This is a genomic window from Pseudomonas sp. DCB_BI (assembly GCF_026240995.1).
Taxonomy (GTDB): domain Bacteria; phylum Pseudomonadota; class Gammaproteobacteria; order Pseudomonadales; family Pseudomonadaceae; genus Aquipseudomonas.
Genome location: NZ_JAPFCG010000004.1, coordinates 1 through 57671, shown reverse-complemented (window position 1 = coordinate 57671; position 57671 = coordinate 1). Strand labels below are relative to the sequence as shown.

Here is a 57671-nt window from a genome sequence, read left to right as displayed (position 1 = left end):
GGCTTGCTGCCCTTGTTGGGTGCGCTGGATGAGATTCGCTGCTGGCTGCCCTGGGTACAATTGCAACTGTCACATGACGGCATTGCGGCCGAATTGCTGCCAGACGATTGTCGAACCTGGCTGTCGGCGCTGTCGCCATTGCCGCATGACTACAGCAGTGGCTGGTGGCAAACCAGACACTTGCTGACAACTTGCCGCCCGGACACGGTGTACTGTTGCGCACCGCCACAGGTGGCGCGCCAGATAGCCCAACTGTGCTGGCAAACAGGCGTAGCACCGCAGCGCATCTGGATACGCACGGATCATGTGCCACGCCCGATCGGGGTGGGGCACGCCCCCGAGAGCGGGCCTGTACAACGCTATGACCGGGTGCTTGCCGCGCTCAAGTGGGCGCCTCCAGGCGGGTCAGGTTGACCAGGCCTTGCATGTCGATGAGCCTCACCTCACGCCCGGCGCACAGCATGAAACCTGCATGGACGAAGCGGCTGAACAGTCGGCTGACCGTTTCCTGCGTGAGGTCCAGATAGTTGGCGATATCACCACGGGACATGGGCAGGCTGAACACATCAGCCTGCAACCCTCGCGCCTGATAACGCGCGGACATGCCCAGCAGGAAGATCGCCAACCGCTGCTCGGCACGCCCATGGCAGCAGCGCAGGTGCTCGTCCTTCCCCTGGATCCCCAGGCTGAGCATGTGCAGCAGCTGATAGCGCAGCCCCGAAATCTGGCCGGACAGGTCCACCAGCTGGTCCAGCCTGATGGCGCAGACCAGTGAAATTTCCAGGGCAACGGCAAAGCTTCGGTAATGACTGGCACCAATAGCGTCCAGCCCAAGCATTTCCCCCGGTAGGAGAAAGCCGGTCACTCGCTCGGTGCCCTCGGCATTCAGCAGAAAATTCTTGATCGCCCCGGAGCGCAAGGCAAACACGTACTCCATGGGGTCATTGGCCTTGAAGAGGTACTCGCCCCGCTTCAACGGTCGGTTACGGCGGACAATTCGCTCCAGCCTGGCCACTTCGTCGGCACTGAGGCTGGCTGCCAGGCAAAGCCGGCTCAACGAGCACGCAAGGCACTTCACATGGGGCCTTGCCCCCAATTCCGCAGGGCCTGACATGACGATGCCTCTGCTTTTTTGCAAGGCGGGTATCTATTAACGTTAGCGGGTCCACTAAACGTTAGCGGTCTGTCCGACCAAGGGTCGGACGCTACCCCCCGGCTATACCCGTTTTTTTCTATCGGTTTGACAGGTCATGTGGGAAGCAATTGACAACTGTCAAGTCAGCGCTTGATCCGCTGCCGAAACTGAATTTCCTTGTTCATTCGACCCAGAGGACATTGCCATGGCGCCCGCCGAGACTTCCCGTGTGCACACAACGCCTTCGTTCCCCAAACCTTCGGGTGAATACTGGATCGAAGCCCTTGAAAACGGCGTTCACGTGTTGATCAGGCCCTTGCAAGCCAAGGACCGAGAACGCGAAAAAGCCTTCATCGAACGGCTGTCGCCCGAATCGCGGCATTTCCGCTTCCTGTGCCAGCTCAGGGAGCCCGGTGAAGCCATGCTCGACCAGCTGATGAAGGTCGATCAGGATCGGCAGGCGGCCTACGTCGCCTTGGCCCACGTGGATGGCGAATTGCAGGAAGTGGGCATTTCCCGCTACGCCACCGCCAGCGACAAGGACGAGTGCGAATGCGCCGTTACCGTCATGGATAGCTGGCAGCACCATGGCTTGGGTCGCCTGTTGCTCAAGCACCTGATCGACCATGCCCGGGCCAAGGGCTTGCGGCAGATGTATTCGGTCGACGCAGCAGCCAACCATGCGATGCGCGATCTGGCCAAGGCGGCGGGGTTCACCACCGCTGCTGACCCAGATGACCCCAGCCAGGTCATCCACCGACTCTCCCTGATCTGACCCTGGGCCGCCGCACCCTGACGGGTCAAGGCGCGGCGGCTGACTACGGGAGTCTCCCCATGAACAGCCCTTCGAAGAAATTGATGGAAAAACTCTACGGCAAGCAGTTTCAGGTCGACACTGCCGATATTGCCCCTGTTCTCCATCAGTACGCCGAACCTTTGCCGGACCTGGATACGCCGGCATTCGCAGCGCTGTTCGACCGCTACGCTGACGCGCGCGTCATCCTGCTGGGCGAGGCAAGCCACGGCAGCAGCGAGTTCTATCGCGCCCGAGCGGCGATCACCCGGCGCCTGATCGAACAGCACGGCTTCAACATCGTCGCCGTCGAGGCCGACTGGCCGGATGCCGGGCATGTCGATCAGTACGTTCGCGGCTTGACGCATTCGGCGTGGAAACGCCATATTTTCAGCCGTTTTCCGACCTGGATGTGGCGCAATAGCGAAGTCAAAGCCTTCGCCCATTGGCTGCACGGCCACAACCGCCTGCTGCCCACCGACCATCGCGTGGAATTCCGCGGCCTGGATGTCTACAGCCTGCGCAATTCCATCCATGAAGTCCTGGCCTACCTGGACCGGGTCGATCCGCATCTGGCCCATGAAGCCCGCCGCCGTTACGGCTGCCTGACGCCTTGGCAGGACGACCCCGCGCTGTATGGGCACTTCGTCGAGCGTGGTGGCGTCATGCCTTGCGAGCAACCCGTGGTCCAGCAGTTGAATGTCATGCTCGCCGAGCAACTGTCAGGGCTTGTCCGCAATGATGAAGCCTTCTTCAACGCAACGCAGAACGCCCGCGTAATCATCGCTGCGGAACAGTACTACCGGGCCATTTACCGAGGTTCAACGGCTTCCTGGAACCTGCGCGACCGGCACATGTTCGACACCTTGCGCGCGCTGCTGGAACACCGAGGTCCCCACGCCAAGGCAGTGGTTTGGGCACACAACTCGCATATCGGCAATGCCGGCGCCACGGAAATGGGCTGGAAAGGCCAGTTCAACATCGGCCAGCTTTGCCGCAGCGCTTTCGGGCATGACGCGGTGCTGATCGGCATGGCCACCGACCGCGGCCAGGTGGCCGCCGCCGATGACTGGGACGGCGACATGCAGATCAAGGAAATCCGTCCTTCGCGCAGCGACAGCTGGGAGCACCAGTTCCGCCTCGCAGGCGTGCCAGCCAGCCTCAGCGACTGGCGCGACCCACAGCGCAAGGCGTTGCGCCATGTGTTGTCCACGGTGCTACTCGAACGCGCCATCGGCGTTATCTATCGCCCCGAGAGCGAACGGCTGAGCCACTACTTCGAGGCGGTGCTGGCCGAGCAGTTCGATGCGCTGCTCTGGTTCGAGCAGACCCAGCCGGTGACTGCCCTGCCCTTGCCGAAACAACAGCATCTTGAGCCTGAGGACGAAACCTATCCATTTGGTGTATGAGCCTCGGAGAAGCCCCATCAGGCCGGTGCGCAACTTGCGCAGCTTCATCGTCTGCGTGCGCACTTCACCCCTGTACTCAGTCATGGGGTGCACTCCGGGAAAGCGCTTGGTGATCGGCTTGCCCCATGAGCGTCATGACTTCTTCGTCTGATGTTTGCGGAAAATCCTGATACCAATAGCCTACCGACACCAACCGCTCAGGCACCAGCGGGCACACCAGTTCATCGACTTCACCGCACAGGGCTTCGAGCGTTTCTGGCGGTGCGACCGGGACGGCGACCACGATCCGCGCCGGTGACTGGGCACGCGCAGCCTGGATCGCCGCCCTCATCGTGGCGCCGGTCGCCAGCCCATCATCGATGAGAATCACCACCTGATCCTTGAGCTGCAGGGCGGGCCGCCCTCCCCGGTAGGCCTGCTCGCGCCGCGCCAGCTCCTCGGTTTCCCTGTCAACCACGGCGTCGAACACCGCGGGGTCTACCGGATAGATCCGCAGCATGTCGTCATTGAGGAAAGTGATTCCGCCGCTGGCTATCGCACCCATGGCGAACTCGGGGTGAAATGGCATGCCGAGCTTGCGCACTACCAGCAGGTCCAGCCGGACGTTGAGGGCGGCTGCGACTTCGTAGGCCACCGGAACGCCACCCCGCGGCAGTGCAAGCACGATCACGTCGGACCTGCCAGCGTAGCGAGCCAGTGGCTCGACCAGGCATCGTCCAGCCTGGGTACGGTCGGCAAACAAGGTTGGCAAGGCAAGATCATTGGACATGAACACCTCCCGCGCCGCAATGGCGCTTGTCATTTCAGCATTGGAGGGTGATGCAGGCGATGTTCCGCGCATAGCCTCGCGGGTGCTTGATGCAGATCAGAAAACCGTCATCGACCCTGAACTTGACCATTGTCAGAACCGAACCGGATGGCCGCGTTATAACGGCTGCACGAGGCACACTTCAGACCAGCGGGGGCCGCATGAACGAGCAGCAGATCGAACAGCCGCAAGCCTGTGAACATTGGGTCGAAAAGCTTGACGACGGTTCAGCCGTGTTGATCCGCCCGCTGCGCGAGGACGACCACGAACGGGACAGGCGCTTTCTGAGCACGATCGCCTACGAGGCCAGGCGCTTTCGTTTCATCGCCGGGCTCAGTGGCGCAATGCCCAGCCTCGACCCGCGGTGGATGCCGGTCGATCAGCATCAGCGCATGGCCTATGTCGCACTTGCCCATGTGGACGGCAAGTTGCAACAGGTCGGCGTCAGCCGCTATGCCGGCATAGCGGGCAGCTTGAACTGCGAATGCGCGGTGGCGGTCAGCGAGGACTGGCAGCGCAAAGGCTTGGGCAACCGCCTGTTGCAGCACCTGATCGAGGCCGCACGGCGCAATGGCTACCAGTGCATGGTCTCCCGGGACCTGGCGAACAACTATGCCATGCACCGGCTGACCAAGGCGCTGGGTTTCACCTCACGCTACCTGGGCGGCGACGTCAGCGAAATTGTCCATGAGCTGGACCTCAGCGCCTGAGTATCGCGCAAGCGGCGCGAAGGAGGCCTGACGATGTCTGGGCAACTGAAGGTCACGCTGTTCGATCAACCCGCTGCGTTGCACGCGGGCAATCCGATTCACCTGAAACTGCAGGCGACCCCGTGCAAGGATTCCCGCGTCAGCGGCCTGCGCCAGCCCACCGGCAGGCTGATACTCGACACGCCTGCGCTAATGGCGCTGGAACAGGGCGGCGATAATGGCGCACACAAGGACGACCCGGGGGCACCATGCTCGACACCGTGAATGTAGGCCATGGTGCGGTGGCCCTGGGCATCGGCATGCTGGTCGGGCTTGAGCGTGAACGCAAGAAAGGCGAAAACGAAGACCACGCAGCCGCTGGGCTCAGAACCTTCGCCATCACCGCCCTGCTCGGCTATGTCAGCATGCTGCTCGCGGGCGCGATGCTGGTCGGGGTGGCGAGCCTAGGCCTGGTGCTGATGCTTTGCATGCACTACCGTAAACATGCCGACAAGGACCCGGAAGTCACCAGCGAGGTCGCCCTGCTGCTGGTGCTGATCCTGGGCGCGCTGAGCTTCAACCAACCCGAACTCGCCACGGCAGCAGGCGTTGTACTGACCTTGCTGTTGGCCCTGCGCCGTCAGCTGCATCACTTCGTACTGCAGCAACTGAGCGAGCAGGAACTGCGCGATGGCCTGATGTTGCTGACGGTGGCACTGGTGGTGCTGCCGTTGACACCGGATCGTTTCCTCGGGCCCTATCAGATACTCAACCCACGCACGATCTGCACCCTGGTGGTCTTGCTGATGACCGTCGGGGCCTTGGGCCATATCGCCGTACGGTTGATGGGCCCCCGTTATGGCCTGCCCTTGAGCGCCATCGCATCGGGCTTTGCCTCCGGCTCGGCGACCATTGCGCTGCTGGCTCATCAGGCCCGGCAGCAAGGGACAACGTCCCGGCCTTATGCGGCGGCGGCCGTATTGTGCAACCTCGCCAGCATCAGCCAGTTCGCCCTGGTACTGGCAGTCGTAGACAAGCGCTTGCTGACGCCTTTCATTGCATCGATCGGGCTTGGGGGCCTAGTTACCGTGACCTATGGACTATTGCTGCTCGCCCCTTGGCGCACAACCTCAGGCACCACGGCAGCGCATCAAAGCGAGGGCGCCTTCAGCCTTTGGACGGCCCTGATCATCACACTTGCCCTGACCGGTATCGCACTATTTTCGGCCTTCCTGCTTCAGCATCTAGGCCACAATGGTGTGAGCATCGCAGCATTCGTCAGCGGGCTGGGCGATGCCCACGCGGCGATGGCTTCGGTGGCCGCACTGGTCGTCGCTGGCCGGCTTGAAGTGGCCGATCTGGTCACCCCGGGCATGATGGCGTTGACGGCAAACACGCTGACCAAATGCGTGCTGGCGTTCAGCAATGGCGGCTACGATTTCGCGCGATACCTCATTCCGGCGCAGCTCGTGATTCTCAGTGCGATGTGGTTAGGATTGCTCGCATAAGTCCGCAGGATTGCTGAGGGCGACGTGTGCCCCGCGTCGGTATGAAGTCCAAGTCAAGAAAACCAGCGAACCTGCGCTAAACAGACGAACCATTTACATGGCCGACACGTCCACCGCAAAAGAACAACGAGTTGAGTTCACAATGGCAAGTGATCCGGTCCTGGCCGTGCTTGGCAACCTTAAAGACCACCATCTGCTACTTACCAGAAGTGCCCATGTCCCTTACCCAAGGTCATCCCAGTAAGGCGGCGACCCGATCGCATCCAACAAGAACGCTGATACCGCGCTTACCTTCTTGGAACGAAGGCGGTTTTCAGGCGAAATCAGGTGAATCTGGCTTGTCACCGGTTCTATGGATCCCGTCCATTCCGGCAGCAACTGGATAAACTGACCGTTGACGAAATGCTCCTTGCCTAGCAACCAGGAGGGGAATAGAACGATCCCCATGCCCCCCAGCGCTGCCTCGACAAGCGCCTCGGCATTGTTGCTGCGAAATGGGCCCTGGACATTGATCACTTCCAGCTCGTCCTTCGGGTGTAGCCGGAAGTGCCAGCGCTGCATGCCGCCTTGCCCTTTGTAAACCAGGCAATTGTGGGCTTTCAGATCTTCCGGGCACTGCGGGGCCCCGTGGAGGGCTACATACTCAGCGCTCGCGCATAGCACGTAACGCTGGTCGCAGATCTTGCGGCCAATGAGTGCCGAGCTCTCCAGGTGCCCTACCCTGATTGTAATGTCTGCGCCCTCCTGGACAGGGTCGATGTACAGGTCCGAAAGCGTCAGTTCGACAACAAGTTCCGGGTACTCTGCATAGAGCCTTTCGACCAGGCGGACGATGTGCAGTCGGCCCAACGCGACAGGCGCATTGATTTTCACCAATCCGCGTATCTCACTGCCCTTTCCTCCTAGATCCTCGTTGGCTGCGTCCAATAGCTCCAATACTTCGCGGATTTGCTGGAAATAGCGCTCGCCAGCGTCGGTGAGCCTCACTGCGCGAGTGTTGCGGTACAGCAACTGCTGCCCGAGTTCTTTTTCGAGGGCTGCGATGAAACGGGAAACAGAGGATGCCGGCACCTGAAAGTGTCGGGCCGTTGCTGCAAAGCTACCCGTGACAGCAACCATCACGAAGTAACGATGCGCCTTGAGGTGCATCACTTCACTCATCGCCAATCGCTCCTTGTTCAGGGCCAGGGATCACGTCCCTGGCCGCTCCAGGTATTGCTAAAATCGCAATTAAGTCTTGCCAATCTGATGGATTGTGGCAATTGGAGCACGAAAATATCATTCCCGCTTCTTTGAGACGAGGCGTTTCCTACGATGCGGTTGTGGATCATTCCCTTGGTTGTCCTGGCGGGCATGGGGCTTTCGGTAGAAGCTGGCCTGCTCGGCCCCTTGGGTGCGCAAGTGGGCCATATCTGGGCCACGCTGGGCATTTTTGCCATCGGCACCCTACTGCTGACCTTCGGGTTGATCTTCGGTCGTCCACGCTTGGGCAAGCTGTTCTCACAGCCACGCTGGATGCTCAGCGGTGGTGTCCTGGGGCCGGTGTACGTAGGCGCATTGACGATAGCGACCCCTCACATTGGGGTAGGCCTGACCATGGTTGGGATCCTCTTTGGCCAACTCGGCACAAGCCTGGTCATCGATCATTGGGGCTTGCTTGGTAGCGCCAAGCGCCAGGTCGACCGATATCGAGTCGGTGCTTTGGTCGCCATCGTCGCTGCGCTTTGGCTCATCCACTAAGGAGTACCGCGATGGTTGTTCTGATGCTGTTGGTTGTGATGCTCGGTGGCGCGGTACTCTGCGCCCAATCCGCCATCAATGGTCGCCTCGGCGCCGACGTGGGCGTATTGGAGAGTGCATGGTTGACCTTCGCCATGGGCACCATGGTCAGCTTCCTGCTCGCCTTCTTCCTGGAACCACCCCATGCAATGAACCTGTTCACCGTTCCACGCTGGCAGGTGACCGGTGCGTTTTTGGGCGTTATCTACATGCTGGCCATTGTCTTTGCCATTCCGCGTATCGGGACTGCAGCCGCAACCGTATCTGTGATCAGTGGCCAGCTTTTGATGAGCTTGCTGATCGATCATTTCGGTTGGTTTGGCAATCCGGTGATTCCGCTCGAACTGCATCGACTTGCTGCGCTTGTATTGCTAACCATTGCTCTGGTTCTTATCTACCGCAGCAATGCCGCGCGCGCGACTGATCCCGAAGGTGCAGCGTCTGTCGCACAGTAAGCACCGACACGCCTGGTGATATTTCCCAATTCGTTGCCTGGTTTTCCTGCGGAGTACATCCGTACTCCGTTGATTTTCAGTCGCTGCCTGCCCGTCCTCATAGGGCTGCGACAAGCAGGAGGTTGGCTCGACCCTGCCTGGCAGAAGCGATGAGCACTTCGGCAAGCCGGCTGAACGTTTATTCAGCCGGCCCGGTCGCACAACAGAGACGCAGCCAACTGCGCGAACCCTGACCGTGAGGACCTTTCATGAGCGCGATCTCTCCCCATGGGGCTGAAGAGCACCCTATCTCTCTGACCCTCAATGGTCAGCCCCGAACGTTGCGGGTGCATCCCTGGATTACCTTGCTCGACCTGCTGCGTGAGCAATTAGACCTGGTCGGCACCAAGAAGGGTTGCGACCATGGCCAGTGCGGCGCCTGCACGGTGCTGCGCGACGGCAAACGCGTCAATGCCTGTTTAACCTTGGCCATAATGTGCGACGGTGCCGAGTTGGTGACCATCGAAGGGCTGGCCAGCGGCGACGTCCTGCACCCTATGCAGCGGGCCTTCATCACCCACGATGCGTTCCAGTGCGGATACTGCACGCCGGGGCAGATCTGTTCTGCAGTCGGGCTTGCTCACGAAGGGCGTGCCGACACCCGCGAGGCCATTCGCGAGCAGATGAGCGGCAACCTTTGTCGCTGCGGTGCCTACGGGAACATCGTCGCCGCGGTGGAAGACGCCTTATCGTCGATGACGGACGGGGCCCCGCAAGAACGAGGGCCGAAGCCATGACGCCCTTCAGCTACCACAAGCCTGCATCAGTCAGCGAAGCCGTGAACCTGGCTGACACCTGCTCGCACTTCATCGCCGGGGGCACCAACCTCGTCGACCTGATGAAAGAGAACGTGGTCCGTCCCCAGCGCCTGATCGACATCTCCGGCCTTGGGTTGAACGACATTCATGCCACCGCGAGTGGTGGCGTACTCATCGGAGCACTGGTGAGCAATGCCGAGCTCGCCTGGCACCCGATGATCGAGCAGCACTACCCACTGCTGTCAGACGCTATCCTGGCCGGAGCATCACCGCAGTTAAGAAACATGGCCAGTACCGGTGGCAACTTGCTGCAACGTACCCGGTGCTACTACTTCTACGACACCGGCACCCCCTGCAACAAACGTGAACCCGGCAGCGGATGCCCCGCGCGTAATGGCCTGAACCGCATCCATGCCATTCTCGGCGCCAGTGATGCCTGCGTCGCGACGCATCCGTCGGACATGTGCGTGGCGTTGGCAGCGCTCGAAGCGGTGGTGCATGTAGAAGGGCCGAACGGTGCACGCCAGATACCCTTTGCGGATTTCCATCGCCTGCCCCACGACACGCCCGAGCGCGACAACCAACTGGCAGTCGCTGAACTGGTAACAAGCATCGAGCTGCCGCCCCCGATGTTCGAACGTCATTACCAATATCTGAAAATACGCGACCGCGCCTCCTACGCGTTCGCGCTGGTGTCGGTCGCTGCGGCGATGAACTTCGATGGTGAGGTGATCCAGCAGGCTCGCCTGGCGTTGGGCGGTGTTGCCCACAAGCCGTGGCGGGACCCGGCTGTGGAGCGCCTGCTGGTCGGCCAGGTGCCTTGCGAAGCACTCTTCACCCGCGCCGCGCAAACGCTGCTGCGAGGTGCACAACCCTTGAGCCACAACGGTTTCAAGGTGACGCTCGCCCAGCGTGCAATCGTGCGGGCATTGAATGGAGCGGCGCGCGGCGTCGCCCACAGGGGGGCACGACCATGACCAACAGCACACCGGTAGTCGGCACGCCCCTGGACCGCGTGGACGGGGTGGCGAAAGTCACCGGGCAGGCGCGCTATGCGGGCGAATACCCCGAGGCTGGGCTGCTCCACGGCAGCGTCGTGTCCAGCACAATCGCCCGCGGTCGGGTACTTGCCATTGATAGCACCCAGGCGATGCGCGTGCCCGGCGTAATCGCCGTGCTCGACCATGGCCATCGTTCGCATATCTCCAGCTATGACGACGACTACAGCGATGCCGACTCCGCGGAAGGGTCGCCGTTTCGGCCATTGTTCAATGATCGGGTGTTCTACAGTGGGCAACCGTTGGCGCTGGTGGTCGCCCAAACCCTGGAACTGGCCCGGTATGCAGGCTCGCTGATCAGGATCGATTATGCCGAGGAGGCTCACCAGACAGACCTGAGCGCATGTGAACAGTCGCATGCGGCTCCCGCAGAAATACCGGCGCCACGTGGCGACTTCGCCGGGCAGTTTGCCGGGGCGCCGGTGCAAGTGGATGCCACCTACCGGACGGCCAACGAGCACCACAACCCGATGGAGCCCCATGCGTCCACCGTGCACTACAAGGCCGACGGCACCTTGGAAATCCACGACAAGACCCAAGGCACGCAGAACTGCCAGGACTACCTGCACAAAGTGTTCGGCCTGCCCAAGGCCAACATCCGCGTGCACGCGGCGTTCGTTGGTGGCGCCTTCGGCTCGGGCTTGCGCCCACAGTACCAGTTGCCGCTGGCAGTGATGGCGGCGTTGCACCTGCGGCGCTCGGTGCGCGTGACGCTGACGCGCCAGCAAATGTTCACCTTTGGTTACCGCCCCCGCACCGAGCAGCGCTTGCGCCTGGGTGCAGACGCAAACGGGCGCTTGCTGGCGATCGCTCACGATGCGCTTGGTCAGACATCCCGCTTCGAGGACTTCACCGAGCACCTGGTGGAGTGGAGCGGCATGCTTTACCACTGCGACAACGTCGTGCTGAGCTATCGCTTGGCCCCGCTCGATGTGTACACCCCGCTGGACATGCGGGCACCTGGCGCCGCATCCGGGATGATTGCGCTGGAATGCGCCATGGATGAGCTCGCCTGTGCCGCCCACATTGACCCGGTAGACCTGCGCCGGCGCAATTTCGCCGCTCATAATGCCAATGAGGGCAAGCCCTACTCCAGCAAGGAGCTGCTTGCGTGCTACCAGCAAGGTGCCGAACGTTTTGGTTGGCATACCCGCAATCCTCAACCGCGTAGTATGCGCAATGGCAACCAACTGGTCGGCTGGGGAATGGCGGGCGGCGTCTGGGAAGCCATGCAGATGAAGGCCAGTGCCAAGGCGCGCATCGATGCCCAGGGCCACCTGACCGTCAGTAGTGCCACCACCGATATCGGGACCGGCACCTATACCGTCATGACTCAGATCGCAGCTGACGCGGCCGGTACCAGGGTGCAGGATGTCACGTTCTTACTAGGCGACTCCTCACTCCCCACCGCACCGCTTCAGGGCGGATCGTTCACGGTGTCGTCGGTAGGCTCGGCCGTGCGCCAGGCTTGCCAGGTACTGCGCACCAAGGTGCTGGAACATGCGCGCAAAATGTACCCCCAGGTGGCCAGCACAGCCCGGCAGCAGATCGTTTTCGCCGATGGTTACTTGCACGCGGGCAGCCATCGCCTGGCCTTGGCGGACATCGTCGCCAGCGCCCCCAACGGTGAGTTCGAGGTGCAGATCGATGCCGAGCCCGGTGCCAGGCGCCAACCGTTCTCCACTGCGACGCATTCGGCGGTGTTCGTGGAAGTCCACGTCGACGAAGACCTCGGCGTGGTCAAAGTCACCCGAGTGGTCAGCGCCGTGGCGGCTGGCCGGGTGGTCAACCCGAAAACCGCGCGCAGCCAGATCTTGGGCGGCGTGGTATGGGGGGTAGGCATGGCGCTGCACGAAGCCGCGTTGACCGACCATCGGTTGGGCCGAATCGTCAATCACAACCTCGCGGAATACCACATCCCGGTGAATGCAGACAGCGGGGATATTGACGTGATTTTCGTTGAAGAGCACGACGACATCGTCAACGACCTGGGGTCCAAAGGTGTTGGCGAAATCGGCGTCGTGGGGGTAGCTGCCGCGGTGGCCAACGCCGTCTACCATGCCACGGGCAAGCGTGTGAGGGAGTTTCCGATCACGCTCGACAAACTGCTGTGATCGGTCGGGGGCCACGCCCCCGCACGGGCTGGTCTGCTGCCTTGACCGTCAGGCATCGTCACCGGCCTGTTCCTATGGTGAGTTGGCTGGGGTTATTACGACGCAACAAATTGACCTGAAGAATCTTTCGCGCCCCTTGTCAGCTAATCCAAAAGTATTGGGAGCAAGTCCAGGCAGTGCTGCATCCGAATTAAACACAGTCTGTTCTGTGTCGATGAATGAGGTGCTAGATCATGGCTAACGATCAAGGGCAAAGCGGGCAACAAGGCGGCACCGCTCAAGACAACCCTGGCGATTTTGCGAACGAACCCGACAAGGCTTCGGAAGCTGGCCAGAAAGGCGGTCAAATGTCGGAGGGCGGATCCGGGGATCAGCGAACTGGGCACGGGAGTGGTGATAACCTTCCGGAGAACGATCAGCGTGCCGGGGGTACAACCCAACGAGGTGGTCAGGGCGGACACTCCACTGGCATCAAATCTGACCGGGAGGCAGGTACAGAAGAAGCGACGCAAGCAATCCAGGATGAAGACAGCGGAATGACGGAAGACAATCGCTGAGCGATAGCCAGGGACACGGATAGCCCTGGCTTCCTTGACCAGGAAGACAGACACGGCGTTTTCTCTACACTTTGCAGGCGCGCTCTTTCCAGGCCTCATAACGTGCGAGCAATGGTTGAACAGTCAGCCCATGCAGAAGAATGCTCAACGCCACTACCGAGAGCACCAGGTTGGTAGTCTGCGCTGCGTTCGCCGGAAGCAACCCATGGTTAAGGGCGTAAAACAAGTAGTAAAAGCTGCCGATTCCCCGGATGCCGAACCAGCCCAGCAAACCCCGCTGCCTTACATCCAGCGCCCCACGAAATGGCATGAGCATGATGCTCAGTGGCCGAATGACAAAGAACAGCGCCCCAGCAATGATCAGCGCCTGCCAGTCCCAATGCGCGAGCAGAACAACGCCGAGCAATGTCACCAGAAACACTTCCAGTGCCCGTTCGACCAGGCTGCCAAACGCGAGCATATCCCCCAGCATGATCCCAGCCGCAACCTGGGAATCATCAAGTCCCTGGACATCGCCTTTCATGGCCAATTCTGGTGCCACGTGTTGGTGCCCCACCACCGGCTGCACCAAGTGTTCCGCTGCCGGATCATTCGGGCTGGTCGAAGTCTGCACTTCGGCCTGGCGCAGGCCCAGCCCTGCGGCGAACACCGCCAGGAACCCATAAGCCTGGATCGCTTCGGCTGACACATACGCCAATGCAATCAACGCAAGGGCCAGATAATCGTTGGGCGACACGGTGCTGTCGTCATTGCGTATGCGCAAAAAGAGCGTGAACTTGCCTAAACCACGCCCCATCCAGTAGCCACCTGCCAGTCCAGCAGTCACTGCCCATAGCATATCCTTCAACAGCCACTCGCTCAGCCAGGCCTGTCCAGTGTTCTGCTGCAGGAAAAGCCCCAGCACAACGAAAGGAAAAGCCACCCCATCATTCAAGCCCGCCTCGCCGGACAAGCCGAAACGAACAGGATCATCGTCCTGGGCATCGACCACTTGCACGAGTGTTGCGAGGACGGGATCGGTAGGCGCGATGATCGCCCCGATCATTACCGATACGCCCCACCCCAGGTTCAACCCATAGTGCAACACCAAGGCTGTTCCAATGATGCACATCACCATGACCGGCCCAGCCAGGCAAAAGGCGCTCCACCACCTAGGGTTACGCATGGGCAGACGCAGCTTCAATCCGCTGAAAAACAGCGAAAACAATACTGCGACTTCAGTGAGGTGCTCCATCCACCCGCTCGACTGGGCCACATCAAGCTGCAAGAAACCCAGGCCAGAAGTCCCCAAGACTACGCCAAGACCAAGGCATACCACTGAGGACGTAACGGGTATCCACCGCAAATACGAGGAAGACAGTGCGAGCAACAACAACACTGCGCCCAACATGGCGAACCAGACGATAAAGGTCATAAATGCGCCGCCTGAAAAGTGGGCTGGGCTGAGTTTCGACGCTCCGTCGTTTCACATCATTTCGCCAGGGCGAAGTGCCAGCGTTGTGACCTACTGGACCGATTCGCCATCTTCCCCAATGTCTTCCTCAGACTCCTCGGCATCCGTGGCGTCAGCGTCGTTCAATGGCGGCGATGCGGGTTTTTCCGGGTCGTTGATGAAAGGCACGCCGCTGGGGCCATGTTCTTCGAGACCTTCCGTTTTCGGCTGCATGATTAACCTCCAGGTGATGATCAGTTGGAGGCCAGGCTCATCGCGATGTTCATTTTTGTACACGGGGCGCCAAGGTCACCACTGAATCGGTTGGCCTGAACTTTGGCACAGCCTGTGGCTTCCTCTGCATATCCCCATGGTTCATTGCGGCAGCAGGACAACTGCCGGAAGGTGGTTCCGGGGGCCGCATCAGGGGCGCTGGGCCCTGATCACGTAGAACACTCACGGGAGCTTGCACCATGATTGATCAAGCGACAGGTATGAAGCCGGGTGAACGGTATTGCGTCGAAAACCTTGAACGCGCCCATCAATTCCCGGGCTTTTTTCAGGACGGCAAATATTACCTTGGCCCAGAGCTTTTGACGGCTGTGGGATGGCTGGAAGGTGACCGGTTCATCTACGACAGTCTCGATGCTGAAGGAGCACCCGTGTTCCCTGATCGGGTGGCCGGCACCATCAACGACTTGACCTTGAATCTTGTCGACGGCACCGCCCTCCAGCTTTCACCGATGGCAGTCAGTGAGACCTTCACGGCGCCGATAGACGACCCCATTTCACCCATCAATGACCCAACTCCGCTGACTCACTCGCCCATCCGCGGGCCGCTGCGCGGCAGTGTCGAAGGCGCGTGGCGAACCGCTAAAGGTAAAACGCCTCTTCTGCTGAGCGCAGCAGTTATCGGGTTCGTTGCTGGGTTTGTCATTACCCATTCACAACGCCGGCGCCGATAACCGAACGCCTGAATAGCAGCGCTGCGTGCAAGGGCTAGTTCGGTGACGGCTCATAAAGGTTCACCGAGCTGGCATCCACCGCCTTCGGCAGCAGCCCCTCGCGGTAGAAGGCATCGGCGATGCGCTGTTGCTCAGCCAGGTTCTCCAGCTTCACCGGCTGCACGTCATAACTGCGCCGGGCGTTGGCCTGTTGCACCGTGGCGCTGTCCAGGTTGCCCCACAACGGGCCAAGAATACGCGCCGCCTGCGCCGGGTTGGCCTTGGTCCAGGCTCCCGCCTCGCGCAGGGCCAGGTACACCTGCTGCAGCACTTCGGGGTGGGCCTTGGCATAGTCGCTGCCGGCCAGGTAGTAACGCTGGTAGCTGGCCAGTTCGCTGCCATCGGCCAGAACACGCGCGTTCTGCTGGCGCTGAGCACTGGCCACGTAGGGGTCCCAGGTCACCCACGCATCGACCTTGTGGTTTTCGAACGCCGCTCGGCCGTCGGCGGGGATGAGGTAGGCCGGGCTGATGTCCTTGAAGGTCAGCCCGGCCTTGGCCAGTGCCTGGATCAACAGGTAGTGGCTGCCGGCGGCTTTGGTCACCGCCACGCGCTTGCCCTTGAGGTCGGCCAGGGTCTTGAGGGGCGAGTCCGACGGTACCAGGATCGCCTGCGCCGTGGGCGACGGGGTTTCCCGGGCAAAGTAGGTGAGTTTGGCGCCAGCGGCCTGGGTAAATACCGGCACGGTATCGGCGACGTCCGCCGACAGGTCGACATTACCCAGATTCAGGGCCTCCAGCAGCGGCAGGCCACTGGGAAACTCGTGCCAGCTGACGCGGATCCCCTCGGCCTGCAGGCGCTGTTCAAGGCTGCCACGGGCCTTGAGCAGGGTCAGTAGGGTCGAGGACTTCTGGTAGCCGATGCGCAGGGTCTGCTCGGCATTCGCCAGGTTTGGCAGCAGGGCACTGGCCAGCAGCGCCAGGCCAAGCCGACGCAGGGGTTTAATGGGCATGTGGACATCTCCTCAGTCAGGGTTGCAAGGCCAGTTGGGCGGCACCGGGAAGGGTGAAACCGCTGGCGAAGGTCGGTGCCACGTCGAGGCGGTGGGCTATCAGGCCATGGGCATGGTAGAAATCGGCGGTGTCCTGCTGTTCGGCCACCGTCTGGGGGTCGATCAGTTGCCAGCGCAGTTGGCGACGCTTGAACTGCAGGCGGGCGGCGTCTTCGGGGAAGCCGATGATCGCCGCCAAGGTTTTCGAGTAGCTGTCCACATGCTGGTTGGCCCATACCTGCGCGCCGGCCAGGCGGTTGAGGTAGTCCTGCAGGGCTGCGCGCGTGGCGGGTTGGTCCAGGGCCTTGTCGGTAGCCGCCAGGAAGCTGTTGCCGCTGGACAGGCCGCGACCGTTTACCAGCACCCGACCCTGCCCGCTCAGCTCGGCCAAGGCGGTGTAGGGCTCCCAGGTGGACCAGGCGTCGACTGCGCCATTGGCCAGGGCGATCTTAGCGTCCACAGGCCCGAGAAACCGAAATTCCACATCCTTCTCGCTCAGCCCGACCTGTTCCAGCGCCTTGAGCGCCAGATGATGGCCGATCGACCCGCGCCCGGTGGCGATGCGCTTGCCCTTGAGGTCCGCCGCGCTGTGCAGCGGTGCATCGGGGCGCACCAGCAGCGCCGTGCCATAGGGATCGGACTTGTCCACTGCGATTGCCTTGACCGGAGCCCCCGATGCCAGCACGAACAACAGCGGCGCATCGCCGATGATGCCCGCATCGATCGCTCCGGCATTGAGCGCCTCGGCGAGCGGTGCGGCGGCGGGAAACTCGGCCCAATGGATGTCGTAGGGCAAGTCGCGCAAGGCATCTGCGGCCTCCAGCTGAGCGCGCATATTGCCCTTCTGATCGCCGATGCGCAGGGTCAGGCGCTCAGTGGCGCTGGCCTGGCCAAGCAGCAACAGTGCGGCGACCAGGGTGAACAGCTTCGTGCGGACGGACATGGCGTTCCTCGATGTCTGGGCGGGCCGCGTCATGCGGCCGGGTCTGCGACTGTAGCGAGAACCGTCAAATAAACTAAATTGATTTTAGGAATAACCTAATATGCGTTTTAATATCGTCAATGCATGCAGATGGCATTACTCGCCATTGGGATTATGCTAATGCCTTATTTTCCACGTTCGACCCTGTGAGCGCCGATTATGAAAATCGATGATATGGACGCCTTCGTCGCGGTCATCCGTTGCCAGTCCACCAACCTCGCCGCCGAAGCCCTGCAGTTGACCCAGCCGGCCATCACCCGCCGGGTGCAAAATTTTGAGGAAGACCTCGGCGCTACCCTGCTTGACCGCAATACCAAGCCCCTCAAGCCCACGCCCATGGGCTTGCGGGTGTACGAACAGTGCAAGGCGATCCTGCGCGAAATCGACGCGCTGCGCGAAATGGTGGCCAACGATGGCGCTCCGTCGGGCACGCTGCGCCTGGGCGTGCCGCAAACCCTGGGCGACGTGGTGCTGCTCGATGCCCTGGCGCAGATTCGCGAGGCCTATCCGCAACTGCGCACCCAGGTCAGCAGCGGCTGGGGCAGCAGCCTGATCGCGCGCATGGAAAACGGCGAACTCGACGCCGCCGCCGCACTGTTCCCACCGGGCAAGATCTTCCCCGAAGGCATCACCAGCCAATCGATCGCGCGCATGCCGCTGAAGGTGGTGGCGGCCAAGGGCAGCGCCGCCAAGCGCAGCTACAAGCTCAAGGACTGCTATACCCGTGGCTGGGTGCTCAACCCCGATGGCTGCGGTTTCCGCGCCGGGCTGCAGCGGGCCCTGAGCGAACAAGGCCTGAGCCTGTCGATCAACTTGGAAACCTTCGGCACAGAGTTGCAACTTGGCTTGGTCGCCAATGGCCAGGGGCTGGGCCTGGTACCCGAGCCACTGCTGCAGGCAAGCCGGCATCGCGAGGCACTGGATGTACTCAATGTCAGCGACTTCAAGCCGCAGGTGGACCTGTGGTTGTTCCATCCGCGCTTTCTGGGCAACCTCCAGGAGCCTGTGGAACTGTTTGGCGAAGTCGCCGGGCATCGGTTGCTGGGCTAGCCATGACGGGGCACCGTGCGCCCACCCATTAAATGCGTAACTCGCATAACGACAGTATTGGTAGATTCTTAAAACAAATAATTAGCTTAGAACTAAAAAGACTTTTACAGCCTTCATCCATACGAATACGGTCTTAGCCAACACACCGTCATTCAGGGATGAAACCCCATGAGTCACCCCTCCGACAGCGCCCTCGCCGAGCTGACACTGGCCCTTGCGGCCAACGCCGAGCGCTATGACCGCAACGCCTGCTTCCCGCAGGACAACTTCGACCTGCTGCAACGCCACGGCCTGCTGGCCTTCACCGTGCCCCGCGCCCTCGGCGGCGCTGGCGCCGACCTTGCCAGTGCGCGCCGGGTAATCGGCGCGGTCGGCAAAGGCGACCCGGCCACCGCGTTGATCCTGGTCATGCAGTACCTGCAGCACTTTCGCCTGCAGGACGAACCCCGTTGGCCCGAACACCTGCGCCAACGCGTGGCTCGCGATGCCGTGAACCACGGCGCGCTGATCAACGCCCTGCGGGTCGAGCCGGAACTCGGCACCCCTGCCCGCGGCGGCCTACCAGCCACCGTGGCGCGGCGTACCGCCGAGGGCTGGCGCCTGAGCGGGCGCAAAATCTATTCCACCGGCAGCCATGGCTTGACCTGGTACCTGGTGTGGGGCCGCAGCGACGACGCCGACCCCTTGGTCGGCGGCTTCCTGGTGCACCGCGACAGCCCTGGCATCACCATCGTGGACGACTGGGACCACCTGGGTATGCGCGCCACCTGCAGCCATGAAGTGCGTTTCGATGAGGTGCTGATCCCTCTCGATCACGCGGTCAGCGTCAGCCCTGCCAGCGCGCCAAAGGCCGAACTCGACGGCGAAAGCCTGCTATGGATGGCAGTCCTGCTGCCGGCCGTTTACGACGGCGTGGCCCGCGCGGCGCGCGACTGGCTGGCGGGCTTTCTCAAGCACCGTGCACCCTCCAACCTGGGCTCGCCGCTGGCCAGCCTGCCACGCTTCCAGGAGGTGCTGGGGCGTATCGACACCCTGCTATTCGCCAACCAGAGCCTGCTCGATGCCGCCGCCAACGGACAGGTTGCGTCGCAGCATGCCGGGCAGCTCAAGCACTTGGTCAGCGCCAACGCCATCCAGGCCGTGGAACTGGCCGTCGAGGCAGCCGGCAACCCGGGGCTTTCGCGGTGCAACCCGCTGGAGCGGCATTACCGTGACGTGCTCTGCAGCCGTGTCCACACGCCGCAGGACGACGTGGTGTTTGCCCAGGTCGGCCGCGCCGCGCTGCTGGAGGCACGGGGATGAGCCGCTCGATCATTGCCAGCCAACTCGACGCCCAGGCAAACCAGCACCTGCGTGATCACCTGCCAGACCATCAAGTCATCGACGTTGCCCCCGGCCCGCTGGCCCTGCAGGCCCCTGCCGATGTGTTGATCCTGCGCCCGATCAATGTGCGTGGGCAGCGCGTCGACAGCCCCCCGCCGGGCTGGCCCTGGGGCCTGAAATGGGTACAGCTGGTGTCCTCGGGCATCGACTTCTACCCCCACTGGGTATTCCAAGGCGCACAGGTCACGAGCGGCAAGGGCGCCAACGCCGAGCACGTGGCCGAGTTCGCCCTGGCCCTGGTGTTCACCGCTGCAAAGCAACTGCCCGGGCTGTGGGTCAAGGATGCCGACTGGCGCCTTACCCCGCTGGCACCGCTGCGCGGCCGCACCCTGGGCATTCTCGGCTTCGGTAGTATCGGCCAGAGCCTGGCGCGCAAGGCCGTGGCCCTGGGCATGCGTGTCCTCGCCCTGAGCCGGCCCGGCCAGGCTATTGCCGACGTGCCCGGGGTGGTGTGCGCCGCCGACCTGCAGCAGCTATTCGCCGGCAGCGATCACCTGGTACTGGCCGCACCACTCACCGCTGCCACCCGCGGCCTGGTCGATCGCGAGGTGCTGGCCCATGCCCGACCTGGCCTGCACCTGATCAATATTGCCCGCGGCGGGCTGCTCGACCAGCAGGCGTTGCTGGAGGCGCTGGACAGCGGCCTGATCGGCCGCGCCAGCCTGGATGTCACCGACCCGGAGCCGTTGCCCGCCGGCCACCCGCTGTATCACCACCCGCGCGTATTCCTGTCACCGCACACCTCGGCCATTTCCGAGGACGGCTACCCGGCCTTCCTCGAAGCCTTCATCGCCAACTTCCACCGCTACCGCGAGCAGGCGCCCCTGGCCAACCTGGTCGACACCGCACGCGGCTATTGATTACCGGAGAACACACCATGAGTTCACTGTCTGCCGTCACCACCAGCGCCCATAGCGTGCGCGACCGTGTCAGCGTCGAAGAGTGGGAGGTGCGGGTAAAGCTTGCCGCAGCCTACCGCCTGGCCGCCCTGTTTCGCTGGACCGACCACATCTACACACACTTCTCGGCCCGCGTACCGGGGCCCGAGGAGCACTTCCTGATCAACGCCTTTGGCCTGCTGTTCGACGAGATCACTGCCTCCAACCTGGTCAAGGTGGATGTCGACGGCACGATCATCGACGACCCGCTGGGGCTCGGTATCAACCAGGCCGGCTACGTGATCCACAGCGCCATCCACCGCGCCCGCCCTGACCTCAAGGCCGTGCTGCATACCCACACCCGCGACGGTGCTGCGGTATCGGCCCAGCGCGGTGGACTGCTGCCGATCTCCCAGCACGCCTTGGCCTACTACAGCCGCGTGGTTTACCACGACTACGAGGGCGTGGCCCTGGACTTGGACGAGCAGCAGCGGCTGGTAACCAACCTGGCCGACAGCAACATACTCATCCTGCGCAACCACGGGCTGCTCACCGGGGGCATCAGCGTAGAGCATGCGTTCCGCGAACTGCATGGGCTGGAGCGTGCGTGCAACATCCAGGTGGCAGCCCAGGCCGGTGGCAATGACCAACTGCTGCATGCACCGCAGGCGGCCATCGCCAAGGTGCATGAGCAGTCGAAGCGGTTCTCCGATGGCAAGGGGGAAGGCATCCAGCGGCACTGGGACGCGTTGATCCGGCAGTTGGATCGTGAGGGCCGCGACTACCAGAACTGATGCACAGGCAGCTGTCGCCTGTGCTTGCCAGCGAAAAGGCCAGTACCGGCCAAACCCTTCCGACCAAGGACCACTCCATGCCCCCATTGCACCGCCTGTTCGCCATCGGCACCCTCGCCCTGGCCCTAAACGCCTGTTCACCCGGCGATGGCAGCACCACCGGCAAAACCCTCAGCGTCGCGTTCTGGGGCGATAACACCACCCTGGTCAGCGTCGACCCCTTTCAGGTCTACTGGCTGGAGCACCGGGTACTGCTCCGCAACGTTGCCGAGTCGCTCACCGACCAGGACCCGGACAACGGTCGCATCATCCCGTGGCTGGCAAAAAGCTGGGAGATCAGTGCCGACGCCTTGAGCTACACCTTCCACCTGCGCCAGGACGTCACCTTCAGCAATGGCGAGCGCTTTGACGCCCACGCCGTTAAAGGCGCCTTCGACAGCAACAAAGCCTTCGCGACCCAGTTGCCCGCAACGTTTGGCGCCACCTACCTCGCCGGCTACGATCACGCTGAGGTGATCGACGACTTTACGGTGCGACTGGTGCTGTCGCGGCCCAATGCAGGCTTTCTGCAGGCCACTTCCACCACCAACCTGGCAATCCTCGCGCCCGCCTCATACCAACTGAGCGCGCAGGAACGCTCACAGGGCAAGATCATCGGTACCGGCCCGTTCATCCTCGACCACTACACCCCCGAGGTCGGCGCCCGCCTGGTCAAGCGTGCCGACTATGCCTGGCCGTCGGCCAACATGCGCAACCAGGGCCCGGCCCATGTGGATGCCGTGGACATCAGCTACATCCCCGAGGAGAGCGTGCGCAACGGCCTGTTCCTGCAGGGCAAGGCCGACATCCTGTGGCCGCGCAACCCGTTCTCGGAGGTTGACCTGAAGCTGTTCCAGTCCAAGGGCGCGACCATCCAGAGCCGCTCGCTGCCAGGCCCGGCGCTGAACCTCTACCCCAATACCCGCAACGAGCGCCTGCTGGGTGACCGCCAGGTGCGCCTGGCGCTGCAGAAGGCCATCGACCGCAGCAGCTACGCGCACACGGTTTACAACGCCGAGTTCCCGGTGGTCAGCGGCGTGTACGACGTGACCACCCCGTACTTCAAGCCACAGGCCGCCAAGCTGGCCTATGACCCCAAGGGCGCCGGGCAGTTGCTCGACGCCGCCGGCTGGCACATGGGCGAGGATGGCTACCGACACAAGAACGGCCAGCGCCTGACCCTGCGCTACAACCTCACCCCCGCCGAAAGCGCCGGTGACGTGCTGGTGCAGGACCAGTTGCGCAAGGTTGGCATCGACCTCAAGCTGAATGTGCTGACCCGCGCCGAATGGGTGGCAGGCAACGCGGCAGGCAGCTACGACCTGACCTCTACCTACATGACTCGCGCCGACCCGATCATCCTGCAGACCATCCTCGATCCACGCGCGGCCAACAGCGCCACAGTCGCTACCAACACCTACGAGCCGCACACCCTGGCCAGGGCCCAGGTGCTGTTCGACAGCGGCATCACCGCCACTGCCGACCCGCAACGTACCCAAGCTTACGGCCAGTTGCAGGACCTGCTGATCGACGAAGCCTCGGCATTCCCACTGTATGAACGCGTCTGGCAGGCCGCCACCGCGCCCCGGGTCAAGGGCTTCCGCTGGACCGCCGAAGGCTTCGCCCTGTTCAGTGACATCCAGGTCGGCCAGCCATGAAGCGCTACCTGACCGGCCGCATCGGCCAAGCGTTGTTAGTGCTGTGGGGTGCCTACACCGTCACCTATTTCATTTTGTATATGCTGCCGGGCGATACCCTGGCGATCATGCTCAGCGCCTCCGGCATGGAGGCCGACGGCCTGTCTGCCGAGGACCTGGCCAAGGCCCGCATCTACTATGGGTTGGACAAAGGGCTGTTCGAGCAGTATTTCGACCTGCTGTGGCGCGCCCTGCACGGTGACCTGGGGCAGTCGCTGTCCCAGGGGCGGCCAGTCACCGCGCTGTTGGCCGAGCGGCTGCCGCAGACCCTGGCGCTGGCAGGTTCTGCCATTGTGCTGTCGTTGCTGGCGGGGGTCGGCCTGGCCTACCTGACCGCCTTCGTGCAATGGCGCCCCCTGAAGACCGCACTGGCGCGCCTGCCGTCGTTGGGCTTTTCAGTCCCGGTGTTCTGGATGGGCTTGCTGCTGATCCAGGTATTCGCCTTCGCCCTTGGCTGGCTCCCGGCCACCGGCAGCCAGGGCGTGGCCAGCCTGGTGCTGCCGGCGATCACCCTGGCGATCCCCAGTGCTGCCGTATATGCCCAAGTGCTGCAGCGGGGCTTTCAAGGCGTGTGGCAGGAGCCCTACATCACCACCGCCTTCGCCAAAGGCCTGAGCCGGGCCCAGGTGCAGGCACGCCATGGTTTGCGCAACGCGGCCTTGCCGCTGCTGACCCTGGTCGGCCTGCAGGTCGGCAACACGGTGTCCGGCGCCGTGCTGGTCGAGACCATCTTCTCGCGTAACGGCGTCGGCCGCCTGGCCCAGGAAGCTGTGCTGCGCCAGGACATCCCGGTGGTGCTGGCGATCGTTGCGGTATCAGCCACCGCCTTCGTGGTGGTCAACCTGATCGTCGACCTGCTCTACCCCTACCTCGATCCGCGCATCGCCCACACGGCCAAGGTGAGCTGAGATGACCATCGACATACCCCTGAACACGATCGACACCCCGCACACCCGCGATGGGGCACAAACAGCCACCCCCTGGAAACGTCGCACGCGCCTGCAGCGCGCTCACCAGGCCTTGATCCCGCTGCTACGCCGCCCCGGCTTCAGCGTGGCCCTGTTGATTGTACTGTTCGCCCTGTTCGCGGCACTGGCCCCACAGTTGCTCACCAGCTTCGACCCTTACGCCACCTCGCCCGCCGACAAGCTCAGCAGCCCCGGCGTGGTGCACTGGTTTGGCACCGACGAACTGGGGCGTGACCTGTATACCCGGGTGGTCTATGGCGCGCGCCTCTCGGTGCTGGCGGCACTGTTGGCGGTAACCATCGCCCTGGTTGGCGGTCTTGGGCTGGGCGTCCTGGCCGGTTTTGCCGGCGGGCGAGTCGACGCCGTGCTGATGCGCCTGATCGACGTGCTGCTGGCGCTGCCCGGCCTGCTGCTGGCCCTCGCCATCGTCACCGCCATCGGCTTTGGCACCGTCCCGGTGGCTGTCGCCGTGGGCGTCGGCATCATTCCGGGCTTTGCCCGCACCACTCGCGCCGAAGTGCTGCGAATCAAGACCCTGCCCTATGTCGAGGCCGCCCGCCTGGGCGGCGCCAGCTGGGCACGCACGCTGCTGTGCCATGTGCTGCCCAACGCCTGGGGCCCGGTGGCGGTGCTCGCCACCCTGGACTTCGGTGCGGCCATTCTGGCCACCGCCGGCCTCAGTTTTCTCGGTTTCGGCGCAGCACCGCCAGCCGCGGAATGGGGCACGTTGATCGCCAACGGCCGTCACTTCCTGATCACCGCCCCTTGGGTTTCTCTGCTACCAGGGCTGTTCGTGGTGGCGGTGGTGTTCAGCCTGAACCACCTGGCGCGCAGCGCCGAGGAGCATGCCCGATGAGCCAGCCACACTTGATCCAGGTCCGTGACCTGAGCGTCAGTTACGCCTTCGCCGGGCAACGCACCCAGGCCGTGCGCCAGTTGTCGTTCTGCCTGGCCCAGGGCGAGACCCTGGCCGTTGTCGGCGAGTCCGGCTCGGGGAAATCGACGCTGGCAAACGCCCTGCTCGGTCTGCTGCCGACCAATGCATCCATCGACCATGGCCAGCTATGGGTCGATGGCGTCGATGTGGCGCAGGCCAGTGAGGGCGACAGGCGCAAGCTGCGCGGCCGCACCATCGGACTGGTGCCGCAGGACCCGATGGTCAGCCTCAACCCCACCCAGCGTATTGGCCGGCAGATCGCCGAGGCGCTGGAGCTGGCCCATGACGGGCGGCGTTACCCGGGCCTGGATGCCGAAGTGCTGGCGCTGCTGGCGCAGGTCGGCATCGACGCGCCTGAACTGCGCGCCCATCAATACCCTCACGAGCTGTCCGGCGGCATGCGCCAACGGGTCCTGATCGCCATCGCCCTGGCCGGCGAACCTCGGCTGATCATCGCCGACGAACCCACCAGCGCACTGGACGTGACCGTGCAGCGGCGCATTCTCGACCACCTGCAACAGCTGGTGGCCGAGCGGGGTATCGCCTTGCTGATCATCACCCATGACCTGGGCATGGCCTGCGACCGTGCCGACCGCCTGCTGGTGATGAAACAGGGCGAGCTCATTGAGCATGCCTCGCCCAGACAAATCCTCTGGGGCGCACAGCAGCCCTATACGCGAGACCTGCTCAACGCAGCGCCGGCCTTCGTGCCGCGCAAACGCCTGGGAGGCCCGACGGCTGCAACGCCGCTGTTACGCCTGAGCAATGTCGGCAAGCGCTTCGCCCTGCCCGGGCAGGACGCGCACTTCACCGCACTGCACGACCTCAGCCTTGAGCTGCACGCCGGGCAGACCCTGGCCATCGTCGGCGAATCGGGCTCGGGCAAGAGCACCGCGCTGCGCATTGCCCTTGGGCTGGAAAAGCCCAGCCGGGGACGTGTGGAGTTCGCCGGTATCGACGTCAGTGCCTGCACCTGGCGACAGTTCCGGCCCCTGCGCAGGCGTATCCAACTGGTGCAGCAGAACCCCTTTGCGGCACTCGACCCGCGCTTCACCGTGTTCGACAGCATCGTCGAACCGCTGGTGTCGTTCGGCCTGCTCAAGGGCGATGCGCTGGAACGCAAGGCCTGCGAACTGATCGCCAGGGTGCACCTGCCGGTGCACTTCCTCGACCGGCTGCCGCGGGAACTGTCGGGCGGTCAGCGCCAGCGGGTGGCGATCGCCCGGGCATTGGCCCTGGAGCCGGAGGTGCTGCTGCTCGACGAGCCTGTCAGCGCGCTGGACGTGTCGGTGCAGGCACAGATTCTCGCCCTGCTGACCGACCTGCAGCGCGAACTGGGCATCGCCTACGTACTGGTCTCCCACGACCTGGCGGTGGTCGCGAGCATGGCCGACCACGTGCTGGTCCTGCAACGCGGCCAGGTGGTCGAGCAAGGGCCCGCGGTCCAGGTGTTCGGCAGCCCGGCCAGCGCCTACACGCAGGCGCTGATCGAGGCGATACCCGGCCACTCCCGCAGCGTACTGCCTGTGGCGGTTTGACGGTTGTACCGTGCGGTACGTCGTGCCGCGCGGACCAGACATTGAACATTTTCTGGCAAGAGGTATTGAACGTGAGCAAACGACAGATCCATCTCGGCGCAATGATCCACGGTGTCGGTCACGGCTGGGGCGAATGGCGCCACCCCGAAGCGCTGGCCGACGCCAGCGTCAACTTCGGTTTCTACAAGCACCAGGCGCAACTGGCTGAGGCCGCGAAGTTCGACTTCGCCTTCATCGCCGACAGCCTGCACATCCACGCCCGCTCCAGCCCTCATTACCTCAACCGCTTCGAGCCGCTGACCATTCTCTCTGCGCTGGCGGCGGTCACCTCCCACATCGGCCTGGTCGCCACGGTCACGGTCAGCTACACCGAACCGTTCCAGGTTGCACGCCAGTTCGCCTCGCTGGACCTGATCAGCGGCGGCCGGGCCGGCTGGAACGTGGTCACCTCGTGGCTGTCGGGCACCGCCGACAACTTCGGCAAGGCAGAGCACCCGCCCCACGCCGTGCGCTACCGCATCGCCCGTGAGCATGTCGAGGTGGTCCAGGGGCTGTGGGATTCGTGGGAAGACGACGCCTTCACCCGCGACAAGCGCACTGGCGAGTTCTTTGACCCCGCCAAGCTGCACACCCTTGGTCACCAGGGTGAGTTTTTCAAGGTAAAGGGCCCGCTGAACATCCAGCGCTCGCCCCAAGGCCAACCGCTGATTTTCCAGGCGGGCGTGTCGGAAGATGGGCGCAACTTCGCCGCGCAGAACGCCGATGCGATCTTCGTCAACCCCGAGTCGTTCAGCGATGCCCGGGCTTATTACCAAGACCTGAAACAGCGCGCTGCGCGCCATGGCCGCGATCCGGAGCAGCTGTTCATCCTGCCGGGCATCCGCCCCATCGTCGGCCGCGACGAAGCCGAGGTCGAACGCCGCTACCAGCAGGCCGTCGAGCTGGTGAGCATCGAGGACGCCCTGGTCGCCCTTGGCCGTCCGTTCAACGACTACGACTTCAGCCAGCACGACCTGGATGCGCCATTCCCAGACCTGGGCACCCTCGGTGACAACAGCCACAAGGGTACCGCCGACCAGCTCAAGCAACTGGCCCGCGAAGAGGGCCTGACCCTGCGCCAACTGGCGCTGCGCTTTTCGCGCCCTAGGCGTGACTTCACCGGCACCCCGGAGCAGGTGGCCAATGCCCTGCAGGACTGGTTCGAGGACCGCGCCGCCGACGGTTTCATCATCAATTCGCTGCTGCCCGATGGCCTGCAGTACTTCACCGAGCTGGTGGTGCCCCTGTTGCAAGCGCGCGGCCTGGTGCGCAGCGAGTACACCGGCAGCACCTTGCGCGACAGCTTCGGCCTGAGCGTACCGACCAACCGCAACACACTGCGCCGCGAGCCGACCGCGGTCGCTTGAACCGCCCTGGACGAAAAGGAGTTCCACTGCATGAGCCTCGAATTCATTGGCCTCATCGGCCCTCAAGAAAGCAGCGAGTCGCAAGCCCCGCGCGGTCCATTGGTTGACCTGGACTTTATCAAGGCCTTCGCCCAGGCCCAGGAATACGCCGGGTTCGACAAGGCCCTGCTGGCGGTCAACACCAGCGCGCCAGACGCGATGATCTTGGCCAGTTACGTCGCCGCACTCACCGAACGCATCGGCCTGCTGGTGGCGCACCGCCCCGGTTTTCAGGCGCCGACCTTCGCCGCCCGCCAGTTCGCCACCCTCGATCAGCTCAGCCGCGGCCGCGCCTCGATCAACGTGATCACCGGCGGCGACAGCGGCGACCTGCAGCGTGACGGCGACTTCCTCGACAAGGATGCCCGCTACGCACGCACTGACGAATACCTGGAGGTGCTGCGCAACACCTGGACGCAGACCACGCCGTTCGACCATCACGGCGAGCATTACCGGGTAGAGGACAACCTGACCCTGGTCAAACCGGTGGACAAGCTGCCGATCTACTTCTCCGGGGCTTCGGATGCGGCGGTGGAGGTCGCAGCCAAACACGCCGATGTCTACATGATGTGGGGCGAGCCCCTTGAGCAGGTGCGCGAACGCATTGCGCAGGTACGCAAGGCCGCTGCTCGCCACGGGCGGGAAAACCACATCCGCTTCAGCCTGTCGCTTCGGCCGATCCTGGGGGCCACCGAAGACGAGGCCTGGGCACGAGCCGAGCGCATCCTCGCCGACGCCAGGCACCGCATCGGCATCCGCCAGGGCAACCGTCGCGAGAAGAACTTCGGCAAGAGCAACGTCGGTTCCGAACGCTTGGTGCAACTGGCAAGCCAGCGCAAGGTACACGACACCCGGCTGTGGACCGAGATCGCCGCGCTCGGCGGTGGCGCTGGTAACTCCACCTCGCTGGTGGGCACACCCGAACAGGTTGCCGAAGCCGCGCTGGCGTATTACGAGCTAGGTGTGAGTACCTTCCTGTTTCGTGGTTTTGACCAGTTGCGCGATGCCGTGGACTACGGCCAGGAGCTGATCCCACGGATCCGCGCACGGGTTGCGCAGCAGCAAGCAGGCCGTGACGCGCGCAGCGCCTGACCTGAACCGGCCCTTTCACGGTTAGCGCCGCGAAAGGCCCGACGCAGGCGGTCCCTCGAGCGAATTCAGAGCACCAGCCCGTATCGGCCTGGTGCTTCTGCTCGTGCGCATTGGTCGTGGAGATGACGCCCACGCATTAGCCGGCCAAACACCTCTCAACATCATTTAAACGCATTTATACGAACATTTATTATCAGCTATAAACATAATTAACTTAGAACAAAAAAGCCTTTCACAGCGCCGTGAAAGTCCATTAGGTTCTTTAAACCGACCCCCAACGTGGCGGAGGCAAATGGATTTGTGCCAGCCGCTGTCGGTCCGTCCTTCGATCCGCCTGCCCGTTGCGCACATCCGAACCCAACCTTTTCGGAGCATGCGACATGGGATTGTCCCGTAGAGATCTGATCACCCGCCTCGCCGCCATTGGCGGCTATTCGGCAGCCCTCGGCGCGCTTGGCCAGAATGCCCTGGCCGCCACCTTCCAGCCCCTGCAACTGGCCGCCAACGGCGGCAACGGCAAGCGCGTGGTGATTGTCGGCGCCGGTATATCCGGGCTGGTATCCGCCTACGAGCTGCGCAAGGCCGGCTTCTCGGTCACCGTGCTGGAAGCTCGCGAGCGCGTCGGTGGCCGAGTCTGGACCCTGCGCCACGGCGACCGCATCGAGCATAACGACGGCAGTTCGCAAAACGTCGAGTTCGACCCGGGCCACTTCTTCAACGCTGGCGCTGCACGCCTGCCCAGCCATCACCTGACCATTCTCGGTTACTGCCGCGAACTGGGCGTGGAGCTGCAAGTGCTGGTCAACAGCAGTCGCAATGCCCTGGCCCAGCCTGACCTGGCCCGCCCACCACTGCTGCTGCGCCAGGCGGTCAACGACACCCGCGGGCACTTCAGCGAGCTGCTGGCGCGCAGTGTCAACCGCAACAGCCTCGACGCCGAGCTGAGCAGCGGCCAGCGCAAGGCCCTGCTGGACTTTCTCAAGGTCTACGGCGACCTGGATAGCCAGCAGCAATACCGCGGTTCGGTGCGCGCTGGTTATACCCGCTTCGCCGGCGCCGGGGACCAGACCCCGGTCCAGCGCCAGCCGGTGCCCCTGGATCAACTGCTCGACAGCAACCTGCTACTGCCGCTGGTGTTCGACGAGATTCCCGAGTTCTCCTCGACCATGTTCCAGCCGGTCGGCGGCATGGACCAGATTCCCAAAGCATTCTTCCGCCAGGTCAAGGACAGCGTGCGCCTGGGCGCCGAGGTGCTGGGGGTGGAAACGGCTGACAACGGCGCCAAGGTGGTATGGCGTGATCGCAAGACTGGGCAGCAGCACATCGAGCAGGCGGACTACGCCATCGTCACCCTGCCCCTGCCGCTGCTGGCCAAACTGCCGAACAATTTCAGTACGGCATTCAAGCAGGCCATCGCCACCGCCGAAGGCGACAAGGCCAACAAGGTCGCCTGGCAATCGCCGCGCTTCTGGGAAACGGATTTCCAGATCTACGGCGGCCTCAGCTACATCAACCACGAAGCACGCACCCTCTGGTACCCCAGCGACCACCTCAACAGCGCCCAGGGGGTGTTGGTCGCCACCTACAACACCGGCGAGGTGGCGCAGCAGTTTGCCAGCAAGTCGCTGCAGGCCCAGGTCGCTTCGTCGCGCCAGGCGGTGGAATCGCTGCACCCCGGCCACAGCCACAAGCTACGCCGGCCGGTGGTAGTCAACTGGTCGAAGATCCCCTTCAGCGAAGCACCGTGGATCGTCCACGACGAAGTCGCCCAGCCCGGCTACGACCTGCTCAACCAGGCCCAGGGCCGAACCTGGCTGGCCAGCGATGCCCTGGCCCATGGCGGCGTGGGCATCTGGCAGAACAGCGCGGCGGAATCCGCCCGCCGGGTAGTCGGCCTGATCGCCCGCCATGCCAACCAGACCACCCGCGGCGCAGCCGCCTGATCGTCAAGGAAACCACAGTATGCCTCGTCTTCTTCTGCTTGCCGGAGTGCTCATGTCGCTGACCCTCAATGCCCATGCCGATGCCATCAAGCGGGTCGCCCCGCCTGGCTCCAACTTCCCCATCTCGCAACTGGTCACAGTGCCGGCCGGCAGCCACCTGACGTTCGTCAGCGGCACCTTGCCGGATGTGGCCGACGCCAAGGCGCCCAAAGGCAGTATCGCGGCGTTCGGCAACACCGAAACCCAGACCCGTTCAGTGCTGAACAAGCTGCGCACGGCGCTGCAAAGCCAGGGCCTGGATGTAGGCGACATCGTTCAGTTACGGGTGTTCCTGGTAGGCGACCCGGCCAACGGCGGCGCTCTTGACTTCAGCGGGTTGCAAGCGGCCTACAGCCAGTTCTTCGCCACCGCCGAGCAACCCCGCACACCGACCCGCACGGCCATCCAGGTGGTGGCGCTGCCGCTGCCGGGCGCGCTGGTGGAAATCGACGCAATCGCGGCCAAGGCGCCCTGAGCGCGCCCGCCAAGCCAGACAAGGAACTGCGTGCATGAAGCAAGCCTTTACCACTGCCCCGCTCTTCACCATGGCCTTCGCCGCCGGCCTGCATACCGCGCCGGCACTGGCCGACGAACCTGCCGCCCAAGCCCTGGGCACGGTGATCGTCACCGGCAACCGTGGCAGTGAAAAACGTACTGTCACCAGCAGCCCGGTGCCCATCGACGTGATCAGCGCCAAGCAGCTGCAGGAAACCGGCAAGCCAGGCCTGATGGAAGCCCTCAGCGCCAGCGTACCGTCGCTGACCCTGCCGGAAAAAACCGGCTGGGACGCCAGCGGCATGGCCCGCGCGCCAAACCTGCGTGGGCTCAACGCCGCCCAGGTGCTGGTGCTGGTCAACGGCAAGCGCCGCCACACCAGCGCCACCCTGAACATCAGCGGGATCAACGCCGGCGCCGCCCCCAGTGACCTGGACCTGATCCCCATCAGCGCCATCGACCATGTCGAGGTGCTGCGTGATGGCGCAGCGGCCCAGTACGGCTCTGACGCCATCGCTGGGGTGATCAACGTGATCCTCAAGGCTGATACCCGCGGCACTGCCGTGACCACTGCGGGCCAGGGCTACGACGGCAAGAAACAAACCGTGCAGCAAAGCCTGAACAAAGGCTTCGAGATTGGCCGCGAGGGTGTCCTCCAGCTGGCGCTCGACGCCCGCAGCCAGAACGACGACAACAAGGCCAGCGCCAACGGCTACAGCCAGGCCGAGGCGTTGGAGCGCGCCGGCAAGGTCACCTACGGCGGCTACGGCACGCCGAAAATCAACCTGCTGACCCTGGGCTACAACGCCGAGCTGCCGCTGCAAAACGACGTGACCCTTTACTCGTTCAGCACCTGGTCGTACCGCAAGGCCGAGCAGGGCCAGAACTTCCGCCTGCCGACCATCGTCAACACCATCACCACCGGGCCCAACGGGCGACCGGCCGGCTACACGCCCACCTGGTACATCGAGGAGTACGACTACCAGGCGGCATTCGGAGCCAAGGGCCTGGCTGGCGAGTGGGACTGGGATCTGTCCAGCACCTATGGGCGCAACGAGGCCAAACAGGGCACCTGGAACAACCAGAACCCATCGCTGGGCGAGGCCACGCCCAACCATTTCGAATCCGGCACCTGGGTCAGCTCGCAGCTGACCAGCAACCTCGACCTGCGCCGCAGCTTTGACGTAGGCCTGGCAAAGCCCCTGGACTTTTCCTGGGGCCTCGAGCAACGCCGCGATACGTACCAGGTGCAGGCCGGCGACTGGGCCAGCTGGGCAGACGGCGGCTACTGCGCGGCACCCGGCAACTGTGCTGCCTCAGGCGCCCAGGTCACCAACGGCATCTCCCCGGCCGAGGCCACCAGCGCCAGCCGTAACAGCTACGCCGGCTACCTGGACGTGGGCTTCAACCCGCTCCCGCAGTGGTACTGGGGCGCTGCCTTGCGCTATGAACACTACGACCGCGGCGTGGGTGCGACCCGCAGTGGCAAGCTAACCACCCGCTACGAGCTGACCCCCGAGCTGGCCGTACGAGCCACGGTGAGCAACGGCTTCCGCGCCCCTTCATTGGCCAACAGCCTGTTCAGCGCCCGCTCCACCACCTACGGCGTGGTCGACGGCGTGTACCAGTCGATCAACTATGGCGTGTTGCCGGTAGATTCGGCCGCCGCCAAGGCACTCGGTGCCGAACCGCTCAAACCTGAAAAATCAACCAACTACAGCCTTGGGCTGGCCTGGCAGCCCAGCGAGCGCCTGGCCTTCACCGCCGACGCCTACCTGATCAACGTTCGCGACCGCATCACCCTTACCGGCACCCTGCTCGGCCCTGAGGTCACCCAGGCCCTGTTGGCCAACGGCATCGACTCAACTTCGGGCGGCCAGTACTTCACCAATGGCGCCAACACCCGCACCAAGGGCCTGGACCTGGTGGGCAGCTATGATCAAGACTTGGGTGGCGCCGGGGCCGTGAAGTGGACGGCGGCCTTCAACTGGAACGACACCGAGATTCTCAGCTACAAGCAGAGCGTGAACATCCTCGGCACCCCCTACGAGCTGATGAACCGCCAGGCCCGCAACCTGCTGACCGAGGTACAGCCGCACACCAAGCTGATCCTGGGTGGCAACTGGCGCCTTGGACGCTACCGGGTCAACCTGGGGCTGACCCGTTACGGCTCCTGGCGTGAGGTGAATGCCGCCAACGATCGTTCGCTGGACCGCGAATACAAGGCGCGCTGGATCACCGACCTGGATCTGGGCTACCAGCTGACCAAGGACCTGGAACTGGCGATCGGTGCGCGCAATCTGTTCGATGTGTACCCCGAGCGCCAGGCGCCAGCCAGCAAGACCATGGTCAAGGGGTACGGGGTGTACTCGCCGTATGGCTTTACCGGCGGGTATTATTTTGGCCGACTGACCTACACCTTCTGAAACCGCCAGGGGCCGCACAGCGGCCCCGGCGATCTAGCGGGTAAAGCGTGGTATTGGCAAGCCGAGGCTCTCGCGCAGGGTGGTACCTTCATAAGCGGTGCGATACACCCCACGCTCCTGCAGCAATGGCACGACCTCCTCGGTAAACCGGCGGAACTGCCCCGGGTGGCCAATGTAGATGTTGAAGCCGTCCAGCGCCCGCGCCTCGAACCAATCGGCCATCTTCGCCGCCACGGTTTGTGCTGAGCCCACGAAGGCACCTGGCCGCAACTGGCGGCCGAACGCCACGGCCTGGCGCAGGCTGAAGCCCTTGTCACGGGCCTGGTCGGCAATGCGCTTGGCGTTGGTGAAGAAGCTGCTGCGGGCGTATTCCAGGCTTTCCTGCGGGAACGGCGCATCCAGGTCGTAGCGGCTGAAATCATGCCAGCCGAAATTACGCCCGAACTCTTTCAACGCCAGTTCAAAGCTGTGGTCAGCTTGATGGTAGTGACGCTCGATCTCTCGTGCATGCTCGTCCGTATCGCCAACGTAGATCTCCGCCCCCGGCAACACCAGCAATTGGTCCGGGTCACGCCCCAGGCGCAAAGCACGGCCCTTGATGTCACGGTAGAAGGCCTGCCCCTGCTCGATGCTGGCGGCATGGGTGAACACCACGTCGGCAGTGGCGGCACCCAGGTCACGACCCTGCTCGGAATCGCCCGCCTGGAAGATCACCGGCTGGCCCTGGGGCGAGCGCTGGATGTTCAGTGGGCCGACCACCGAAAAGTGCTCGCCCTGGTGATTCAGTGCATGCAGTTTAGAGGGCTCGAGAAAGCGGCCGCTGGCACGATCCCGGGGAAAGGCGTCGTCCTCGTAGGAGTGCCACAGCCCCTGTACCACGTGCACATGCTCTTGGGCCCGGGCGTAGCGGGTGTCATAGTCGTAGTGCTCGTCCAGCCCGTAGTTGCCGGCGGTGCCGGCATCCCCGCTGGTGACCACGTTCCAGCCCGCGCGGCCCTTGCTGATCAGGTCCAGCGAGGCAAGCCGGCGGGCGACGTTGAACGGCGCGTTGTAGGAGGTGGTGAGGGTGCCGACCAGACCGATATGACGGGTACTGACCGCCAAGGCCGAGAGCAGGGTCAACGGCTCCAGACGGTTGAGGTAGTGCGAGGGCGAGCCTGGCGTGATGAACTGGCTGTCAACGATGAACATGAGGTCGAACAACGCCGCCTCGGCCTTGCGGGCGATGTCGATGTACCAGTCGATGTTGACGCTGGCGTCGGCAGGCAGTTCCGGGTCGAGCCACAGGTTGTGCCGGCCAGGGCCACCGCAGCCCATGGTCAGGGCGCCGAGTTTGATCTGTCGTTTGCTCATGGGAATCCCTTCATTGGTTGCTGAGAGCGGGCGCCTGGAAGGCCGCACCGAACGAGGTGTCGAACAGGTTCGCCGCTGGGTAGGGCTTGATAAGGCCAAGCCCGGCGAAGAAGTCCACGGTCTTCTGCGCGTCGACGATCACCTGCGGGTTCAGCGGTGCCAGGTCGGTGCGCGCACGGGCGAACCAGGTTCGGGCGATGTCGCGATCGGCACGGGTTCGTTGGGCCCAGGCATCGGCGTAGGCCTCGGTGTTGGCCGGGTCGTTCAGGGTCCAGTCACGGGCCTTTTTCAGGCGCTGCAGAAAGTCGGTGATCTGCGCGCGCTTTTGCTCCACCGCCTTGCTGTTGGCCACCACGAAGCTCTGCGCCGGGATCACCCCCTCGGCTGTGGCAAGCACTCGAGCACCCTGGCGCTCTTGCTGGGTGACGTAAGGCTCCCAAGTGGCGATCACATCCACCGATCCGCCATCCAGGGCGTGGGAGGCATCCAACGCACTGAGGTAGCGCAACTCCAGGGCATCGCGGGGGACACCTGCTTGGTCAAGGGCGCTGAACAGCAACTGCTGACTCCACGAACCCTTCCAGATCGCCGCGCGCTTGCCACGCAGGTCTTGCAGGCTGTGGATCGAGGAATCCTTGCGCGCCAGGATGGCCACGCCTTCAAGGTTCTGCCGGCTGACTGCGATCACCTTGATGGGTGCGCCCAGGGCACCCAGAAACAGCGGCGGAGCATCGCCCAGCAGGCCGATGTCGAGGCTGCCGACGTTGAGCGCCTCGGCCACCGGCGAGCCGGCGGTGAACTGCTTCCATTCCAGGGTGTAGGGCAAGTCGTCGAGCACCCCGGCCGCTTCCATGACTGCGCGGGCGTTGAAGCTCTGATCACCGACCACCAGCGTCTGGGCTGCGGCGGCAAGGCTGAAGGTAGTGGCCAGCAGTGTGGCAGCCAAGTGTTTTATATAGCGCACGTTCGTCTCCAGATGCCCCTCCTGGGGCAGATGAGCCGATCCGCACGTGCGGTCTCGTCCAGGGTTTATCTATAGCCATAAGGCATTAATCTAATGGTTTTTATAATTTAAAGCGTATTCCGAGGCCTGTGAAATGCACATTAGGCATAACCTCATGCCTTTGATGAGGGCGATTTGAAAACAGAACAGCGAATCTGTAAATGCGTTTTTTGCATATTAGCTTATTATTATTTTGCATTTTGAGAATAGAAAGGGGATTTGCTAGGGTTAACCGGAACCCGAAAAACCGAGCCTGAACCATGACCCAGTACCTGCGCACGGAGCGCTTACGCCATTTCATCGACCGCCTCGCCCTGGTGCTCGACCAGCGGCCTGACGAAGCCGCTCTGCTCGATCGCGGCCAGCAACTGCTGGCCGAGCTGGTCGCCCATGACGACTGGTTACCGGACGATCTCGCCCAGCCCGACCCGCAGCGCTATCAGCAGTATTTGGTCCATTGCGACTCGCGCCAGCGCTTCTCGGTGGTGAGCTTCGTCTGGGGCCCAGGCCAGCAGACGCCGGTGCACGACCACCGGGTCTGGGGCCTGATCGGCATGCTGCGCGGCGCAGAAGTCGCCCAAGGCTTCGAGCGCGACGCCCAAGGCAAGCTGGTGCCTCTCGGCGCGGCAGTGCGTCTGGAGCCGGGCCAGGTCGAAGCGGTGTCGCCGCGCATTGGCGACATCCACCAGGTCAGCAATGCCTTCAACGACCAGGTGTCGATCAGTATCCACGTCTATGGCGGCAACATCGGCGCGGTCAAGCGCGCAGTCTATGCCGAGGACGGCAGCGAAAAACCGTTTATCTCCGGCTACTCCAATACCCGCCTGCCCAATATCTGGGACCTGTCCAAAGAGAACCTTGCCCCATGAGCTCCGTCACCACCCGCCGTTACCACGATATCCGCCGCGCCCTGCTGGCCCAGGAGGAACTGGCCTTGATCGACGTGCGCGAAGAAGACCCGTTCGCCCAGGCCCATCCCTTGTTCGCTGCCAACATCGCGCTCTCGAAGCTTGAGCTGGAGGTTTTTGCCCGCGTGCCACGGCGTGATACCGCCATTACCGTCTACGACGACGGCGAGGGTCTTGCCGCCGTGGCGGCACAGCGTCTGCTGGCGCTGGGCTACCGCGACGTGGCTGTGCTTGAAGGCGGCCTGGCTGGTTGGCGAGCCGCTGGGGGCGAAGTGTTCCGAGACGTCAACGTACCGAGCAAGGCCTTCGGCGAACTGGTGGAAAGCGTGCGCCACACGCCATCGCTTGCCGCTGAGCAGGTCCAGGCGCTGCTGGACGAAAAGGCCAATGTGGTCGTGCTCGATGCGCGCCGCTTCGACGAGTACCAGACCATGAGCATTCCTGGCGGTATCAGCGTGCCCGGTGCCGAGCTGGTGTTGCGCGTAGCCGAGTTGGCACCGGACCCGGACACTCAGGTAATCGTCAACTGCGCAGGGCGCACCCGCAGCATCATCGGCACTCAGTCATTGGTCAACGCGGGCATTCCCAACCCGGTCGCTGCCTTGCGCAATGGCACCATTGGTTGGACCCTGGCCGGACAACAGCTGGCCCATGGCCAGGACCGACGCTTTCCTGAGGTCAGCGCCGCTAATGGCGCCAACGCTGCGCGCCAGGCGCGTGCGGTTGCTGACCGCACCGGCGTGCTGCGCTTGGAGCGTGGTGGGCTGCTCGACTGGCAGGCCGACCCCACACGCACCACGTACCTGTTCGACGTGCGCACACCCGAGGAATACAACGCCGGCCACCTGCCTGGCAGCCGCTCAGTGCCGGGCGGTCAGCTGGTGCAGGAAACCGACCACGTGGCCAGCGTTCGCGGGGCGCGAATCGTGCTAGTGGATGACGACGGTGTACGGGCTAACATGAGCGCCTCCTGGTTGGCCCAGATGGGCTGGCAGGTCGCCGTGCTCGACGGCTTGTCGGAGGCAGACTTCAACGCCACCGGCGAATGGCAGCCTCCCCTGCCCGAACTGCCCGCCGCCAACGACATCGGTGTCGAGCGACTGGCCAGTTGGCTACAGGAAGACGGCACGGTGCTGCTGGACTTCACCACCAGCGCCAACTACGTCAAGCGCCATATTCCGGGTGCCCACTGGTCGATCCGGGCCCAGCTGGCCGAAACCCTGGAGCATTTGCCACCGGCCAGTCGCTATGTGCTGACTTGCGGCAGCAGCCTGCTGGCGCGCTTCGCCGCACACGACCTGCAGGCTCTCACCCGTACCCCCGTTTACGTGCTCGAAGGCGGCACCACCCGCTGGATCGCTGCCGGCCAACCGCTGGAAACCGGCGAAACGCAGCTTGCCGTACCCCGCAGCGATCGCTACCGGCGGCCTTACGAGGGTACGGACAACCCCCGCGAGGCGATGCAGGGGTATCTGGACTGGGAGTTTGGCCTGGTTGCGCAACTCGAGCGCGACGGCACCCATGGGTTCAAGGTGCTCTGAACCTGAGTGTTCGGCATTACATTTTTGGCGCTTGCCAGATCGAGCGCCGTCCGCGCGGCGCTCGATCTGACAAACGCTGGGAATATCGAGGCTGACACCTCTATGCCCAACGCTTACCGTCCGCCAGTGCTGATTACGGTCGCTCAAGAGATCGCCTGAGCCTGTTCCGGAGATATTTCATACAGCCCCTAGAAGTCCACCTTACCCCGCCCCGCCTTGACAGTACTGCGCCTGGCTTTTCCTTCGAGGCGGCGGGTCTTCGAGCCAAGGGTCGGCTTTGTCGGGCGGCGTTTCTTCTCGGTCTTGCCGGCACTGGTGATCAACTCGGCAAGGCGCGCCAGAGCGTCGGCACGGTTCTGCTCCTGGGTGCGGTACTGCTGGCCCTTGATGATCAACACGCCGCCGCTGGTGATACGACTGTCACGCAGGGCCAACAGCCGCTCCTTGTAAAAGTCAGGCAGCGATGAGGCCGGGATATCGAAGCGCAGATGCACGGCGCTGGACACCTTGTTGACGTTCTGCCCACCCGAGCCTTGCGCGCGGATGTACGTCAGTTCGATTTCGGCATCCGGCAGATGCACGTTATTGGAGATGATCAGCATGACAGGGCCCTTTCAATTGCCACCATTATCACAGGCTCTGCCACTCGCCCCTAGAACAACATGCTCAGCGGCGCTGATCGACGACACGCACCGGCCTCGCCTGCCGCGCAGCCTGGGCTGCTTCGATCAACTGATAGTTGCGATTGCGCAACGCAAGGTTGCTACCCACCCGCAGGTTGGAGCGCGCCGCCAGCACTTCGGCCTGGTCATACTGGCCCTGCTCCAGGCGCAGGACGCCCAGGTAATGCAAGGTGGCCGGGTTGCCGGGCTGAATCTGCAACGCGCGTTCCAGGGTTGCGGCTGCCTGGTCCAGCTCGCCGTGCTCGTACTGCTGCGAAGCAGCCTCGATCAGTTGCGTGGTGGCCTTATTGCTGTGCGCCGGCGCCGAGCGTTGACCGGCAAGGGCACATTGGCCGGCGAAGGTGCTGAACAAAAGAAACAGTGCTGGCAGCAAGCGCTGGCTGGGCATGGAGGATGGCACTCGGGCAGTCGGGTAATTCCGGAGAGGAGCTATCGACTGGCTTCACTGGGCGAAGTTCCCGGGCTGCCTCGCGGCATGCTCAGCCATCAGGCATCGGCAACCTGCTGAAGCCCACCTCCAAGCGGCAGCTCATACGATTTTTTTACTGTCCGTACCACGAGCGTGGAGGAGTAAGTGCGAATCGGAATATCCCGGTAGGTGTCGAGAAACCGGTAGATATAGTCGGTGTATTCGGCAGCATCGCGAAATTTGGCAACCATCACGAAATCGAACTCGCCTGTCATCAAATAGCAGTCCTGTATCTCGGGGTGGCTGGCAAGGATGTGCTGCATTCTGCGGTCGATGTCGTTGCTGTCGCGGTCCAGCTTGACCAGAAAAAAGGCGGTTACCTGAATGCCCAGCTTGCGCTCGTCCAGTATCGCGACCTTGGCCTTGATGATACCGGCACTCTCAAGGCGCCTGATCCGCCGGTAACAACTGGTGGAAGACAGCCCGACGCTGTCGCTGAGCAGCTCCAGATTCTGGCTGCAATCCTTTTGCAGCTTGCCCAGAATTTTCAGATCCATGGCGTCTGTCATTTTCGCTGTGTCTTCCTTGAAAAACTGCAATGAATTCGCCGCAAGAGCGGGGCAATTTGCACGATTCCTGCGCGCCGGACCTCTACCATCAACTGAGCTTAGCAGCCCGGCCAAAGATGGCCTGCGGGGCGCATGAGAGGGACCTTATGATCGTTGCAAAACCTACATGGACTGCCGACATCCACGGCCTTTTCAGTGCCCCCTACTGGATTCCCGCCGAGCAGCGCGCGGCCGTGGCGGCCTCCTGGGCCGGGTGCATGAACGGCTACTTCGTCTTCCTGGACGACCCGGACTCGGTCAAGACCTGGTCAGAAACCATCTACCAGCACCTGGCCTCCCGCAACATGCCGCTGACCCTCGACCAGCAGCAGTTCTGGCCGATCGATGCACTGGAAACCTTCAGGCTGTGGGTGAACCAAGGCTGGCGTCTGGACGCCAGCTCGCCCTTCGACCTGGCCGAACGCATCCCACCACCAGACCTGCCGCAACCGGTCAAGCGCGTAAGGCAGGACATCCGCGCGCTGAGCGTCGAAGAACTGAACCTGTACCGCGCCCGCCTGGACGATGTCATGCAGGTGGGCAACCCCGACAGCAACGCGCCCTGGCAACGTTACGCCTACATCCACACCAACTGGTGCCTGCATTACCAGGAAGCGTTTGCCCTTTGGCACCGTGCGTACTTGTTGTACCTGGAGCAACTGATCGACTGCGCCATCCCCTACTGGGACTGGATGGCCGAAGACGCCAGCGTCGACGGTAGCCCACAAGCCGGCCTGCCGCAGGCTTTTCTCGACGAAACCTACGTGCACCCGCACTGCGGCGAGACCCGGCCCAACCCACTGCGTTACGCGGCCGCCAAGGATGGTTGTTCCAAGGTGTGCTCCCGGGCTGCGGTCAGCGGCGTGGACTGCCGCTATGTGCAACGCAACCCGTTGTTCTACACCCACGGTGACGACTCGCGCTTTGACCGCGCTCGGCTGTACGGCATGAGCCGGATCTTCCAGCAACAGGTGGTGGATGCCCTGAAGTTCACCTGTTTCAGCCAGCCACAGGGAGTACCCGGTTACCCTTGGGCAAACATTCCGGTGTTCGACCCGCCCCAGCAAGACAGCCTGTACCCCAATCGCACGCTCAACTTCGACGGCCTGTACGAGCAACCCCATGACAACTATCACGGTTGGATCGGCGGCGACATGGCCGATAACGCCTACACCGCCTTTGACCCGGTGTTCTGCTCTTACCACGCCAATATCGACCGCATGCTCGAAGTGTGGATCAGGGCCCACCCCGAAGCGCAGTACACCACCCAGTGCCTGCTGCAGCCGTTCGCCGGGCGCGACGCCACGCAACTCACCTTCACCAGCGCCGACGCCTGGCGCTACACCACCCTCGGCGACATGGCCCAGGACAGCCGGCACATCGGCTATGACTACGGTGTGCCGGTAGCCCCGCAGTTCGGCGCGTCCAAGGTGGCCGCCGGCACCTGCTGCGAGCACCGCGCAACAGCCGCCACTGCGGTGGAAAGCGCCGCAGGGCCAGGGCCGTGGGTGGTGTTCGATCATGTACGTTGCACCCATGACACCTACCTGATCGACGTCTTTCTCGACCAGCCGGACGCCGCCCCGCAACATGTGAACGCTGACAACCCTCATTACGTGGGGCGCTTCAGCCGCATCGGCATGGGGCTGGTGGACGACAAGGGCCGCTGCATCACCCATGGCGTTTCGCGCGCTCTGAATGCGGCCCGTAACGCCGCTGCGCTGGGCCTCGGCCCTCATGATGCGGTGCAGTTGTCGCTGCTGGTGACCCACCTCGACAGTGGCCGCGTGCTGCTGCCTGACGAATACAGGATCCTGCCCGGTTTCATCGCTCAACTGGTGTGGGACGACCCACGCCAAACCCTCGCCGGCCCGCCTGCGGTCGCCGGCTGCTGCGCTGCTGCCCCCTCACACACACCTGGAGAACCGACATGAGCACGCCCTTCAAGCAGTTCACCTCTCCCGCTGGCCAAGCCCCCAAGGACTACAACAAGCTAGGCCTGGAGGACCAGTTGCAGCAGTTTGAAACCGACTGGAACAACGACCTCACCGGCTGGACCGAGTCGTCGATCATCGGCAACCCTTGGTCGGGCCAGAACGACGCGCCTCGCTCTGGCTATTACAACCCGCTGGTGGAGGGTTTCGGTGAAGTGACCCCGCCCGCCATCACCTGGGCGCCCTTCCCCAACCGGCTGTGGACGTTCTTTTACAACAACGGTGCAGCGGTCGTTCCGCAACTTGGCAGAGCCATGACCCTGAACCAGGTGATGGAGCTGGCCGACCGCGGCCAGATCACCCTCGACAACACCCTCTACACGCTATACGACCCGGACAAACAGGGCACCCTGCTGCAACTGCCGGCCAAGCGCTGCCCAAGTATCGACTGGAACGGCAGGTACACGGCGTTCTCACCTTCCGGCCCACGGGGCTGGCTCGACGAGTATTGCGAGTGGTCGATCGTACGCGATGCCAACGGCAACATGCGCAAGATCACCTTCACCTGCGAAAACCCCGCATACTTCCTGGCCATGTGGCGCATCGACCCGCAGGCAGTACTGGGCCTGTACCGCGACTACATAGACCCCAGCGTGCAACTCGAGGACCTGTACCTGCGCTACACCGTCGACTGCCCGACCGGCAAAGCCGGCGATCCGGTCATCGACCCGACCACCGGCCAGCCAGCTTATGACACCGTCAACAAATGGAACGCCGGCACCGCCTGCGTTCCCGGGCAATACGGTGGTGCGATGCACCTGACCTCCGGCCCCAACACCCTCAGTGCCGAGGTGTACCTGGCCGCCGCCGCCACCATCCTGCGCCCGGTCAGCAGCAGCCAGAATGCCCAATCGCTGATCTGCTGCGCGCAGTATGGGCAGAACTACCGCAACTCCGACCCGCACATCGGCTTCATGGCCAATTCCACGGCAGTGAAAAACCGCCTGTCGCTGACCAACCCGATTGGCCTCTACCTGCAGCAACCTACCGATTTCAGTGGCTGGAAAGGCCCGCAAGGCCAGGACGTAAGCCAGTACTGGCGCATCACCCGCGGCACTGCCAAGTCGGCCGCCAACGGTTCCGACCAAATCCTGCAGGCGGTGTTCGAAGTCCCGGAAAGCGCCGGTTTCTCGATCAACGACATCACCATCAACAACCAGCCGGTCAACTATGTGTGGGTGATCGCCCAGCAACTGCTGGTGGGCCTGAGCGTCACCGTCAAGCCGCTTGCTACCACACCGCCCTCCTTCCCGTGCGTGCAGGACCGGCAGACCGGCCGGCAACCCTGGCCGGTGCAGCTGCTGCCACTGGACTTGTTCTACGGGCAGTCCCCCACCGACCTGCCCGCCTGGCTTGCACCGGGTAGCAGCAACCCGTTCGTGCTTGTGGTGCAAGGCGCAGACGCAGGCACCACGGCGCAGAACGCCAGGGTGCAATTCTCCAACCCTGGGGTGACGGCACAGGTCACCCAGTACCTGCCCGACGCGTCGGCCATTCCTGGCCAGACCAACTCTGGTGGCACTCAAGCCTACATTCTGACCATCACGGTCAGCCCCAACGCAGCACCCGGCCTGGTGACGGTGCGTGCACTGAACCCGGGCGAAGACGTGAACGTAAGCGCGGCAGACCACCCGTGGGAATCCGGCCTGGCGCTGGTGCCTGGCGCCTGACCCCTCCCGTACAGCCGCACCTTCGGGTGCGGCTTCACCGCCTTGCAAGGAGCGCAATGATGTCCAGCTTACGCCTGAGCCTTCTGTCGCTGCTAAGCGGCATCCTGCTTTGCCTGCAGACCCTGCAACCCGCTGCTGCGGCCCCGCTGTCGGACGCCGATGCCTGTGTGCAGCAACAGTTGGTGTTCAACCCTGCGAGCGGGGGGTTTCTGCCGGTCAATAACTTCAATGCCACCAGCCAGGCGTTCATGAACTGCTTCGGCTGGCAACTGTTCATTGCCTTGAACTGGCCAGTGAACCCCGGCTGGCCGGGCACCCCCAGCCTGGCGGGCGAACCCGACAGGCAAAGCACCCTGGGGCAGTTCGGTGTGCCGACCACGGCGGGTGAACCGATGAGCGTGGCCCCGGTGTGGGCCAGCTACAAGGACGCCAACGATATCTTTCTGCCAGGCGCGCCCGCGCCCACCGGTTGGGGGGTACAAACCCTGGTACCAAGCAGCTGCAATAGCCAGGGTAGCCTGAAGGCGCTCAAGGTGGGGGCGCGCAAATTCATGAACGCTACCTCAGAAGGCGCGATCAACGCCCTGCACGGTTTCCACCTGTCCACCGGGACACTGGCATCCATTCCCGACCCGGTCATGGAAGCGTCCGGCGGCTGGCTGACGGATCAGTCGGGCAACCTGGTATTTTTCGAACGCAAGGTAGGCAAGGCCGAATTCGACTACATCGTCGACCACGGGCTCTATGACGCGGCCAACCAGTTGAAGGTCGCCCAAACCGAGGGGCTGTCGCTGCCCATCGGTGAAGCGATGCGCGAACTGCCGCCATCGCCCGTGCCGCAGGAGCAACTGGGCGCGATCGAGCTCAAGGCCGCCTGGCGGGTGCTGACTGGCAAACCCGAACTGTTCGGGCGCTACCTCACCACCGTGGCCTGGCTCAAGCGCCCCGACACCCTGGCATGCACCCAGGAAGTGGTGGGCCTGGTGGGCCTGCATATCATCAACAAAACCCAGGCTTCGCCCAACTTTATCTGGACCACGTTCGAGCAGGTGGACAACGTGCCCGAACCGGCCCAGGTGCCGCCGCAGCAAACTCCGCCGGGCGGTTTTGCGTTCAACAACCCCGAATGTGGCACTGGCCCCGAGTGTAAACCGAACGTGGCCCGTATCCAGTGCAAGCAACACCACCCCGACAGCGATTGTACGGACCTCTTTCCGCGCGACCAGCCGGTACAGACCACCCGTGAATACCCTGTGCCCAGTGCCCTGCAGGCCCTGAACAGCGCAGTGCAAGCCAACTTCGCGCAGCAAACCCAGGGCCAGTCGGTGTTCCAGTACTACAAGCTGATCAATGTGCTGTGGACCCTTGCCCCCAACCCACCCAGCCCAGAACCGGGTGCCAACGCACAGGTGCCGTTGTCCTACGGGCCGTTCATCAGCGAGGGCCCCGTGCCAGTGGCCAACACCACCATGGAAACCTACGTGCAGGGTGATGACTGCAACCAGTGCCATCAGTACGCGACGATTGCCGGCAGTCCCTCGCTGGCTTCGGACTTCTCGTTCCTGTTCAACACTGCCAGCTCGGCCAGCCAGAAAAGCCTGATCAAGCGCGTCAAAGCCTTCGAGACCCTCAAGGACCGGCCCTGAGCAGAAAAAGCGCATGGAGTACACCTGTACTCCATGCGCTTGGCAGGGATCGCTCCTACAGTGCCGCCGTAAAACTTTCTCTCAACACCTCAAGCAGGAAGTCGGCATTGGCCCGGCTGAAAATCATCGATGGACGCATTTTCAACACGTTGTCATGCGGGCCTTCGGTACCGATCAACACACCGCGCTCCCTGGCACCATCGGCTACTTTCCTGGCCAGGGTCGTGGCCGGGGCCTTCGATGTGCGATCGGTGACCAGTACGATGCCGAAGAACAGGCCCAGCCCGCGCACATCACCGATCACGTCGAATTGCTGCTGAAGCTTGCGCAAACCCTCAAGCAGATAGTTGCCAACGCTCAAGGCATTGTCTTTCAACTGGTCGCGCTCGATGGCATTGAGCACCGCCAGCCCTACCGCACACGACACCGGGTTGCCGGCAAAAGTGTTGAAGTACTCCATACCATTGTTGAAAGCATCGGCAACCTCACGCGTCGTCACCACCGCCGACATCGGGTGGCCATTACCGATCGGCTTGCCCATGCTGACAGCATCCGGCACCACACCCTGGGTTTCAAAGGCCCACCAGTGGCTCCCGACGCGGCCAAACCCGACCTGCACCTCATCGGCCAGGCACAGCCCGCCTTCGGCACGCACCATGGCGTACACCTCCTTGAGGTAGTGCTGGGGCAAGAACACCTGCCCCGCCACGCTGGGTATCGACTCGGCCAGGAAGAACCCAGGGCGCTTGCCGGCCTTGCGCATGGCCTGCAGTTGCTCTGCCACGGACTCGGCAAAGCGCTTGCCGTGCTCCTCCAATGGCCAGTCCTCGGGCGCATGGTAGCTATCCGGTACCACAGCCTCGTAGACGTGCGGCGCCCTGCCCTTGCCGGCTTTGCGCTTGTACTTGTAAGGGCTCAGGTCGATGAGTTCCTGCGTGGTGCCGTGGTAGGCCCAATCCAGCACGATCGCCTGGTCACTGCCGGTGTAGTTACGCGCCATGCGCAACATCAGGCTGTTGGCTTCACTGCCCGAACAGCCGAAGGAAGCTACGCAAAGGCCCTTTGGCAGTGTCCCGGTCAGGCGCTCGGCGTACTCAACGATATTGTCGTGCAGGTAGCGGGTGTTGGTGTTCAGCAGTGCCGCCTGGTGCGTCAGGGCTTCGACCACGTCCGGGTGGCTATGCCCCAGATGGCAAACGTTGTTGAAACAGTCCAGGTAAGCCCGCCCAAAGTTGTCGATCAGCCACACGCCATCACCGCGTACGAACTTGATAGGGTCGGTGTACGAGATGGACAGGTTCGGTAATAGCAGTTCCTTGCGCTTGGCAATGATCTGGGTATTGGTCATACCCTGCTGGCTGCAGGTTTCCGGGGGGATACCGGCCAGGGCCAAAGCATCCGGGAACAGGTCCGCCCACGTTTCGCGGTATTCTGGCTCGCCCGCGCCAATCACCTCGGTGGCGGTCAACCGGGTGTCGGTGACCATCTGCAGATGCAGGTGAGGTATCCAGCCGCCATTTTCATGGTCCGCGCCCATGTAGCCGACCAGGTCGCCGGCTTCGAGCGTGTCACCGGGCTGCAGGCGGCTCAGCGCCTCGTGGGCCATGTGCCCCCAAAGGGTCAGGAATGGCGGGCAACCCGGCGGAGTGTGTTCGATCATCACCAGGCCACCATAACCCAGCGGGTCAGCCTCGACCTCGACACTTTTAACGGTGCCTGCGACCGGCGCGTACAACGGCGTACCCGCAGGCATTACCAGATCGACCCCCAGATGCAGGGTTCGATGCTGTCCCTTGATAAAACGCGACTCGAAGGCACTGTCGGTGTAGATGGCGCGCAGTTCGCCCCATGGCCCGATCGCCAGCGGTACCTTGTGCGCAGCGGAGAACTCGTCCCACCAGCGGGTCGCATCGGCCGGGCGCCGCTGCGCCGAGGCGATCGTCATCTCGTGGCTGGCATCGCCAAACGGTGCGATCACCTTGTTGAGGATGGCGGCTGAGGGGCGCACCACGGCGGCAAACGTTTTGTGGTTGGCGGCGACCCAGTGGCGGACGTCACTGGCGCCCTCGACAGCATCGAAACCGCAGGCCTTGCGCAGAATGCCGGTCGCCAGCCGCGGGTTCATCGAGTCCAGTTGCTCAAGCAGACGCCAGGCAGGCGCTTCGCTAATTGCCAGGTAGGGATTGTCGTCGGCCTGGTCCTGACGAGAGGCGGAGAAGGTGACGCTGATGACCAGGCGCATGGCGATCAGGTCGAACAGCACATCAAGCTCTTGCGGCTGCAGCGGGTACTTTTCATGGAAACCGGCCACAAGCGCAGCGGCCGCGCCGATCGGGTCGTCCATATCGAGAATCGCATACGCACTGGCGATGGCAACTTCGGCAATCAGCACGGTATGCACCGCATCGCCGAAGTCGATGAAACCGGTGACGTTGCTGGTGGTTTCGGCATCGACCAGAATATTCCAGTCATTGGCGTCGTTGTGGATCACCTGGGCGCGGAGCGAGGCCAGCCTTGGCTGTACGGCCTGTTCGAAGCGAGTGATGAAACGCTCGACAATGGCCCGACGCTGCGGGTGCTTGATGAAGTGCAGGCGCGAACGTGAGCGCGCTGCGTGGCGCAGGTCCCAGTCCAGCTCACGCACCGCACCAGGGTGCATGAAGCCCTGCAAGGCGCGATCAAGCTCCCCCAGCGCCTGGCCGAAGTTGCGCATCAGCGCGAAAGAACGCCTGGCCTGGGCCAGCGGCGTACCGTGCAACCAACTGACCAGGCGCACAGCGTGACGTTCACCGGTGGCACCGGGCACCGACGGCAAATAGTCGCCCGCCGCACTGGCCCGCAAGTGAGGTACCCCAAGATGTGCGCCATGCACTGCCAGGTGGCCGAGCAACGCCGTCTGAAACTCGCTTTCCAGCCTGGGCTCACTGGCGTTGACGATCTTCAGGATCCAGCCTGCATCGACACCGGTTTGCAGCCTGTAATTGCAATCACGCTCCCCCTCAAGGGGCGTCGCGCAGCCGATCACATTGAACAACTGTTTTGCGAGGCCCTCTGCATCACTTGCCGAAAACCGTGGTGCCGGGTGAGAAAGGTCTGTCATATCATCACGTTCCATGCGAGTAATTTCTTCAATAGCGTGCCATGCGCCGCCTAGACCGACACCCTGCATGTGGTCGGTATCAACAGGCATTATGCCGGTTTCGACCGGCATGATGACGGTGAGCTTACTAGGTGGCGCTGTGCATACCCTGGACGCAAAAGACTCGCAGCCCCCTCCTCATCGTAACGGCCGAGCCCGCGAACACTGGCCCGGCAGCCCTAGTCAATCCTCGCGAATGTGCCGTTCCCTGCGCTCCTGGCGCTCCTTCGCCTCGATGCACAGCGTGGCTGTCGGCCGCAGCAGCAACCGCTTCAGGCCGATGGGTTCGCCCGTGTCCCTGCACCACCCGTACTCACCCCGGGCTATGCGTTCCAAGGCTTCGTCAATCTTGTCCAGCAGCTTTTTCTCCCGCTCCAGCAGGCGCAGCTGCCATTGCCGTTGCTCCTCCACAGTCCCCAGGTCCGAAGGGTCGCTGCTGGGTTCGAACGTGCGCATCAGTTCGAACTCGCTGGAAATCCGCGCTTGCAACTCGGTGCGCTGCGACAGCAGCAGGTCGCGGAAAAACGCCAGCTGGGAAGCATTCATATAGGCCGCTTCTGGCATGCAAAGCAGATCGTGTTCAGTCATTGCCGTCATTCTCGCGTCAGTAGGTCGAGGCTCAGCGCCGCTGTGCATCAAACCCCAGTGGCAAACCCTGGCAATGCGTGTGCAGCTCGTGCTCATGCCAGGCCAACTGGCCGGAAACAATCGTGGTGGCTATGCGGTGACCCAGCCGGTGGTGCTGGAAGGGCGTCCACTGGCAATGGGCAAGTACCGGATCGAGGCTGACCGGCCGTGGCACTTCGAGGTGTTCGACCAGCGCAAGGTCTGCCCAGTAGCCTTCACGCAAGTAGCCGCGCTCCTGGATTGCGAACAGGTCGGCCACCGCATGGCTGGTTTTACGGACCAGCTGAGTCACCGGCAGCACGCCCTCCGCGACCAGGTCGAACAGCGCTGGCAGCGCATGCTGCACCAGCGGCAGGCCGGAAGGCGCGCTGGCGTAGGGCCGGTTTTTCTCTGCCAGGGTATGCGGGGCATGGTCGGTGCCGATCACATCAATGCGGTCTTCCCGCAGTGCCTGGCGTAATGCGTCGCGGTCGGCGCGGGTCTTTATCGCCGGGTTGCATTTGATGAGGTTGCCCAGGCTTGCATAGTCGCGGTCGTCAAACAGCAGATGGTGCGCACACACCTCGGCCGTGATCAGCTTGCTGGCCAACGGGCCAGGCGCGAACAACGCCAGCTCCATGGCCGTGGTCAGGTGTAGCACATGCAAGCGGGTACCGAACCTGTTCGCCAGCTCGACGGCCAGGCTGGAGGAGCGCCAGCAGGCTTGCGCATCGCGTATGAGCGGGTGCATGGCCGCCGGAATGAAATCACCGAACTGCTCACGGCAACGTGCTTCGTTGCCAAGGATGGAGGGCGTGTGTTCGCAGTGCGCCAGCAGCACCGTCGGCACACAGGCAAAAAGGCGCTCAAGTACCCTGGGGTCGTCGACCAGCATGTCCCCGGTGGAGGCCCCCATGAATACCTTCACCCCAGCGATTTGCCGCGGGTCCAACCGGGCGACGGTCTCAAGGTTGTCCTTGCTCACGCCAAAGTGAAAGCCGTAATTGGCAACCGAGGACGCAGCCGCGCGGGCTTTCTTGTCATCCAGGGCTGCCAGGGTCAAGGTCGCCGGATGGGTATTGGGCATGTCCATGAAGCTGGTAATGCCTCCGGCTACAGCAGCCCGCGACTCGCTGGCCATGCTGCCCTTGTGCGTTGCACCGGGTTCGCGAAAGTGCACCTGGTCGTCGATCATCCCGGGCACGAGCCAGCGCCCTTGGGCATCGATTTCGATATTGGCGCTCGCACCCTCGATGCTGCTGGCGATTTTCTCGATTCGCCCGTGGGCAACCAGGACATCGGCATCGAACACCTTGCCTTCGTTCACCAGCCGGGCATTCCTGACAAGGATATCGCTCATGAGCGAACCTCCCCAGAGCTACCGCCTGCCCATTGCCTGCGCTTGAAAATCATGATCCGGAACCTGTAGCGGAAATGTTATGTTATAACACATGACCGCACGCAGGCATCAACCTGCCACTTATCCGTTTCAACCTCAGGTAAGCCCCCATGAGCGCAACCGCCGCCTACCCCGTCAACGCTGAACCCTACGCCGACACCGAACTGGCCTGCCTGGCAGGTGCCAAGGCCGCGCTCTATCAATGGGCCGCAACGGTGGCCACGCGTGACGTAGACCAAGTGCTGGCCCTTTATGCGTCCGACGCCATCCTGGTACCCACCCTGTCCAACCAGGTACGGGACTGCGCCGACAGCCGCCGAAACTATTTTGACAATTTCCTGAGCAATGACGGCCTGGTGTGTGACATCAAGGTGTTCAAGAAACGAGTGAGCCGCAAGCTGGGTACCGTGGTCGTCGGCGGGCTCTACACGTTTGTTTACCGTGACAAAGGCCAGCAGCGCGTGGTGCCGGCGCGGTTTCTGTTCACCTTTGAAAGGATCGACGATCAATGGCTGATCACCGGGCATCATTCGTCGATGGAGGCATGAACCATTCGTTGTTGCAGACCCCATGAGCGCACGGTCTCAGGCTGACCAGGTTGCCTGCGGGTGGCGCCCCAGGGTGCGCCCGCCTTCAACGAACGACGGCTGCCTGTATTTCGCCTGCCAGCTGCCGCGTTGCCTGGTCGATGGTGCCTTCGTTTCGGCACAGCAGCCAGCCATGCTCGACGACCGCCCGCTCGAACGCTTCGGTGCACGCAGCCTGTTCATCCAGATTGTGGATCACCGTACTGCCCAGCCCGCGGTTGCGCGCCGCGGCCCTTGCCCATGAAGTTTCAGGGGCGGTGACAACACCGATATGCAGATCCGGCACTTGCACGCCGCGCTCAAGGTTCAGCTGCAAGATCTGCGCAAACGGCACGGTACGGCGAAATGCGGCGTCAGAGGGATACCAGCGATCGATCAGGATGATGCTATCAAGGGGCTGTCTGGGCAGCACCGTGCGGGAAATCCAGGCCCGGCTTTCGGCAAAACGTTCGCAAACCTGGTATTCCAGATCCTGGCAGGGGCTTCTGGCGAGCCGGTTGACCAGCACCATGGTTTCGCTGCGGTAGGGGTCGTTGTTCTTCTCGCACAGGCGAACCACTTTGTGCCCGTGCAGCCTCAGGGCTTGGGTCACGGCCTCCAGCAGTGTGGTCTTGCCGGTGCCCTTGGGGCCATCGATGGAAACAAACAGTGGGCGGTTCATCGTTCAATACCAGTAGGCTCTGGCGCGCGATGAGACCATTGATTGCAGCTTGCCTACAAGCGCTTCCGGGCAGGAGCACAAATGTTCTCCATGGGCGAAAGGCGGCATGCGCCGCCTTCGTTGCCACCGCACTGCCGGTCAGATCTGCGCCTGACCACCATCGACGAACAGCTCGGCGCCGTTGACGAAGCTGGCGTCGTCACTGGCCAGGAACACCGCCGCGTTGGCGATTTCCACCGGTTCCCCTACCCGGCCCAGCGGCACCTGCGCTGCCAGGTAGTCGAGCAGGCCCTGCTGTTGCTGCGCATCCGGGCCCGCGAGGTCGACCAGGCCAGGTGTACGGGTAGCACCGGGGCTAAGGGTGTTGACCCGTACGCCGCGGTCCTTGAGGTCCAGGATCCAGCTGCGGGCCAGGGCGCGCACGGCGGCCTTGGAAGCCGAGTACACACTGAACGCCGCAGTGCCGGAGCTGCCCGCCGTAGAGCCGGTCAGGATGATCGAGGCATTGCGCGCCAGCAGCGGCAGTGCCTTTTGTACGGTGAACAGCACACCCTTCACGTTGCGATCGAAGGTATCGTCATAGTGCGCCTCGGTGATGTCGCCCAAGGGCAGCATCGAGCCGCCGCCGGCGTTGGCGAACAGGACGTCAAGGCGGCCATGCTGCTGGCTGATACGGGTATACAGTTCATCGAGCTGGTCCAGGCGAGTGGAGTCCACCGCAACCCCGGTGGCGTTGCCAACCAGCGCCACCGCCTTGTCGAGCTCCGCCTGACGGCGGCCGGTGATGTAGACGTGCGCGCCTTCTTCGGCAAAGCGTTTGGCGGTGGCCAGCCCGATACCGGTAGTGCCGCCGGTAACCAGTGCGATCTTGCCTTCGAGTTTCTTGCTCATGGTGTTTCTCCCTTCAGGTTGGTGAGTTGCTGTGGGGAGAAGCGTATCGACTTACCACTGCTTTCAAAATAGAATCATTTGAAACCCATCATTGCAGAAATGAAATGGCAAGAATTCCGGATTTCGAAGGGTTGGCGATGTTTGCCAAGGTGGCTGAAGAAGGCTCCTACGCGGCAGCATCACGCGCCATGGGGGTGTCGGTCCCCACCGTTTCACGCGCTGTCACCCGGCTGGAGGAACGCCTGGGTGGGCGCTTGTTCAACCGCACCTCTCGCCAGCTGTCGCTGACCGAGTTCGGCCAGCGCATGGTCGAGCAAGCCAGCACGCTTTATCGCCAGGCAGAGGAAATCGAAAGCGAGGCGCTGGAGCTGTCGGTGCAGCCCCGTGGCCTGGTGCGGCTTGCAGTGCCGATGTCATTCGGGTTGCGCTGGGTCGCGCCGTTATTACCTGAGTTGCTGGCGCGTTACCCAGGGCTGGAACTCGACCTGCATTTGTCCGACTCGACAGTTGACCTTGTGGCAGATGGCTTCGATGCCGCACTGCGCATTGCCGCACTGCCCGACTCGTCACTGGTGGCGCGGCGTATCTGTTCGGTCACCCAGAACCTGGTGGCGTCACCTGGTTATCTTGCCGCGCATGGCCACCCCGCGCACCCGCGTGAACTGGCCGACCATGCCTGCATGAGTTACGCCTACCGCGCCCGCAGCCAACTGTGGCGTTTTACCCACCACGACGGCACGGAACAGGATGTGACCCCGCGTGGGCCGCTTCGGGTTACCAACTCCGATGCCCTGGTTGCCCCCTTGCTGGCAGGCTTGGCGATCGCCGAGCTGCCGGAGTTCATTAGCGCCGAATACCTGGCTGATGGCCGCCTGGCACGGGTTCTGCCCGAATGGAGCATGACCCAGGGCGGGCTGTATTTCGTCACCCCCTCGGCACGTAGTCGGCCGCGAAAAGTGCAGGCACTGGCGCAATTCTTCGTCGAACGCTTGGCCGAGCCCGCCTGGCGTTCAGGGGGCCAGTAACCGAGGCATTCTGATTCATGGCCGGGGCCGCCAACCCATTCCCTGAGTGCCTGCAGCAAGCGTTCACCCTCAAGGTTTGGCACCTTTAGCCGGCCTTGCTTGTCCTAGCTCTGCCAAGGTTGCTGGACAGGCTATACCCACAATCATGATGCCTGCTAGGCTGACGAAGATTGCGCCTTTTCGCATACCTGGCAATCGCTCATTTATCCTCAGGCACCGGCCAAATGACCTCCGACACTCAAGTAAACCTGACCAACTGCGACCGCGAGCCGATCCAGATCCCTGGCAGCATCCAGCCTCACGGTTGCCTGCTGGCCTGCGATGCCACGGCGACGGTGGTCTTGCGCCATTCGGCCAACGTCCCGCAGATGCTTGGGATAACCGGGGACATCAACGGCCAGAAGCTGCAGGCGATGTTGGGTGATGAGATCGCCCATACCCTGCGCAACGCGCTGGCACGGACCCGGGAAGCCTCGCGGCCAGCCCTCAGTTTTGGTGTGCAGCTGGCCAACGGTCAGGCCTTCGATATCGCAGCCCATCTATTCAAAGGTTCGGCGATCCTCGAGTTCGAGCCCGCCGACGCCGGCATCGCGGAGCCCGTGGAGCTGGCGCGCACCCTGATCGCCCAGCTGCGTGAAATCGACCAGACCGGCAAGCTGTTTCGCGATGCCGCACGGTTCATCCGCGCCGTGCTCGGTTATGACCGGGTGATGATCTACCAGCTGGGCGCGGACGGTGCCGGCAAGGTGGTCGCAGAAGCCAAGCGCAGTGACCTGGAAAGTTTCATGGGCCAGTACTTTCCGGCTTCCGATATCCCCCAGCAGGCTCGCGCGCTCTACCTGCGCAACCGGATCCGGGTGATTTCCGATGCCCAGTTCAAGACGGTGCCCATCGAACCGGTACTCGACCCTTCGGGCGAGCCGCTCGACCTCTCCTACGCCCACCTGCGCAGCGTCTCGCCCATCCACTGCGAGTACCTGAGCAACATGGGCGTGGGCGCGTCCATGTCGATTTCGGTGATTGTCGACGGCGAGCTGTGGGGCATGATCGCCTGCCACCACTATGCACCGCGCACCCTGTCCATGGGGCAACGGGTAGCAGCGGAAATGTTCGGCGAGTTCTTCTCGCTGCACATCGAGACGCTGCGCAGCCGGCAAAAGCTTGAAGCCGCCGTGCACGTGCACAAAGCGCTGGACAGCTTGATGCGGCAGGCCAACCAGGCCGCTGACATCGACGGGTTCTTCCACGCACGCCTGCCGCGGCTGATGTCGCTGATTCCCTGTGACGGCATCGGGATGTCGCTGCAGGGCCGCTGGGCGTCCGTCGGGTTGGCCCCACCGAAGTCGGCCGTCCCCGATCTACTGGGCTTGGCCAGCATGGTCAGCGAGGGCCGCACCTGGGCGTCCAACCGCCTGTCGATGGTGCTGCCTGCCGCGCAGGCGTACTTCACCGACGTGTCAGGCGTACTGATCATTCCGATGTCGCAGCACCCCAGGGATTACCTGATCTTCTTCCGTAAGGAAGTGATCGAGACGCTCGACTGGGCCGGAGACCCGAACAAGACCTACCACAGCGGCGCGCTGGGCGACCGCCTCACGCCACGCAAGAGTTTCGCCATCTGGAAAGAAACCGTTCACCAGCAGTCGCTACCGTGGACCGAGCAGGACCGTCAGTTTGGTGATGCCATCCGTACTGCCATCGTCGAGGTGGTGCTGTACAACAGCGAGTTGCTGGCCAGCGAGCGCTCCAAGGCCGAGGTGCGCCAGCGCATCCTCAATGAAGAGCTCAACCATCGGGTCAAGAACATCCTTTCGCTGATCGGCGCCCTGGTTGCCCACCCAACGACGGAAAGCCAGACGCTGCAGGATTATGTGGCGACGCTGAAGGGGCGCATCCAGGCATTGTCCCTCGCGCATGACCAGGTGGTGCGAGGCGACGGCGGCGGGCGTCTGGCCAAACTGCTGGAGGCCGAGCTATCGCCCTACCGCACTGCGGCAGGCGTGATCGAATTGCAGGGTCCGAACGTGATCCTCGATGCCCGCGCCTATTCGGTCATGGCCTTGGTGCTGCATGAGCTGGCAACCAATGCTGCAAAATACGGTGCGCTCTCGCGGGGCGGTGGCACGCTTTCCGTGGGCTGGAGCATCGATCCAGCTGGCGCATGCGCCATTGCCTGGCGTGAAAGCGGCGGGCCGATGGTGCGGCCGCCGAGTCGCAGCGGCTTTGGCTCGGTGCTGATCGATCGCAGCATCCCGTTCGACCTTGGCGGCACCAGCGCAGTGGAGTACCACCCCGAAGGCCTGCAGGGGTTGTTCAGGATACCGGCCAAACACCTTACCGTGGCCGAAGCAGCCGAGCCCGCCAGCGACGTCGCCCCCATCGCACGTGCAGCAGATGCCTTTGCCGCCCGTAACGGTTTGTGTGTATTGATACTGGAAGACCAACTGGTAATTGCCGTTGGCCTGGAGCAAATTCTGAATGATGCGCAGATCAAGGACGTGATCACCGCCGGCTCCGAGAACGAAGCCATTCGGCTGCTTGCCGACCGGACGCCGGATGCCGCGATTCTGGATGTCAACCTGGGTACCGGTACCTCCATGTCAGTGGCGGATGAACTGCTCCGACGGCAGGTTCCGTTCCTGTTCGCTACCGGTTATGGCGACGGCATCAGCATTCCCGAGCATCTGCAGCATGTCCCGGTAACGCGCAAGCCCTACGATTCCAACGCCATCCTGGCCAGCCTGCAGGGGCTGTTGCGCACGGGTTCATGAGCTTGTTCAGAATCCAGGCTTTGGGCAATCCTGTGGGGGCGGCTTTTGCCGCGAACACCGGATGAGCCGGTGCCATGCACCGTGTTGGATTCTTCGCGGGGCAAGCCCGCTCCCACAGGTATCCCCGCAGGCTTGAGGCTGATGCAGTACCTGAGGAAACAACTGATTTGCTCTGTTTCTAGAATCTAGCGCAATTGGACTGTGGGAGCGGGCTTGTCCCGCGAACACGGGCGAAGCCCGTGCCATGCACCGTGTTGGATTCTTCGCGGGCAAGCCCGCTCCCACAGGTACCCCGCAGGCTTGAGGCTGATGCAGTACCTGGAGAAACAACTGGCTTGCTCTGTTTCTAGAATCTAGCGCAATTGGACTGTGGGAGCGGGCTTGTCCCGCGAACACGGGCGCAGCCCGTGCCATCCACCGTGTTGGATTCTTCGCGGGGCAAGCCCGCTCCCACAGGTATCCCCGCAGGCTTGAGGCTGATGCAGTACCTGAGGAAACAACTGATTTGCTCTGTTTCTAGAATCTAGCGCAATTGGACTGTG

Annotated in this window: 49 protein-coding genes and 2 pseudogenes (1 of these 51 running past the window's edge); 34 read left to right on the top strand and 17 right to left on the bottom strand. The window is 63.1% G+C overall.

Annotated elements, in window-relative coordinates; all coding sequences use genetic code 11:
* Positions 1-414: the 3' portion of a hypothetical protein gene (locus tag OO258_RS05710; protein WP_266029167.1), read on the top strand. 321 nt of this gene lie to the left of the window's left edge; only the last 414 of its 735 coding nucleotides appear in the window; the start codon falls outside the window, past its left edge; it ends in the stop codon at positions 412-414.
* Here OO258_RS05710 and OO258_RS05705 read toward each other — a convergent pair.
* Positions 383-1114 carry a helix-turn-helix domain-containing protein gene (locus OO258_RS05705; protein ID WP_266029166.1) on the bottom strand — a complete coding sequence of 244 codons (732 nt, stop codon included), beginning with the start codon at positions 1112-1114 and terminating at the stop codon, positions 383-385. The genes OO258_RS05710 and OO258_RS05705 overlap by 32 nt on opposite strands.
* A gap of 226 nt (positions 1115-1340) precedes the next feature.
* Between OO258_RS05705 and OO258_RS05700 the strand changes: the two genes are divergently transcribed.
* Both OO258_RS05700 and OO258_RS05695 read left to right on the top strand, forming a co-directional pair.
* Positions 1341-1910 (top strand): GNAT family N-acetyltransferase, encoded by a 570-nt coding sequence (locus OO258_RS05700; protein ID WP_266029165.1) that lies wholly within the window; start codon positions 1341-1343, stop codon positions 1908-1910.
* Between the two features lie 59 nt (positions 1911-1969).
* The gene (locus OO258_RS05695; protein WP_266029164.1) at positions 1970-3337 is read left to right on the top strand and encodes an erythromycin esterase family protein; all 1368 of its coding nucleotides are present in this window, start codon (positions 1970-1972) and stop codon (positions 3335-3337) included.
* A gap of 76 nt (positions 3338-3413) precedes the next feature.
* Here the strand turns inward: OO258_RS05695 and OO258_RS05690 are convergent, their stop codons facing one another.
* Complete coding sequence (locus OO258_RS05690) at positions 3414-4106, bottom strand: phosphoribosyltransferase (protein ID WP_266029163.1); 693 nt, start codon at positions 4104-4106, stop codon at positions 3414-3416.
* A gap of 200 nt (positions 4107-4306) precedes the next feature.
* On the opposite strand from OO258_RS05690, the gene OO258_RS05685 reads away from it, so the two are divergent.
* From OO258_RS05685 to OO258_RS05675, 3 genes are read left to right on the top strand one after another with little or no spacing between them, the layout of a single operon-like run.
* Positions 4307-4855, top strand: a complete 549-nt coding sequence (locus tag OO258_RS05685) for a GNAT family N-acetyltransferase (RefSeq protein WP_266029162.1) — start codon at positions 4307-4309, stop codon at positions 4853-4855.
* A 33-nt stretch (positions 4856-4888) separates the two neighbouring features.
* Positions 4889-5119 (top strand): hypothetical protein, encoded by a 231-nt coding sequence (locus tag OO258_RS27460; protein ID WP_280341217.1) that lies wholly within the window; start codon positions 4889-4891, stop codon positions 5117-5119.
* Positions 5104-6342 carry an MgtC/SapB family protein gene (locus tag OO258_RS05675; protein WP_266029161.1) on the top strand — a complete coding sequence of 413 codons (1239 nt, stop codon included), beginning with the start codon at positions 5104-5106 and terminating at the stop codon, positions 6340-6342. Before OO258_RS27460 ends, OO258_RS05675 begins: the two co-directional genes overlap by 16 nt.
* 222 nt (positions 6343-6564) lie before the next feature.
* Here OO258_RS05675 and OO258_RS05670 read toward each other — a convergent pair whose 3' ends face one another.
* Complete coding sequence (locus OO258_RS05670; protein WP_266029160.1) at positions 6565-7503, bottom strand: LysR family transcriptional regulator; 939 nt, start codon at positions 7501-7503, stop codon at positions 6565-6567.
* Positions 7504-7656: 153 nt separating this feature from the next.
* Here OO258_RS05670 and OO258_RS05665 point away from each other — a divergent pair, with 153 nt between their 5' ends.
* From OO258_RS05665 to OO258_RS05640, 6 genes are all read left to right on the top strand, one after another.
* Positions 7657-8082 (top strand): DMT family transporter, encoded by a 426-nt coding sequence (locus tag OO258_RS05665; protein ID WP_266029159.1) that lies wholly within the window; start codon positions 7657-7659, stop codon positions 8080-8082.
* Positions 8083-8093: 11 nt separating this feature from the next.
* Positions 8094-8576, top strand: coding sequence for a DMT family transporter (locus OO258_RS05660; protein WP_266029158.1), 483 nt, complete (start codon positions 8094-8096; stop codon positions 8574-8576).
* Between the two features lie 248 nt (positions 8577-8824).
* Positions 8825-9352 carry a (2Fe-2S)-binding protein gene (locus OO258_RS05655; RefSeq protein ID WP_266029157.1) on the top strand — a complete coding sequence of 176 codons (528 nt, stop codon included), beginning with the start codon at positions 8825-8827 and terminating at the stop codon, positions 9350-9352.
* Positions 9349-10350 (top strand): FAD binding domain-containing protein, encoded by a 1002-nt coding sequence (locus OO258_RS05650; RefSeq protein ID WP_266029156.1) that lies wholly within the window; start codon positions 9349-9351, stop codon positions 10348-10350. The genes OO258_RS05655 and OO258_RS05650 overlap by 4 nt, the downstream gene beginning before the upstream one ends.
* Positions 10347-12545 (top strand): xanthine dehydrogenase family protein molybdopterin-binding subunit, encoded by a 2199-nt coding sequence (locus tag OO258_RS05645; protein ID WP_266029155.1) that lies wholly within the window; start codon positions 10347-10349, stop codon positions 12543-12545. Before OO258_RS05650 ends, OO258_RS05645 begins: the two co-directional genes overlap by 4 nt.
* A gap of 233 nt (positions 12546-12778) precedes the next feature.
* Positions 12779-13102, top strand: a complete 324-nt coding sequence (locus OO258_RS05640) for a general stress protein (protein WP_110746639.1) — start codon at positions 12779-12781, stop codon at positions 13100-13102.
* 64 nt (positions 13103-13166) lie between these two features.
* Here OO258_RS05640 and OO258_RS05635 read toward each other — a convergent pair whose 3' ends face one another.
* Both OO258_RS05635 and OO258_RS05630 read right to left on the bottom strand, forming a co-directional pair.
* Positions 13167-14516 (bottom strand): cation:proton antiporter, encoded by a 1350-nt coding sequence (locus OO258_RS05635; RefSeq protein ID WP_110746642.1) that lies wholly within the window; start codon positions 14514-14516, stop codon positions 13167-13169.
* 90 nt (positions 14517-14606) lie between these two features.
* Positions 14607-14768 (bottom strand): hypothetical protein, encoded by a 162-nt coding sequence (locus OO258_RS05630; protein ID WP_266029154.1) that lies wholly within the window; start codon positions 14766-14768, stop codon positions 14607-14609.
* A 239-nt stretch (positions 14769-15007) separates the two neighbouring features.
* Between OO258_RS05630 and OO258_RS05625 the strand changes: the two are divergent.
* A pseudogene (locus OO258_RS05625) lies at positions 15008-15275 on the top strand (short-chain dehydrogenase); the annotation flags it as partial.
* 258 nt (positions 15276-15533) lie between these two features.
* Here the strand turns inward: OO258_RS05625 and OO258_RS05620 are convergent.
* Both OO258_RS05620 and OO258_RS05615 read right to left on the bottom strand, forming a co-directional pair.
* Complete coding sequence (locus OO258_RS05620; RefSeq protein ID WP_266029153.1) at positions 15534-16490, bottom strand: aliphatic sulfonate ABC transporter substrate-binding protein; 957 nt, start codon at positions 16488-16490, stop codon at positions 15534-15536.
* Positions 16491-16506: 16 nt separating this feature from the next.
* Positions 16507-17472, bottom strand: coding sequence for an ABC transporter substrate-binding protein (locus OO258_RS05615; protein ID WP_266029152.1), 966 nt, complete (start codon positions 17470-17472; stop codon positions 16507-16509).
* Positions 17473-17670: 198 nt separating this feature from the next.
* On the opposite strand from OO258_RS05615, the gene OO258_RS05610 reads away from it, so the two are divergent.
* The 13 genes from OO258_RS05610 (at position 17671) to OO258_RS05550 (ending at position 34235) form a co-directional block, all read left to right on the top strand.
* The gene (locus OO258_RS05610; RefSeq protein ID WP_266029151.1) at positions 17671-18561 is read left to right on the top strand and encodes a LysR family transcriptional regulator; all 891 of its coding nucleotides are present in this window, start codon (positions 17671-17673) and stop codon (positions 18559-18561) included.
* Between the two features lie 168 nt (positions 18562-18729).
* The gene (locus OO258_RS05605; RefSeq protein WP_266029150.1) at positions 18730-19863 is read left to right on the top strand and encodes an acyl-CoA dehydrogenase family protein; all 1134 of its coding nucleotides are present in this window, start codon (positions 18730-18732) and stop codon (positions 19861-19863) included.
* The gene (locus tag OO258_RS05600; protein WP_266029149.1) at positions 19860-20804 is read left to right on the top strand and encodes a D-isomer specific 2-hydroxyacid dehydrogenase family protein; all 945 of its coding nucleotides are present in this window, start codon (positions 19860-19862) and stop codon (positions 20802-20804) included. The genes OO258_RS05605 and OO258_RS05600 overlap by 4 nt, the downstream gene beginning before the upstream one ends.
* A gap of 17 nt (positions 20805-20821) precedes the next feature.
* The gene (locus tag OO258_RS05595) at positions 20822-21616 is read left to right on the top strand and encodes a class II aldolase/adducin family protein (protein ID WP_266029148.1); all 795 of its coding nucleotides are present in this window, start codon (positions 20822-20824) and stop codon (positions 21614-21616) included.
* 77 nt (positions 21617-21693) lie between these two features.
* Positions 21694-23313, top strand: a complete 1620-nt coding sequence (locus tag OO258_RS05590; protein WP_266029147.1) for an ABC transporter substrate-binding protein — start codon at positions 21694-21696, stop codon at positions 23311-23313.
* Positions 23310-24260: an ABC transporter permease gene (locus tag OO258_RS05585; protein WP_266029146.1), complete on the top strand. Its 951-nt coding sequence runs from the start codon at positions 23310-23312 to the stop codon at positions 24258-24260. Before OO258_RS05590 ends, OO258_RS05585 begins: the two co-directional genes overlap by 4 nt.
* 1 nt (position 24261) lies before the next feature.
* Positions 24262-25176: an ABC transporter permease gene (locus OO258_RS05580; protein WP_266029145.1), complete on the top strand. Its 915-nt coding sequence runs from the start codon at positions 24262-24264 to the stop codon at positions 25174-25176.
* Positions 25173-26795: a dipeptide ABC transporter ATP-binding protein gene (locus OO258_RS05575; RefSeq protein WP_266029144.1), complete on the top strand. Its 1623-nt coding sequence runs from the start codon at positions 25173-25175 to the stop codon at positions 26793-26795. Before OO258_RS05580 ends, OO258_RS05575 begins: the two co-directional genes overlap by 4 nt.
* Before the next feature lie 71 nt (positions 26796-26866).
* The gene (locus tag OO258_RS05570) at positions 26867-28201 is read left to right on the top strand and encodes an LLM class flavin-dependent oxidoreductase (RefSeq protein WP_266029143.1); all 1335 of its coding nucleotides are present in this window, start codon (positions 26867-26869) and stop codon (positions 28199-28201) included.
* Positions 28202-28231: 30 nt separating this feature from the next.
* Positions 28232-29332 carry an LLM class flavin-dependent oxidoreductase gene (locus OO258_RS05565; protein WP_266029142.1) on the top strand — a complete coding sequence of 367 codons (1101 nt, stop codon included), beginning with the start codon at positions 28232-28234 and terminating at the stop codon, positions 29330-29332.
* Positions 29333-29712: 380 nt separating this feature from the next.
* On the top strand, positions 29713-31275 hold the full coding sequence (locus OO258_RS05560) for a flavin monoamine oxidase family protein (protein WP_266029141.1): 1563 nt from the start codon (positions 29713-29715) through the stop codon (positions 31273-31275).
* 19 nt (positions 31276-31294) lie between these two features.
* Positions 31295-31789, top strand: a complete 495-nt coding sequence (locus OO258_RS05555) for a RidA family protein (RefSeq protein WP_266029140.1) — start codon at positions 31295-31297, stop codon at positions 31787-31789.
* A 34-nt stretch (positions 31790-31823) separates the two neighbouring features.
* Positions 31824-34235 carry a TonB-dependent receptor plug domain-containing protein gene (locus OO258_RS05550; RefSeq protein ID WP_266029139.1) on the top strand — a complete coding sequence of 804 codons (2412 nt, stop codon included), beginning with the start codon at positions 31824-31826 and terminating at the stop codon, positions 34233-34235.
* Positions 34236-34268: 33 nt separating this feature from the next.
* Here OO258_RS05550 and OO258_RS05545 read toward each other — a convergent pair whose 3' ends face one another.
* Positions 34269-35588, bottom strand: coding sequence for an LLM class flavin-dependent oxidoreductase (locus OO258_RS05545; protein WP_266029138.1), 1320 nt, complete (start codon positions 35586-35588; stop codon positions 34269-34271).
* A gap of 10 nt (positions 35589-35598) precedes the next feature.
* Positions 35599-36552, bottom strand: a complete 954-nt coding sequence (locus tag OO258_RS05540) for an ABC transporter substrate-binding protein (RefSeq protein WP_266029137.1) — start codon at positions 36550-36552, stop codon at positions 35599-35601.
* A gap of 299 nt (positions 36553-36851) precedes the next feature.
* Here OO258_RS05540 and OO258_RS05535 point away from each other — a divergent pair, with 299 nt between their 5' ends.
* Positions 36852-37460 carry a cysteine dioxygenase gene (locus OO258_RS05535; protein WP_266029136.1) on the top strand — a complete coding sequence of 203 codons (609 nt, stop codon included), beginning with the start codon at positions 36852-36854 and terminating at the stop codon, positions 37458-37460.
* Positions 37457-39040 carry a rhodanese-related sulfurtransferase gene (locus OO258_RS05530; RefSeq protein WP_266029135.1) on the top strand — a complete coding sequence of 528 codons (1584 nt, stop codon included), beginning with the start codon at positions 37457-37459 and terminating at the stop codon, positions 39038-39040. The genes OO258_RS05535 and OO258_RS05530 overlap by 4 nt, the downstream gene beginning before the upstream one ends.
* A gap of 188 nt (positions 39041-39228) precedes the next feature.
* Here the strand turns inward: OO258_RS05530 and arfB are convergent, their stop codons facing one another.
* The 3 genes and pseudogenes from arfB to OO258_RS05515 all read right to left on the bottom strand — a co-directional run bounded on the left by arfB (position 39229) and on the right by OO258_RS05515 (position 40689).
* Positions 39229-39642 (bottom strand): alternative ribosome rescue aminoacyl-tRNA hydrolase ArfB, encoded by a 414-nt coding sequence (arfB, locus tag OO258_RS05525; RefSeq protein ID WP_266029134.1) that lies wholly within the window; start codon positions 39640-39642, stop codon positions 39229-39231.
* A 97-nt stretch (positions 39643-39739) separates the two neighbouring features.
* A pseudogene (locus tag OO258_RS05520) lies at positions 39740-40111 on the bottom strand (tetratricopeptide repeat protein); the annotation flags it as partial.
* Between the two features lie 98 nt (positions 40112-40209).
* Positions 40210-40689: an Lrp/AsnC family transcriptional regulator gene (locus OO258_RS05515; protein ID WP_323054374.1), complete on the bottom strand. Its 480-nt coding sequence runs from the start codon at positions 40687-40689 to the stop codon at positions 40210-40212.
* Positions 40690-40847: 158 nt separating this feature from the next.
* Between OO258_RS05515 and OO258_RS05510 the strand changes: the two genes are divergently transcribed.
* The 3 genes from OO258_RS05510 to OO258_RS05500 are packed head-to-tail and all read left to right on the top strand — an operon-like array spanning position 40848 to position 46050.
* A complete protein-coding gene (locus OO258_RS05510) occupies positions 40848-42674 on the top strand; it encodes a tyrosinase family protein (RefSeq protein ID WP_266029132.1) in 1827 nt (608 codons plus the stop codon).
* Complete coding sequence (locus OO258_RS05505; protein ID WP_266029131.1) at positions 42671-44404, top strand: hypothetical protein; 1734 nt, start codon at positions 42671-42673, stop codon at positions 44402-44404. The genes OO258_RS05510 and OO258_RS05505 overlap by 4 nt, the downstream gene beginning before the upstream one ends.
* 59 nt (positions 44405-44463) lie before the next feature.
* A complete protein-coding gene (locus OO258_RS05500; protein ID WP_266029130.1) occupies positions 44464-46050 on the top strand; it encodes a hypothetical protein in 1587 nt (528 codons plus the stop codon).
* Between the two features lie 55 nt (positions 46051-46105).
* Here the strand turns inward: OO258_RS05500 and OO258_RS05495 are convergent, their stop codons facing one another.
* The 3 genes from OO258_RS05495 to OO258_RS05485 all read right to left on the bottom strand — a co-directional run bounded on the left by OO258_RS05495 (position 46106) and on the right by OO258_RS05485 (position 51155).
* On the bottom strand, positions 46106-49150 hold the full coding sequence (locus OO258_RS05495) for an aminotransferase class III-fold pyridoxal phosphate-dependent enzyme (protein ID WP_266029129.1): 3045 nt from the start codon (positions 49148-49150) through the stop codon (positions 46106-46108).
* A gap of 222 nt (positions 49151-49372) precedes the next feature.
* Entirely contained in the window at positions 49373-49777 is a 405-nt protein-coding gene (gene dksA, locus OO258_RS05490; RefSeq protein WP_266029128.1) for an RNA polymerase-binding protein DksA, read from the bottom strand.
* Positions 49778-49808: 31 nt separating this feature from the next.
* Positions 49809-51155, bottom strand: a complete 1347-nt coding sequence (locus tag OO258_RS05485) for a dihydroorotase (RefSeq protein ID WP_266029127.1) — start codon at positions 51153-51155, stop codon at positions 49809-49811.
* 149 nt (positions 51156-51304) lie between these two features.
* On the opposite strand from OO258_RS05485, the gene OO258_RS05480 reads away from it, so the two are divergent.
* Positions 51305-51742 carry a DUF4440 domain-containing protein gene (locus tag OO258_RS05480; RefSeq protein WP_266029126.1) on the top strand — a complete coding sequence of 146 codons (438 nt, stop codon included), beginning with the start codon at positions 51305-51307 and terminating at the stop codon, positions 51740-51742.
* A gap of 85 nt (positions 51743-51827) precedes the next feature.
* Here the strand turns inward: OO258_RS05480 and OO258_RS05475 are convergent, their stop codons facing one another.
* Complete coding sequence (locus OO258_RS05475; RefSeq protein WP_266029125.1) at positions 51828-52442, bottom strand: dTMP kinase; 615 nt, start codon at positions 52440-52442, stop codon at positions 51828-51830.
* 138 nt (positions 52443-52580) lie between these two features.
* On the bottom strand, positions 52581-53333 hold the full coding sequence (locus OO258_RS05470) for an SDR family NAD(P)-dependent oxidoreductase (RefSeq protein WP_110746701.1): 753 nt from the start codon (positions 53331-53333) through the stop codon (positions 52581-52583).
* Positions 53334-53437: 104 nt separating this feature from the next.
* On the opposite strand from OO258_RS05470, the gene OO258_RS05465 reads away from it, so the two are divergent.
* The gene (locus OO258_RS05465) at positions 53438-54358 is read left to right on the top strand and encodes a LysR family transcriptional regulator (RefSeq protein ID WP_266029124.1); all 921 of its coding nucleotides are present in this window, start codon (positions 53438-53440) and stop codon (positions 54356-54358) included.
* Positions 54359-54582: 224 nt separating this feature from the next.
* Complete coding sequence (locus OO258_RS05460) at positions 54583-57129, top strand: HWE histidine kinase domain-containing protein (protein ID WP_266029123.1); 2547 nt, start codon at positions 54583-54585, stop codon at positions 57127-57129.
* Positions 57130-57671: the final 542 nt, after the last annotated feature.

Excerpts from the sequence above, each read along its gene's own strand:
- OO258_RS05705 (WP_266029166.1), bottom strand. The coding sequence starts at position 1,114 with ATGTCAGGCCCTGCGGAATTGGGGGCAAGGCCCCATGTGAAGTGCCTT.
- OO258_RS05700 (WP_266029165.1), top strand. The coding sequence starts at position 1,341 with ATGGCGCCCGCCGAGACTTCCCGTGTGCACACAACGCCTTCGTTCCCC.
- OO258_RS05695 (WP_266029164.1), top strand. The coding sequence starts at position 1,970 with ATGAACAGCCCTTCGAAGAAATTGATGGAAAAACTCTACGGCAAGCAG.
- OO258_RS05690 (WP_266029163.1), bottom strand. The coding sequence starts at position 4,106 with ATGTCCAATGATCTTGCCTTGCCAACCTTGTTTGCCGACCGTACCCAG.
- OO258_RS05685 (WP_266029162.1), top strand. The coding sequence starts at position 4,307 with ATGAACGAGCAGCAGATCGAACAGCCGCAAGCCTGTGAACATTGGGTC.
- OO258_RS27460 (WP_280341217.1), top strand. The coding sequence starts at position 4,889 with ATGTCTGGGCAACTGAAGGTCACGCTGTTCGATCAACCCGCTGCGTTG.
- OO258_RS05675 (WP_266029161.1), top strand. The coding sequence starts at position 5,104 with ATGCTCGACACCGTGAATGTAGGCCATGGTGCGGTGGCCCTGGGCATC.
- OO258_RS05670 (WP_266029160.1), bottom strand. The coding sequence starts at position 7,503 with ATGAGTGAAGTGATGCACCTCAAGGCGCATCGTTACTTCGTGATGGTT.
- OO258_RS05665 (WP_266029159.1), top strand. The coding sequence starts at position 7,657 with ATGCGGTTGTGGATCATTCCCTTGGTTGTCCTGGCGGGCATGGGGCTT.
- OO258_RS05660 (WP_266029158.1), top strand. The coding sequence starts at position 8,094 with ATGGTTGTTCTGATGCTGTTGGTTGTGATGCTCGGTGGCGCGGTACTC.
- OO258_RS05655 (WP_266029157.1), top strand. The coding sequence starts at position 8,825 with ATGAGCGCGATCTCTCCCCATGGGGCTGAAGAGCACCCTATCTCTCTG.
- OO258_RS05650 (WP_266029156.1), top strand. The coding sequence starts at position 9,349 with ATGACGCCCTTCAGCTACCACAAGCCTGCATCAGTCAGCGAAGCCGTG.
- OO258_RS05645 (WP_266029155.1), top strand. The coding sequence starts at position 10,347 with ATGACCAACAGCACACCGGTAGTCGGCACGCCCCTGGACCGCGTGGAC.
- OO258_RS05640 (WP_110746639.1), top strand. The coding sequence starts at position 12,779 with ATGGCTAACGATCAAGGGCAAAGCGGGCAACAAGGCGGCACCGCTCAA.
- OO258_RS05635 (WP_110746642.1), bottom strand. The coding sequence starts at position 14,516 with ATGACCTTTATCGTCTGGTTCGCCATGTTGGGCGCAGTGTTGTTGTTG.
- OO258_RS05630 (WP_266029154.1), bottom strand. The coding sequence starts at position 14,768 with ATGCAGCCGAAAACGGAAGGTCTCGAAGAACATGGCCCCAGCGGCGTG.
- OO258_RS05620 (WP_266029153.1), bottom strand. The coding sequence starts at position 16,490 with ATGCCCATTAAACCCCTGCGTCGGCTTGGCCTGGCGCTGCTGGCCAGT.
- OO258_RS05615 (WP_266029152.1), bottom strand. The coding sequence starts at position 17,472 with ATGTCCGTCCGCACGAAGCTGTTCACCCTGGTCGCCGCACTGTTGCTG.
- OO258_RS05610 (WP_266029151.1), top strand. The coding sequence starts at position 17,671 with ATGAAAATCGATGATATGGACGCCTTCGTCGCGGTCATCCGTTGCCAG.
- OO258_RS05605 (WP_266029150.1), top strand. The coding sequence starts at position 18,730 with ATGAGTCACCCCTCCGACAGCGCCCTCGCCGAGCTGACACTGGCCCTT.
- OO258_RS05600 (WP_266029149.1), top strand. The coding sequence starts at position 19,860 with ATGAGCCGCTCGATCATTGCCAGCCAACTCGACGCCCAGGCAAACCAG.
- OO258_RS05595 (WP_266029148.1), top strand. The coding sequence starts at position 20,822 with ATGAGTTCACTGTCTGCCGTCACCACCAGCGCCCATAGCGTGCGCGAC.
- OO258_RS05590 (WP_266029147.1), top strand. The coding sequence starts at position 21,694 with ATGCCCCCATTGCACCGCCTGTTCGCCATCGGCACCCTCGCCCTGGCC.
- OO258_RS05585 (WP_266029146.1), top strand. The coding sequence starts at position 23,310 with ATGAAGCGCTACCTGACCGGCCGCATCGGCCAAGCGTTGTTAGTGCTG.
- OO258_RS05580 (WP_266029145.1), top strand. The coding sequence starts at position 24,262 with ATGACCATCGACATACCCCTGAACACGATCGACACCCCGCACACCCGC.
- OO258_RS05575 (WP_266029144.1), top strand. The coding sequence starts at position 25,173 with ATGAGCCAGCCACACTTGATCCAGGTCCGTGACCTGAGCGTCAGTTAC.
- OO258_RS05565 (WP_266029142.1), top strand. The coding sequence starts at position 28,232 with ATGAGCCTCGAATTCATTGGCCTCATCGGCCCTCAAGAAAGCAGCGAG.
- OO258_RS05560 (WP_266029141.1), top strand. The coding sequence starts at position 29,713 with ATGGGATTGTCCCGTAGAGATCTGATCACCCGCCTCGCCGCCATTGGC.
- OO258_RS05555 (WP_266029140.1), top strand. The coding sequence starts at position 31,295 with ATGCCTCGTCTTCTTCTGCTTGCCGGAGTGCTCATGTCGCTGACCCTC.
- OO258_RS05550 (WP_266029139.1), top strand. The coding sequence starts at position 31,824 with ATGAAGCAAGCCTTTACCACTGCCCCGCTCTTCACCATGGCCTTCGCC.
- OO258_RS05545 (WP_266029138.1), bottom strand. The coding sequence starts at position 35,588 with ATGAGCAAACGACAGATCAAACTCGGCGCCCTGACCATGGGCTGCGGT.
- OO258_RS05535 (WP_266029136.1), top strand. The coding sequence starts at position 36,852 with ATGACCCAGTACCTGCGCACGGAGCGCTTACGCCATTTCATCGACCGC.
- OO258_RS05530 (WP_266029135.1), top strand. The coding sequence starts at position 37,457 with ATGAGCTCCGTCACCACCCGCCGTTACCACGATATCCGCCGCGCCCTG.
- arfB (WP_266029134.1), bottom strand. The coding sequence starts at position 39,642 with ATGCTGATCATCTCCAATAACGTGCATCTGCCGGATGCCGAAATCGAA.
- OO258_RS05515 (WP_323054374.1), bottom strand. The coding sequence starts at position 40,689 with ATGGATCTGAAAATTCTGGGCAAGCTGCAAAAGGATTGCAGCCAGAAT.
- OO258_RS05510 (WP_266029132.1), top strand. The coding sequence starts at position 40,848 with ATGATCGTTGCAAAACCTACATGGACTGCCGACATCCACGGCCTTTTC.
- OO258_RS05505 (WP_266029131.1), top strand. The coding sequence starts at position 42,671 with ATGAGCACGCCCTTCAAGCAGTTCACCTCTCCCGCTGGCCAAGCCCCC.
- OO258_RS05500 (WP_266029130.1), top strand. The coding sequence starts at position 44,464 with ATGTCCAGCTTACGCCTGAGCCTTCTGTCGCTGCTAAGCGGCATCCTG.
- OO258_RS05495 (WP_266029129.1), bottom strand. The coding sequence starts at position 49,150 with ATGACAGACCTTTCTCACCCGGCACCACGGTTTTCGGCAAGTGATGCA.
- dksA (WP_266029128.1), bottom strand. The coding sequence starts at position 49,777 with ATGACTGAACACGATCTGCTTTGCATGCCAGAAGCGGCCTATATGAAT.
- OO258_RS05485 (WP_266029127.1), bottom strand. The coding sequence starts at position 51,155 with ATGAGCGATATCCTTGTCAGGAATGCCCGGCTGGTGAACGAAGGCAAG.
- OO258_RS05480 (WP_266029126.1), top strand. The coding sequence starts at position 51,305 with ATGAGCGCAACCGCCGCCTACCCCGTCAACGCTGAACCCTACGCCGAC.
- OO258_RS05475 (WP_266029125.1), bottom strand. The coding sequence starts at position 52,442 with ATGAACCGCCCACTGTTTGTTTCCATCGATGGCCCCAAGGGCACCGGC.
- OO258_RS05470 (WP_110746701.1), bottom strand. The coding sequence starts at position 53,333 with ATGAGCAAGAAACTCGAAGGCAAGATCGCACTGGTTACCGGCGGCACT.
- OO258_RS05465 (WP_266029124.1), top strand. The coding sequence starts at position 53,438 with ATGGCAAGAATTCCGGATTTCGAAGGGTTGGCGATGTTTGCCAAGGTG.
- OO258_RS05460 (WP_266029123.1), top strand. The coding sequence starts at position 54,583 with ATGACCTCCGACACTCAAGTAAACCTGACCAACTGCGACCGCGAGCCG.